Origin of the sequence: Streptomyces mayonensis (genome assembly GCF_018982965.1) — a bacterium.
In the GTDB taxonomy this organism is placed as follows: domain Bacteria; phylum Actinomycetota; class Actinomycetes; order Streptomycetales; family Streptomycetaceae; genus Streptomyces; species Streptomyces mayonensis.
In genome coordinates, this window is the sequence record NZ_JACBYP010000010.1 from 56,791 (window position 1) to 114,138 (window position 57,348).

50 protein-coding genes and 1 riboswitch (2 of these 51 cut by a window edge) are annotated in these 57,348 nt (G+C 73.8%); of the genes, 24 read left to right on the forward strand and 26 right to left on the reverse strand.

Annotated elements, in window-relative coordinates:
* From HZS56_RS05825 to HZS56_RS05850, 6 genes are all read left to right on the forward strand, one after another.
* Positions 1–223, forward strand: partial view of a Glu/Leu/Phe/Val dehydrogenase dimerization domain-containing protein gene (locus tag HZS56_RS05825; protein ID WP_216719612.1) — the final stretch only. The gene continues 917 nt to the left of window position 1, outside the view; 223 of the gene's 1,140 nt are visible here — the last part of the coding sequence; the start codon falls outside the window, past its left edge; it ends in the stop codon at positions 221–223.
* Positions 220–1,935, forward strand: coding sequence for an AMP-binding protein (locus tag HZS56_RS05830; RefSeq protein WP_216719613.1), 1,716 nt, complete (start codon positions 220–222; stop codon positions 1,933–1,935). The genes HZS56_RS05825 and HZS56_RS05830 overlap by 4 nt, the downstream gene beginning before the upstream one ends.
* A gap of 40 nt (positions 1,936–1,975) precedes the next feature.
* Positions 1,976–3,283 (forward strand): pyridoxal phosphate-dependent aminotransferase, encoded by a 1,308-nt coding sequence (locus HZS56_RS05835; protein WP_216719614.1) that lies wholly within the window; start codon positions 1,976–1,978, stop codon positions 3,281–3,283.
* Between the two features lie 49 nt (positions 3,284–3,332).
* Positions 3,333–4,307 (forward strand): fumarylacetoacetate (FAA) hydrolase, encoded by a 975-nt coding sequence (locus tag HZS56_RS05840; protein ID WP_216719615.1) that lies wholly within the window; start codon positions 3,333–3,335, stop codon positions 4,305–4,307.
* 119 nt (positions 4,308–4,426) lie between these two features.
* On the forward strand, positions 4,427–5,833 hold the full coding sequence (locus HZS56_RS05845) for an NtaA/DmoA family FMN-dependent monooxygenase (protein WP_216719616.1): 1,407 nt from the start codon (positions 4,427–4,429) through the stop codon (positions 5,831–5,833).
* A complete protein-coding gene (locus tag HZS56_RS05850) occupies positions 5,830–7,149 on the forward strand; it encodes an LLM class flavin-dependent oxidoreductase (protein ID WP_253913792.1) in 1,320 nt (439 codons plus the stop codon). The genes HZS56_RS05845 and HZS56_RS05850 overlap by 4 nt, the downstream gene beginning before the upstream one ends.
* A 168-nt stretch (positions 7,150–7,317) precedes the next feature.
* On the opposite strand, the gene HZS56_RS05855 is transcribed toward HZS56_RS05850, so the two are convergent.
* On the reverse strand, positions 7,318–8,244 hold the full coding sequence (locus HZS56_RS05855; protein WP_216719617.1) for an oxidoreductase: 927 nt from the start codon (positions 8,242–8,244) through the stop codon (positions 7,318–7,320).
* Positions 8,245–8,336: 92 nt separating this feature from the next.
* On the opposite strand from HZS56_RS05855, the gene HZS56_RS05860 reads away from it, so the two are divergent.
* Complete coding sequence (locus HZS56_RS05860) at positions 8,337–8,918, forward strand: TetR/AcrR family transcriptional regulator (RefSeq protein ID WP_216719618.1); 582 nt, start codon at positions 8,337–8,339, stop codon at positions 8,916–8,918.
* 16 nt (positions 8,919–8,934) lie between these two features.
* Here the strand turns inward: HZS56_RS05860 and HZS56_RS05865 are convergent, their stop codons facing one another.
* A complete protein-coding gene (locus HZS56_RS05865; protein WP_253913801.1) occupies positions 8,935–9,378 on the reverse strand; it encodes a suppressor of fused domain protein in 444 nt (147 codons plus the stop codon).
* A gap of 389 nt (positions 9,379–9,767) precedes the next feature.
* Here HZS56_RS05865 and HZS56_RS05870 point away from each other — a divergent pair, with 389 nt between their 5' ends.
* Positions 9,768–10,364: a YdeI/OmpD-associated family protein gene (locus tag HZS56_RS05870; protein WP_374201084.1), complete on the forward strand. Its 597-nt coding sequence runs from the start codon at positions 9,768–9,770 to the stop codon at positions 10,362–10,364.
* A 72-nt stretch (positions 10,365–10,436) separates the two neighbouring features.
* On the opposite strand, the gene HZS56_RS05875 is transcribed toward HZS56_RS05870, so the two are convergent.
* From HZS56_RS05875 to HZS56_RS05885, 3 genes are all read right to left on the reverse strand, one after another.
* Positions 10,437–11,936, reverse strand: a complete 1,500-nt coding sequence (locus HZS56_RS05875) for a tripartite tricarboxylate transporter permease (protein WP_216719621.1) — start codon at positions 11,934–11,936, stop codon at positions 10,437–10,439.
* A gap of 1 nt (position 11,937) precedes the next feature.
* Entirely contained in the window at positions 11,938–12,420 is a 483-nt protein-coding gene (locus HZS56_RS05880; RefSeq protein ID WP_216719659.1) for a tripartite tricarboxylate transporter TctB family protein, read from the reverse strand.
* Between the two features lie 158 nt (positions 12,421–12,578).
* The gene (locus HZS56_RS05885) at positions 12,579–13,565 is read right to left on the reverse strand and encodes a Bug family tripartite tricarboxylate transporter substrate binding protein (RefSeq protein WP_216719622.1); all 987 of its coding nucleotides are present in this window, start codon (positions 13,563–13,565) and stop codon (positions 12,579–12,581) included.
* A 292-nt stretch (positions 13,566–13,857) separates the two neighbouring features.
* Between HZS56_RS05885 and HZS56_RS05890 the strand changes: the two genes are divergently transcribed.
* Both HZS56_RS05890 and HZS56_RS05895 read left to right on the forward strand, forming a co-directional pair.
* Entirely contained in the window at positions 13,858–15,504 is a 1,647-nt protein-coding gene (locus HZS56_RS05890; protein WP_216719623.1) for a sensor histidine kinase, read from the forward strand.
* Between the two features lie 611 nt (positions 15,505–16,115).
* Positions 16,116–16,832 (forward strand): response regulator, encoded by a 717-nt coding sequence (locus HZS56_RS05895; protein ID WP_216719624.1) that lies wholly within the window; start codon positions 16,116–16,118, stop codon positions 16,830–16,832.
* Here HZS56_RS05895 and HZS56_RS05900 read toward each other — a convergent pair.
* Complete coding sequence (locus HZS56_RS05900) at positions 16,792–17,385, reverse strand: TetR/AcrR family transcriptional regulator (protein WP_216719625.1); 594 nt, start codon at positions 17,383–17,385, stop codon at positions 16,792–16,794. The genes HZS56_RS05895 and HZS56_RS05900 overlap by 41 nt on opposite strands.
* 260 nt (positions 17,386–17,645) lie before the next feature.
* On the opposite strand from HZS56_RS05900, the gene HZS56_RS05905 reads away from it, so the two are divergent.
* From HZS56_RS05905 to HZS56_RS05920, 4 genes are all read left to right on the forward strand, one after another.
* Positions 17,646–18,242 carry a (2Fe-2S)-binding protein gene (locus tag HZS56_RS05905; protein WP_216719626.1) on the forward strand — a complete coding sequence of 199 codons (597 nt, stop codon included), beginning with the start codon at positions 17,646–17,648 and terminating at the stop codon, positions 18,240–18,242.
* Positions 18,239–19,231 carry an FAD binding domain-containing protein gene (locus HZS56_RS05910; protein ID WP_216719627.1) on the forward strand — a complete coding sequence of 331 codons (993 nt, stop codon included), beginning with the start codon at positions 18,239–18,241 and terminating at the stop codon, positions 19,229–19,231. The genes HZS56_RS05905 and HZS56_RS05910 overlap by 4 nt, the downstream gene beginning before the upstream one ends.
* Positions 19,228–21,372, forward strand: coding sequence for a xanthine dehydrogenase family protein molybdopterin-binding subunit (locus tag HZS56_RS05915; RefSeq protein WP_216719628.1), 2,145 nt, complete (start codon positions 19,228–19,230; stop codon positions 21,370–21,372). The genes HZS56_RS05910 and HZS56_RS05915 overlap by 4 nt, the downstream gene beginning before the upstream one ends.
* 77 nt (positions 21,373–21,449) lie before the next feature.
* Positions 21,450–22,580 carry an XdhC family protein gene (locus HZS56_RS05920; protein WP_216719629.1) on the forward strand — a complete coding sequence of 377 codons (1,131 nt, stop codon included), beginning with the start codon at positions 21,450–21,452 and terminating at the stop codon, positions 22,578–22,580.
* A 455-nt stretch (positions 22,581–23,035) separates the two neighbouring features.
* On the opposite strand, the gene HZS56_RS05925 is transcribed toward HZS56_RS05920, so the two are convergent.
* The 4 genes from HZS56_RS05925 to HZS56_RS05940 all read right to left on the reverse strand — a co-directional run bounded on the left by HZS56_RS05925 (position 23,036) and on the right by HZS56_RS05940 (position 27,638).
* The gene (locus HZS56_RS05925; protein ID WP_216719630.1) at positions 23,036–24,811 is read right to left on the reverse strand and encodes a glycoside hydrolase family 15 protein; all 1,776 of its coding nucleotides are present in this window, start codon (positions 24,809–24,811) and stop codon (positions 23,036–23,038) included.
* Between the two features lie 4 nt (positions 24,812–24,815).
* Positions 24,816–25,730, reverse strand: a complete 915-nt coding sequence (locus tag HZS56_RS05930) for a polysaccharide deacetylase family protein (protein ID WP_216719631.1) — start codon at positions 25,728–25,730, stop codon at positions 24,816–24,818.
* A 92-nt stretch (positions 25,731–25,822) separates the two neighbouring features.
* Positions 25,823–26,767 (reverse strand): DMT family transporter, encoded by a 945-nt coding sequence (locus HZS56_RS05935; protein WP_216719632.1) that lies wholly within the window; start codon positions 26,765–26,767, stop codon positions 25,823–25,825.
* A gap of 16 nt (positions 26,768–26,783) precedes the next feature.
* Positions 26,784–27,638: an SDR family NAD(P)-dependent oxidoreductase gene (locus HZS56_RS05940; protein ID WP_216719633.1), complete on the reverse strand. Its 855-nt coding sequence runs from the start codon at positions 27,636–27,638 to the stop codon at positions 26,784–26,786.
* Between the two features lie 290 nt (positions 27,639–27,928).
* On the opposite strand from HZS56_RS05940, the gene HZS56_RS05945 reads away from it, so the two are divergent.
* The 3 genes from HZS56_RS05945 to HZS56_RS05955 all read left to right on the forward strand — a co-directional run bounded on the left by HZS56_RS05945 (position 27,929) and on the right by HZS56_RS05955 (position 30,139).
* Positions 27,929–28,999, forward strand: coding sequence for an MGDG synthase family glycosyltransferase (locus tag HZS56_RS05945; RefSeq protein ID WP_216719660.1), 1,071 nt, complete (start codon positions 27,929–27,931; stop codon positions 28,997–28,999).
* 171 nt (positions 29,000–29,170) lie between these two features.
* Complete coding sequence (locus HZS56_RS05950) at positions 29,171–29,563, forward strand: DUF2267 domain-containing protein (RefSeq protein ID WP_216719634.1); 393 nt, start codon at positions 29,171–29,173, stop codon at positions 29,561–29,563.
* A gap of 84 nt (positions 29,564–29,647) precedes the next feature.
* The gene (locus HZS56_RS05955) at positions 29,648–30,139 is read left to right on the forward strand and encodes a DUF1360 domain-containing protein (protein ID WP_216719635.1); all 492 of its coding nucleotides are present in this window, start codon (positions 29,648–29,650) and stop codon (positions 30,137–30,139) included.
* 18 nt (positions 30,140–30,157) lie between these two features.
* Here the strand turns inward: HZS56_RS05955 and HZS56_RS05960 are convergent, their stop codons facing one another.
* The gene (locus HZS56_RS05960) at positions 30,158–30,565 is read right to left on the reverse strand and encodes a DUF5997 family protein (protein ID WP_216719636.1); all 408 of its coding nucleotides are present in this window, start codon (positions 30,563–30,565) and stop codon (positions 30,158–30,160) included.
* A 57-nt stretch (positions 30,566–30,622) separates the two neighbouring features.
* Between HZS56_RS05960 and HZS56_RS05965 the strand changes: the two genes are divergently transcribed.
* Positions 30,623–31,450 (forward strand): LysR family substrate-binding domain-containing protein, encoded by an 828-nt coding sequence (locus HZS56_RS05965; RefSeq protein ID WP_216719637.1) that lies wholly within the window; start codon positions 30,623–30,625, stop codon positions 31,448–31,450.
* Positions 31,451–31,475: 25 nt separating this feature from the next.
* Here HZS56_RS05965 and HZS56_RS05970 read toward each other — a convergent pair whose 3' ends face one another.
* The 3 genes from HZS56_RS05970 to HZS56_RS05980 form a co-directional block, all read right to left on the reverse strand.
* A complete protein-coding gene (locus tag HZS56_RS05970) occupies positions 31,476–32,228 on the reverse strand; it encodes a DUF4142 domain-containing protein (protein ID WP_216719638.1) in 753 nt (250 codons plus the stop codon).
* Between the two features lie 255 nt (positions 32,229–32,483).
* Positions 32,484–33,221, reverse strand: coding sequence for an HAD family hydrolase (locus tag HZS56_RS05975; RefSeq protein WP_216719661.1), 738 nt, complete (start codon positions 33,219–33,221; stop codon positions 32,484–32,486).
* A gap of 28 nt (positions 33,222–33,249) precedes the next feature.
* Positions 33,250–33,726 carry an Lrp/AsnC family transcriptional regulator gene (locus HZS56_RS05980; RefSeq protein WP_216719639.1) on the reverse strand — a complete coding sequence of 159 codons (477 nt, stop codon included), beginning with the start codon at positions 33,724–33,726 and terminating at the stop codon, positions 33,250–33,252.
* A gap of 257 nt (positions 33,727–33,983) precedes the next feature.
* Here HZS56_RS05980 and HZS56_RS05985 point away from each other — a divergent pair, with 257 nt between their 5' ends.
* A complete protein-coding gene (locus HZS56_RS05985; protein ID WP_216719640.1) occupies positions 33,984–35,474 on the forward strand; it encodes an FUSC family protein in 1,491 nt (496 codons plus the stop codon).
* 227 nt (positions 35,475–35,701) lie between these two features.
* Positions 35,702–36,739: a lactonase family protein gene (locus tag HZS56_RS05990; protein WP_216719641.1), complete on the forward strand. Its 1,038-nt coding sequence runs from the start codon at positions 35,702–35,704 to the stop codon at positions 36,737–36,739.
* A 175-nt stretch (positions 36,740–36,914) separates the two neighbouring features.
* On the opposite strand, the gene HZS56_RS05995 is transcribed toward HZS56_RS05990, so the two are convergent.
* Positions 36,915–37,838, reverse strand: coding sequence for a sirohydrochlorin chelatase (locus HZS56_RS05995; protein WP_216719642.1), 924 nt, complete (start codon positions 37,836–37,838; stop codon positions 36,915–36,917).
* 156 nt (positions 37,839–37,994) lie between these two features.
* A complete protein-coding gene (locus HZS56_RS06000; RefSeq protein WP_216719643.1) occupies positions 37,995–38,978 on the reverse strand; it encodes an N-acetylglucosamine kinase in 984 nt (327 codons plus the stop codon).
* 263 nt (positions 38,979–39,241) lie between these two features.
* Here HZS56_RS06000 and HZS56_RS06005 point away from each other — a divergent pair, with 263 nt between their 5' ends.
* Entirely contained in the window at positions 39,242–39,919 is a 678-nt protein-coding gene (locus HZS56_RS06005; RefSeq protein WP_216719644.1) for a uracil-DNA glycosylase, read from the forward strand.
* Between the two features lie 55 nt (positions 39,920–39,974).
* On the opposite strand, the gene metE is transcribed toward HZS56_RS06005, so the two are convergent.
* The 9 genes from metE to HZS56_RS06050 form a co-directional block, all read right to left on the reverse strand.
* A complete protein-coding gene (metE, locus tag HZS56_RS06010) occupies positions 39,975–42,287 on the reverse strand; it encodes a 5-methyltetrahydropteroyltriglutamate--homocysteine S-methyltransferase (RefSeq protein ID WP_374201085.1) in 2,313 nt (770 codons plus the stop codon).
* Positions 42,288–42,452: 165 nt separating this feature from the next.
* Positions 42,453–42,689: riboswitch (cobalamin riboswitch) on the reverse strand.
* Between the two features lie 72 nt (positions 42,690–42,761).
* Positions 42,762–43,553 (reverse strand): class I SAM-dependent methyltransferase, encoded by a 792-nt coding sequence (locus HZS56_RS06015; protein ID WP_216719645.1) that lies wholly within the window; start codon positions 43,551–43,553, stop codon positions 42,762–42,764.
* Positions 43,550–45,172, reverse strand: a complete 1,623-nt coding sequence (locus HZS56_RS06020) for an ABC transporter ATP-binding protein (RefSeq protein ID WP_216719646.1) — start codon at positions 45,170–45,172, stop codon at positions 43,550–43,552. Before HZS56_RS06020 ends, HZS56_RS06015 begins: the two co-directional genes overlap by 4 nt.
* Positions 45,160–46,086: an ABC transporter permease subunit gene (locus HZS56_RS06025; protein WP_253913793.1), complete on the reverse strand. Its 927-nt coding sequence runs from the start codon at positions 46,084–46,086 to the stop codon at positions 45,160–45,162. The genes HZS56_RS06020 and HZS56_RS06025 overlap by 13 nt, the downstream gene beginning before the upstream one ends.
* Complete coding sequence (locus HZS56_RS06030; protein WP_216719647.1) at positions 46,083–47,027, reverse strand: ABC transporter permease; 945 nt, start codon at positions 47,025–47,027, stop codon at positions 46,083–46,085. The genes HZS56_RS06025 and HZS56_RS06030 overlap by 4 nt, the downstream gene beginning before the upstream one ends.
* Before the next feature lie 7 nt (positions 47,028–47,034).
* Entirely contained in the window at positions 47,035–48,567 is a 1,533-nt protein-coding gene (locus HZS56_RS06035; RefSeq protein WP_216719648.1) for an ABC transporter substrate-binding protein, read from the reverse strand.
* A gap of 175 nt (positions 48,568–48,742) precedes the next feature.
* A complete protein-coding gene (locus tag HZS56_RS38015) occupies positions 48,743–50,350 on the reverse strand; it encodes a serine/threonine-protein kinase (RefSeq protein WP_308408004.1) in 1,608 nt (535 codons plus the stop codon).
* Between the two features lie 177 nt (positions 50,351–50,527).
* Entirely contained in the window at positions 50,528–51,682 is a 1,155-nt protein-coding gene (locus HZS56_RS06045) for a WD40/YVTN/BNR-like repeat-containing protein (RefSeq protein WP_216719649.1), read from the reverse strand.
* A 129-nt stretch (positions 51,683–51,811) separates the two neighbouring features.
* Positions 51,812–53,494 (reverse strand): DNA alkylation response protein, encoded by a 1,683-nt coding sequence (locus HZS56_RS06050; RefSeq protein WP_216719650.1) that lies wholly within the window; start codon positions 53,492–53,494, stop codon positions 51,812–51,814.
* 101 nt (positions 53,495–53,595) lie between these two features.
* Here HZS56_RS06050 and HZS56_RS06055 point away from each other — a divergent pair, with 101 nt between their 5' ends.
* Positions 53,596–54,378 (forward strand): PaaX family transcriptional regulator C-terminal domain-containing protein, encoded by a 783-nt coding sequence (locus HZS56_RS06055; protein ID WP_216719663.1) that lies wholly within the window; start codon positions 53,596–53,598, stop codon positions 54,376–54,378.
* A gap of 175 nt (positions 54,379–54,553) precedes the next feature.
* Complete coding sequence (locus tag HZS56_RS06060; protein WP_216719651.1) at positions 54,554–55,006, forward strand: DUF6214 family protein; 453 nt, start codon at positions 54,554–54,556, stop codon at positions 55,004–55,006.
* Between the two features lie 135 nt (positions 55,007–55,141).
* Here HZS56_RS06060 and HZS56_RS06065 read toward each other — a convergent pair whose 3' ends face one another.
* On the reverse strand, positions 55,142–55,798 hold the full coding sequence (locus HZS56_RS06065; RefSeq protein ID WP_308408005.1) for a DUF305 domain-containing protein: 657 nt from the start codon (positions 55,796–55,798) through the stop codon (positions 55,142–55,144).
* 211 nt (positions 55,799–56,009) lie between these two features.
* On the opposite strand from HZS56_RS06065, the gene HZS56_RS06070 reads away from it, so the two are divergent.
* Positions 56,010–57,348: the 5' portion of an LVIVD repeat-containing protein gene (locus HZS56_RS06070; protein ID WP_216719652.1), read on the forward strand. 164 nt of this gene lie beyond the right edge of the window; only the first 1,339 of its 1,503 coding nucleotides appear in the window; it begins with the start codon at positions 56,010–56,012; its stop codon lies off the right edge, out of view.

The following is a 57,348-nucleotide window of genomic DNA, read 5'->3' on the forward strand; positions in this document are numbered from 1 at the left end:
GCCGGGTGTGATCGCCAACATCGGCGGCGCCGCGTCCGCCGCGCTGGCCGTGACCCGGGTCGTCCCGTTCGGCCTGGAGGCACAGGCGCGTAAGGCCTGGGTCTTCGACTGGGTCGGCGACCGGGTCCGGCAGAACACCCGTGACCTGCTGGAGATCGCGGCCTCGCGCGCGGGCGACCCGCTGCCGGAACTGCTCGCGGTCCGCCGCAAGGAGCGCGGATGAGCACGGCGGCGAAGGAGCGGCCCGCCCCGGTGCGGGCGGCTGTCACGAAGGAGCGCGCCGCCGAGTACCGCCGCCGTGGCTGGTGGCGGCCGGAGACCTTCCTCGACGATCTGCACCGCCAGGCGCGCGAGCGACCGCACCGGCTCGCCATCGCGGGCCGACGCGTGACGGAGTCCCGTACGGATACGCTCACCTACGCCGAACTGGACTGTCTGACCGACCGGTTCGCGCTGTCCCTCCTCGAACTGGGTGTTGAGCGAGGCGACTTCGTCGCCGTACAGCTGCCCAACCGGTGGGAGATGGTGCCGCTGATCTTCGCCTCCATCCGGGTCGGTGCGGTCATCATCCCGATCTCGCCCATCTGCACCGAGATCGAGCTGCGCCACCGCCTCTCCCTCACTCAGGCCCAAGTGTGCATCACGCTCCCGGAGTGGTCGGGCACCCCGCTGGCGGAGATCGCCACCGGTCTGCTGGATGACCTTCCGTCGCTGAAACATGTGCTGGTGGTGGACGGGCCACTGCTGCCCGAGGGTGCGCGTCCGTTCCACGAGCATTTCGTGGCGGAGGCGCGGGAGGAGCGGGAAGGCGCCGCAGCCCGGCTGGACGGACTGGCGCTCGGCGCGGACGACCCGTTCGTGGTGCTGTTCACCTCCGGCACGACCGGCCTGTCCAAAGGCGTGCTGCACAGCCAGAACACGGTCCACTCGGCGGTACGCGGATATGTCGACGCCTTCGGAGCGAGTGAGGGCGGTGATCGGGAGTGGGTGGCCGCGGTCTCCACGCCGCTGGTGCACTACTCGGGCTTCGCGCAGGGCGTGCTGGCCGGCGTCCTGCTGGGCGGGACCGTCGCCTTTCAGGACGTACGCCGCAACGAGGCGCTGCTCGACCTGGTCGAGCGGTACGGCGCGACCCTGCTCTACGGGCCTCCCGCCACGCTCGCCGATGTGGCCGCGTCGCAACGCGCCGAACGGCGGGACACCGGCACCCTGCGCCATGTCGTGATCGGCTCGGCGCCGGTGCTGAAGGAGCTGGCCGACGAGGTCCACGAGACCCTCGGCGCCCGCGCTCACTCGCTCTGGGGCATGTCGGAGAACGGGCCCGTGACCACCACCCGGCCCGAGGACCCGGACGGCTGGTCGGCGCGGAGCAACGGCCGCGTGATCGACGCCATGGAGACCCGGATCGAGGTGTCGGAGGCGTACGGGACGCCGTTGGCCGAGGGTTCTGTCGGCCGGCTCAAGGTGCGCGGCGCCTCGCTCGCGCTCGGGTACCACCAGCGGCCCGAGGCGTTCGCGGCCGAGCTGGACGAGGACGGCTGGTTCGATACCGGCGACCTGGCCCGGGACGACGGCCGGGGCGGCATCCGGATCATCGGCCGGGCGCGGGACGCGATCCTGCGGGACGGACGCGTGGCGCCGATGACAGAGCTGGAGGCGGTGATCGGCAGCCATCCGAGAGCGGAGGAGGCCGCACTGGTGGGCCTGGAGCCCGCGGACGGAGTGCCGGGCGGTCTGATCGTCGCCGTGGTGGTCCCGCGCGGCGGCCGGGGACCGACGCTGGAGGAGGTCCGGGCCCGGGTCACGGCGGCGGGCCATGAGGCCCGCTTCCTGCCGGACCGCCTGGAGCTCGTGCCCGCTCTTCCGAAGACCCTCACCGGCAAGGTCCGGAAGGCGGAGCTACGGGAGCGGTACGCACCGGAGCCCTCCGCCTGACCCCGTACCCGCACGCCCATCGCGCACTGGAGCTGCTGTCATGGCCCAACCCACACCGGTCTCGCCCGTCTCCATGTCGGCGACCCTCGCCGCCGACGAGGCCCTGGCCCGCCGGCGCGCGGCCGGGGAGCGGGTCCTGTCGATGGCGAGCGGCGAGATCGGCCTGCCGGTGCTGCCCGCTCTCCGGGAACGGCTCGCGGCGGCGGCCGGCGAGAACGCGTACGGCTCCGTCGCCGGCGGCCCGGCCCTGCGGACCGCCGTCGCCGGGTACTGGGAGCGGCGCGGCCTGTCGGTCGACCCGGGCCTGGTCGTGGCAGGTCCGGGCAGCAAGGCGCTGCTCTTCGCGCTGCTCCTGGCGATCGGCGGAGACGTGATCGTGCCGGTCCCCAGCTGGGTGAGTTACGCGGCTCAGGCCCGGCTGGTCGGCGCTACGCCCCTTCCCGTACCGATTCTGCCAGGCCAGGGAGGAGTGCCGGATCCGGAGCGGCTGCGCGAGGCGGTCGCAGACGCGCGGGCGGCCGGCCGACACCCGCGTGCGGTGGTCGTGACCGTGCCGGACAACCCGACCGGGACGGTCGCATCGGTCTCCACCGTAGGGGAGTTGGCGGAAGCGGCCCGCGAACTCGACCTGGTCGTCGTCTCCGACGAGATCTACTGCGACCTGGTCCACGACAGCTCCGGACCGGCCGTCTCCCCGGCTCTGCACGCCCCTGAGCGGACCGTCGTGACGACCGGGCTCACCAAGAATCTGGCGCTCGGCGGCTGGCGTACCGGCGTGGCGCGGCTGCCCGACGGCGAGCTGGGCCGCGCGCTGCACACCCGGCTGGTGGCGATCGCCAGCCAGATCTGGTCGAGCCCGCCGTCCCCCGTGCAGACGGCAGCCGCGTACGCGTTCGGCGAGCCGCCGGAGGTCGTCGAGCGGATCGCGGCGAGCCGGCGGTTGCACGCCAAGGTGGTGCGCGCGGTCGCTGCCCGTTTCACCGCCGTCGGCGCGGAGCTGTCGCCCGTCGTTGCGACCTGCTACCTCTACCCGGACTTCGAACCGCTCCGGGACCACCTGGCGGCGGCGCACGGCGTGCACGACGGCGACGCTCTGGCCGCGCTGTTCTCCGAGCGGTACGGGGTCGGCGTCCTGCCCGCCACCGCGTTCGGCGAGCCCGCCCGCCCGCTGCGCATCCGCGCGGCGACCAGCCACTTCTACGGCGAGAGCGACGAACAACGCACAGCGGCGCTGGAGTCGGCCGACCCACTCGCCCTGCCGTGGATACGGGAGGCCGTGGACCGGGTCGGCGAGGTCCTGGCCGACCTCGTGGCCGCAACGGTCGCCGCTCCCACCCCGCGCGCCTGATGTCACCCGACTCACCGATGTACCCACACACCTGCTGAAGGAGCCACCGATGCCCCACTCCCATCTTCCCGTCCTCTTCGAGGTCCTCCACCACGGCGAACGCCATGTCGGCTTCGGCCGTCCCGAGGACGGTGCCGAGCTGACCCTGTACCGGGTGGAGGACGGCCGGGTCGCCGCCGCCTTCATCGCCACCGACGGCTCGGAGGAGGCGTTGCGTGCCGCGCTCACCGAGGGCGCGGAGACGGTCACCGTGATGGCCGGTGGCCCTGGCCTGCGCCTGCTGCCGCCGCTGCTGCCGCAGGCCACCGGCAACGCGCTGCTGAGCGGTTTCATGGGCACGCACAGGAAGAAGTGGGGCGGCGAAACGGCACCGGACGACGGCGAGTTCACGCCGCCGAAGTGGTTCTTCAAGGGATTCGGCGACTGGGCGCGGATGCCCGGAGAGGACCTGAACGTGCCTGCGCGGCCCGTCGGCCTCATCGAGGAGCCCGAGGTCGCGCTCGTCTACGTGAACGACGCCGACGGCACCCCGCACTACGCCGGCTACACCTTCGGCAACGACTTGTGCGACATCGGTCTGCACCGCCAGGACCCGGGCTACAACCCGTACTGCAAGCTGTGCGACACGGCCCTCACTCCGTGGCTCTTCCTCGGCCCGCCGCCGCGCACGGTGTCCGGCCGGGTCACCATCGTCCGGGACGGCGCGACGGCCTGGGAGGGCCCGTTCGACTGCGGCGAAGACGCGCTCTACTACCGGATCCAGGACATGGCGGACCATCTGTTCACCTTCCCGGCGGTACGGCGGCCCGGGCTGGTCAACTACGTCCTGCTGGGCGCCGACGAGGCGAGCTTCCACGACGGGTTCCGGATCGCCGACGGCGACCGGATCGCCATCGACGTGAAGAGTCACGGGGTCGCATTCGAGAACCGGGTGCGGTACGTCTCGCCGGTCCCGTCCACCACCCCGGCGGCCGCACCGGCACCGGAGGCTGCCGAAGTCTCCGCGCCTGTCGCGACGGCATGAACAGCTCGTGAAGCAGGGCCGGTCGACCTGTGCAGACGGCACAGGTCGCAGGCACGCTCGGAGAGTCGGCAACCCAACCGGCCTCACCGCCACCGGACTTCGCAGGAGGAGACCGCGCCGTGCCCACCCCCGTCAAGAAACAGGTGCATCTCGCAGCGCAGCTGCCCGGCATCCACAATGTGACCGTCTGGTCGGACCCTCGCTCCGAGAGCCAGATATCCATCGACTCCTTCATCCGGCTCGCGCAGACCGTCGAACGCGGCAAGTTCGACTTCTTCTTCCTCGCCGAAGGGCTGCGGCTGCGCGAGCACAAGGGGCAGGTCTACGACCTGGACATCGCGGGCCGGCCGGAGAACCTGACGGTGCTCAGCGCCCTGGCCGCCGTCACCACGCACCTCGGCCTGGCCGCCACGGTGAACGCGACGTTCAACGAGCCGTACGAAGTGGCGCGCCGGTTCGCCACCTTGGACCGGCTCAGCGGCGGGCGGGCCGCCTGGAACGTGGTGACCAGCTACGACGCGTTCACCGGCGAGAACTTCCGCCGAGGCGGCTTCCTCCCGGAGGCCGACCGCTACACGCGGGCCGCTGAATTCCTCCTCACAGCACGGGAGTTGTGGGACAGCTGGTCGGCCGGCGATCTGAGGGCCGACGCGCGGTCGGGCGAGTTCGTCGCCGCCGACGCCGGCCGCTTCGCCCATCGGGGCCGGCACTTCGACATCTCCGGCCGGTTCACCACTCCGCCGGGACCGCAGGGCCATCCGGTGATCATCCAGTCCGGCGAGTCCGACGCGGGCCGGGAGTTCGCCGCGTCCGACGCCGAGGTCATCTTCAGCAAGCACAACCGGGTCGACGTGGCCCGGGAGTTCTACCGGGACGTGAAGCGGCGCCTGGCGACGTACGGCCGGAGCCCCGACGATCTGCTGATCCTTCCCACCGCCAACGCGGTCGTCGCGGACACCGACGAGGAGGCGGCGGCCTACGCGGAGGAGATCAGCCGCGAGCTGGTCAGCCCGCAGACCGCGATCGCCCACCTGGAGGCGGTCTGGGGACGCGACCTGTCCGCGTACGACCCGGACGGGCCACTGCCCGACATCGAACCCGAGGACGACGCCCACTTCCTGAAGGGCCACTCCGTCTTCCGCAAGGGCCGGGCGGAGACGGCCCGGCAGTGGCGCAAGCTCGCGGAGGAACGGAACCTCTCCATCCGGGAGCTGGTTATCGAGGTCGGCGGCCGCCAGACCTTCGTCGGCAGCCCGCAGACGGTCGCGGACGCCATCGACGACTACGTGCAGAGCGACGGCGCCGACGGCTTCGTGCTCGTCCCGCACCTCACACCGGGCGGCCTGGACGACTTCGTGGACCGGGTGGTGCCGATCCTCCAGGAGAGAGGCGTCCACCGTGACGACTACACCGGCACCACGCTCCGGGACCACCTGGGCCTGGCCACCGCCCCCCGCCCGACCACCTGGGGCGGCCCCGGCCGGCCCCTGCGCACCGGGTCCGACGACAAGGAGACTTCCGCATGACCGGCACGACGGGCGCCACGCACGGCACGACGGGTGGCACATCAGGTGCCGCGCACGGTCCGACCGGTGCCATCGACCCGACCGGCACCCCGGCCACCGCCTCCGACGCCACGGCCCCCCTCCACCTCGCCGTCGCGCTCGACGGTGCCGGCTGGCATCCGGCGGCCTGGCGCGAGGAAGGCGCCCGGCCCGGCGAGCTGCTCGACGCCGCTTACTGGGCCGACCTGGTCATCGAGGCCGAGCGCGGCCTGCTCGACTTCGTCACCTTCGAGGACGCGCTCGGCCTCCAGTCCGCCGCCTTCCACCTGCCCGACGACCGCACTGACCAGGTCAGAGGCAGCATGGACGCGGTGCTGCTCGCTGCTCACCTGGCCCCGCTGACCCAGCACATCGGCTTGGTCCCGACCACCAACGTCACCCACACCGAACCTTTCCACGTCGCCATCGGCATCGCCACGCTCGACCACGCGAGCCGAGGCCGGGCCGGCTGGCGTCCGCAGATCGCGTCCCGGGCCGCCGACGCCGCGCACTTCGGGCGCCGCACCACACCTCAGCTCACCGAGGGAGACGTGACCGACCCGGAGTCGATCTCCCAACCGCTGCGCGCGCTCTTCGCGGAGGGCGCGGAAGTGGTGCAGGCAGCACGGTTGCTCTGGGACAGCTGGGAGGACGGAGCGGAGATACGGGACGCGGCGACGGGCCGCTTCCTCGACCGCGACAAGGTTCACCACATCGACTTCCGAGGCGCGAACTTCAGCGTGAAGGGCCCGTCCATCACCCCGCGCACCCCCCAGGGTCAGCCGCTTGTGGTGAGCCTGGCGCATGCCACCACACCGTACGAGTTCGCCGCCCTCAGCTCCGATGTCGTCGCCATCACCCCGCACGACCGGGCGGGCACGGCGGCGACCCTCGCCCAGGTGGCCGAGGCGGTGGAACGCATCGGCCGGGACGTGAGCGAGCGGCCCCTGCGCATCCTCGCGGACCTCATCGTCCTCCTAGATGACGAACCGGGCGCCGCCGCCCGGCGCAAGTCCCGCCTGGACGAGGTGGCCGGAGCCGAACTCACCTCGGACGCCGAGATCTTCACCGGCACCCCCGCCGAACTGGCCGACCTCCTCCTCGACCGGCACTCCACCGGCCTGGACGGCTTCCGCCTCCGCCCGGCCACGCTGCCGCACGACCTCACGGCCATCACCCGGAGCCTGGTCCCGGAACTCCAACGGCGCGGAGCGTTCCGTACGGAGTACGCGTCCACCACCCTGCGTGGCCACCTCGGCCTGGCACGCCCCGCCAGCCGCTACGCGAAGGCGGGTTGACAGGCGGCTGCAGACAGTCCGGGTCGCCCTGAAGGATGCTGGTGGACACGAATCGCGACAATACGGGCCGTCAGGTCCGGCTGTCGTTCCTCGGGTAGGTCCGCGGCTGCCGTCACTGCAGGTGTGAGGTCCGGCGCACCGAGTGGGAGAGTCAGGCTCCGGGCGCGGTCAGTTCCGCAGGACCGGAAAGACGACGCCGGTCAGCCGCTCGCTCTCGCGCCACAGCCAGGCCCCCAGGTCGGGGCCGTCGGCCCCGGCGGGCAGCCGGACCGGTTGGGGCGTGCCGGAGGTCTGGTCGCGTCCCGCCGGGCCGAGATAGGCCCCGTTGACGACCTCGGGATGGGTCGCGGCATACAGGGACGGCCAGGCCGCGCCGTCGGGGGAGCCCATCAGCGTGCGGGAGGCGAGAGCCATGAGCAGGCGCCCCGTCCGGCTGGTGGAGGTGTGGCGCTGCAGGTTGGTGACGGCCGAGCCCGGATGGACGGCCACAGCGCGGTGCGCAGTGCCGGCCAGGCGGCGGGCGAGTTCCTGGGTGAAGACGATGTTGGCGCGCTTGGACTTCGCGTACGCGCTCATCGGGCGGTAGCCGCTCTCACTCATCAGGTCTGTGAGATCACCGGAGCGCCAGGCGGCGGCGATGGCGCTGACCGTGACGACCCGGGCGGCCGCGGAGCGCTGCAGGGCAGGCATCAGGTGTGCGGTCAGCGCGAAATGGCCGAGGTGGTTGGTGCCCATCGTGAGTTCCAGTCCGTCGCGGGTCAGCCGTCGCTCCGGGACATCCATCACGCCGGCGTTGTTGACGAGGAGGTCGAGGGTCTCGCCCGCGGCGAGCGGCGCGGCCGCCTCGCGGATCGCGCCAAGGCTGCCGAGGTCGAGTTCCACCGTCTCCAGACGGGCGCCGGGCACGTCCGCGCGCAGGCGGCGGGCGGCATCCACCAGGGAGTCGGGGCGCCGCCCCGCGAGCAGGATGCGGGCACCGTGCTCCGCCAGCACCTGGGCGGTGCGGTAGCCGATGCCGCTGTTGGCGCCGGTGATCAGCGCGGTCCCGCCCAGGAGATCGGGGACGTCGACCGGGCTCCAGTGCGAATTCGGCATGCCACTCCTTGAATGAATGTTCATTTACTTCATCCTATGGAGGAGCCGGGCCGACTTGTCAAATGAACGTTCACTAAGGGAGGCTGGGGTGCATGGCAACGCGTGACCCCGACCGTAAGCGCCGGCAGCTGATGGAAGCCGCCCTCGCCGAGTTCGCCGAGTTCGGTGTCTCCGGAGCCCGCGTGGACCGGCTCGCCAAGCGTGCGGGTATCAGCCCCGGCCTGGTGTACTCCTTCGCCGCCGGCAAGGAGGGCCTGTTCGAGGCCGTTTACGAGGCGGTCGCCGAGCAGACGGTGAACGCGGTCCCCCTCGATGCCGACGACCTGCCCGAGTACGCCGGCCGCCTGCACGACGCCGGGCAGCAGTACCCCCAGGTCATGCGCTTCCTCACCTGGTACGCGCTGGAAGGCACCGCACGGCCGGCGCCCGGCATCGTGGCCCGCTCGATGCACGACAAGATCACCGCTGTCGAGGCCGCCCAGCAACGCGGCAGCGTCCGGCGGGACAAGCCGGCCGCGGAGATCCTGGCGCTGGTCCTGACTCTCGCGAACATGTGGCAGCACCACACCGAGGACGTCAACTCCCTGGTCCCGCCCGCACAGCGGCGCGCAACGATCATTGACGCCGTACGCCGCCTCGTCACCCCGGACCGGCCCGGGGTTCATGGGTTGTGAGTGGGCCGCCGATGCCTCAGACGACGGATTCGCGGGTGACGTCCAGCAGGTTGGGTTTCCTGTCCCAGAAGAGCTCGGCCACGGCGTCCATGCCCTTCTCCCGGACCAGGCCGGCCTCGCCAGAGGTGATCGGCAGGAGGGTGATGGTCTGAACCGTGATACCGCCGGACTCGTCCCGCAACAGGTCGAAGCCGTCCCGGAAGTACGGGCTCGGGCAGCCGAGGAGGGCCTGGATCCGCGTCCCGTTCACGAGGGGCCTGTCGTTTTCGACCACGAATCCGTACTGGACGAGCGAGTCCGGGCGTGCGAGCGTCCGCCGGGCCACGGAGTCGGTGAAGTGGCGCGCGATGTGACGCTGTTCCACCCGAAGGGTGCACGCCAGTTCAAAATTGGCCAGACAGGTGACGGGCTGAAAACGGAGCCCGTCGGTGACCACCGTGACCAGCGCCGGCTCCTCCATACGGAACTCCAGCAGGGCGCATTCCCGGTCCGGGGCATCCTCACGGTCCGCCACCTGCCCCAGGTGGCGCCTCAGATGTTCCGTGTAGTCGTCCGCCTCCGCCACGTGTGCCACCCCTTCGCTCACCACACCGAGACGTTCCGCACACCGAGACGTTCCGCCTCCCGGGCCGCCTCCGATGCCGGCGGCCCGGAAGCCTTGCCGCGTGCGGCCAGGATACGCAGCAGCCGACGGCCACTCTCCCGGTGGAGGACCGGGTGCGGGCCGAGGCCGGCCGCGGTGCTGCCGGCGGAGCCTGGCGGGCACCGGCCGGAACAGCCGGGACCGCGGGGTCGGCCGGGCTTCCCGGACCGAGACGGTGGTTGACCCGCCGCCCGGAGTGGGATTGCATGCCCTGCATGTCTGAGGGAGCGCGGAAGCCGCCGGATCCTGTTCTGTTCTTCGCCACGCAGGACGAGTGGGAGAAGTGGCTGGACGAGCACCACGAGGACGCGACGGGGGTCTGGTTCCAGATCCCCCGGGTCGGCGCGGGCATCGACGGGGTCGACTACGCGCACGCGCTGGAGTCGGCCTTGTGCTACGGCTGGATCGACGGGCAGAAGAAGAAGCTGGACGAGCAGCACTGGCTGCAACGCTTCACCCCTCGCCGCTCCGGAAGCAAGTGGTCGAAGGTGAACCGGGAGAAGGCCGTCGCACTGATCGACAGCGGCCGGATGCGGCCGGCGGGGCAGCGCGAGGTCGACAAGGCGAAGGCCGACGGCCGCTGGGACGCCGCCTACGCGTCGCAGAGCAGGGCGACCGTGCCCGACGACCTCCGCGCCGCCCTGGACGCCGAGCCCGGGGCGGCCGCCTTCTTCGATACCCTCGACAGCCGCAACCGCTACGCGATCCTGTACCGCGTCGAGGACGCGAAGAAGGCCGAGACGCGGGCCGCCCGCATCGAGAAGTTCGTCGAAATGCTGGCGCAGGGGAAGAAGTTGCGCTGAGCCCGCCCCGCCCCGGGTCCCGATGGCCGCGATCGCCGGCGGACGGGGCCCGGGGGCCGGGGGCTCGGGGGATCAGGCGTCGGCGCGTGAACGCCCCCGGACCACCAGGCGCTTGAGCAGCGGCCAGACCAGCAACAGTGCGATCACCGCGTACACCGTCACCGAGAACGGCGTGTTGACCAGGCCCGACACGCTGCCGTCGCTGATCTGCAGGGCGCGGCGCAGCTGTTGCTCCGCGTTCGGGCCGAGGATCACACCGATCACGGCAGGCAGGATGGGCAGGCCGTAGCGGCGCATCCCGAAGCCGATGAGTCCGATGACGAGCAGGATCACCAGGTCGACGACCTCGCCGCCGACGGCGTACGCACCGACCGCCGCGAAGAACATGATCCCGGCGTACAGGTACGGCCGCGGGATCCGCAGCAGCTTGGCCCACACCGGCGCCAGCGGCAGGTTCAGCGCGAGCAGCAGCACCATGCCGACGAAGAGCGACGCGATCAGGCCCCAGACCAGCTCGGGTTCGCGTTCGAAGAGCAGCGGTCCCGGCTGGATGCCGTACTGCTGGAAGGCGGCCAGCATGACCGCGGCGACCGCCGTGGTCGGCAGCCCCAGGGTCAGCATCGACACCAGCGTGCCCGCGGCCGAGGCCGACGCCGCCGACTCGGGACCGGCCACGCCCTCGATGGCACCCTTGCCCCACTCGTCCTTGTGCTTGGACAGCCGCTTCTCCGTGACGTACGACAGGAAGGTCGGGATCTCCGCGCCGCCCGCCGGGATCGCGCCGAACGGGAAGCCGATGAACGGGCCGCGCAGCCACGACTTCCAGGTCCGCTTCACATCCGCGCGGCCGAGCCAGGGCCGGCCCACCGGAATCGGCTCGGCCCCGCCGCGCCGCAGGTGGGCCGCCACCCACAGCGCCTCGCCGATCGCGAACAGGCCGACCGCGACGATCACCACGTCCACGCCGTCGGCGAGTTGCAGCGAACCGAAGGTCAGCCGCTGCTGGCCCGTCATCTGGTCCAGGCCCACCAGGCCGATCGTCAGACCGATCAGCAGCGAGGCCAGCCCGCGGACCCGGGACGAACCCAGCACCGACGTCACGGCGATGAACGCCAGCACCATGATGGCGAAGTAGTCCGGCGCGCCGATGTCCACGGCCAGGTCGGCGACCGTCGGCGCCAGCGCCACCAGCAGGATCGTGCCGATCATGCCGCCCGCGAAGTGACCGATGGCCGCGGCCGCCAGGGCCTGCGCGCCGCGCCCCGCCTTGGCCATGGGGTTGCCCTCCATGGCCGCGACCACCGCGGCGCTCTCACCGGGCGTGTTCAGCAGGATGGAGGTGGTCGAACCGCCGAACATCGCGCCGTAGTAGATGCCCGCGAACATGATGAACGCGGCGACCGGGTCAAGGCCGTACGTCACCGGCAGCAGCAGCGCCACCGCCATCGCCGGGCCGATGCCGGGCAGTACGCCGATGGCCGTGCCGAGCAGTACGCCGAGGGCCGCCCACAGAAGGTTGACCGGGGTCAGGGCCGTCCCGAACCCGTCCATGAGGGAGTTGAGGGCGTTCATGTCAGAGCACTCCCATCAGCGGACCGCCGGGCAGCGGCACGCCGAGCAGCTTGTCGAAGAGGACGTAGGTGAGCAGGGACAGCACCGCGGCGATCAGCGGATCGCGGTCCACGCGGCGGCTGCCGAGGGCGAACGCGGCACCCCAGAAGAGCAGCGCCCCCGCGACCGGGAAACCGGCCGGCTCGATGAGGGCCGCGGTGCCGAGGAAGATCCCGGAGAGCAGCAGCACGGTGCGCCAGTCGGCCGGTTCGGACAGGTCGACGTCCTCACCGCCCTCGGCCTCGCCGCGGCCGCCGCGCAGCACGTCGACGGCGAGCAGCGCCGCGATCACGAGCAGGCCGGCGCCGACGACGACCGGCACGGTCCTGGGGCCCACCGGACCGCGCTGGGTGATGTCGACGTCCATGGTGAGCGCGTCGGTCAGTACCAGCACACCCAGCACCAGCAGCAGGACGCACACGCCGAGTTCGGAGTGCTCGCGCAGCCACGAGCGCTTCCCGGCCGAAGAGGCGGCCGCAGCGGCGCCCGCGGTGGCGGCGCCGGTGGTGGCGGCGCCCGTGGTGGTGGAGCCCGTGTCAGTGGACTCCGCGGTGGAGGGGTCCGGCGCGGGGTCGGGAGCGGCGGAGGAGCCGTTCGGCGTCGTCACAGGCCCAGCTCCTTCAGCACCGACACCACGCGCTCGTCCTGGGCGTCCAGGAAGTCGCCGAACTTCTCACCGGTCAGGAACGCGTCGTCCCAGCCGTTCTGGTCCATGGACTTCTTCCATTCGGGCGAGTCGTGCAGTTCCTGGAACAGACGCGTGAGCTTGTTGCGCTGCGCCTCGGACAGGCCGGGCGGGGCGACGATGCCGCGCCAGTTGGTGAAGTTCACGTCGTACCCGGACTCCTTGAGCGTCGGCGCCTCCTCGAGGTCGTCCACCCGCTCCGGGCCGGTCACCGCGAGCACCCTCAGCTCACCGGCCTTGATCTGGTCCAGGTACTCGCCGACGCCGGAGACGCCGAAGCCGACCTTGTTGCCGAGGATCGACGCGAGCAGTTCGCCGCCGCCGTCGAAGGGGATGTAGTTGACGGACTTCGGGGCGATCCCCGCGGCCTGCGCCATCAGCATCGGCGCGAGGTGGTCAGGGCCGCCCGGGGACGAGCCACCGCCCACCGGGATCTTGCCGGGGTTCTTCTTCCAGGCGCCGATCAGCTCGTCGATCGTCTTGTACGGCGAGTCCTTGGCGACCACGACGACGTCCTGCTCCTCGGTGAGCCGCGCGATCGGCGTGGTGTCGCCGAGGGTCTTGGGCGCGTGGTTGGAGCGGACGGCGCCGACGACGCCCAGGCCCATGGACATGGCGAGCTTGCCGTTCCCGTGCTCGCTCACCAGCCGGCTCAGGCCCACCGTGCCCCCCGCGCCCGGCAGGTTGAACACCTCGATGCTGTGGGTGAGTTCGGCGTCCTCGGCGTTCTTCGCGGCCGTGCGGGCGGTGATGTCGTAGCCGCCGCCGGGCGTGTTGGGGACCATGAAGCGCAGGCCCGGGATCCGGGTGCCGGAGTCGGAGTCGTCGCCGGAGGAGAGCAACGGCGGTCCCGCCAGCACGAGCACGGCGGCCCCGAGCAGGGCAAGGGGGGTGCGCAGGCGCACGTATGACACCACCTGTCGGTTGGGTAGAGCGGTCGGGGAGAGGGCTGCGGAGAGCCCCGTGGTGGGTGACGTGGGCCACATGGTGCCCGCGAGTCCGTCGTCTGTCTTCCTTGCGGAACCAAGGAAGGTTGTGTTCATTGCGGTCGGCGCGGCGTCGCCGACTGATCGCCGGTTCATTGCGAAGAAGGCACATCTCTTTCCTTCGCCGCAGGTGAGGGACATCATGGCGACCCGGCACCCCCACCGGTAGCCCCTGCCTTCGCCCCCTGAGTGAACCGAGATCGAGTCCGCCGTGGCCCCCACCTTCCGCCGTCAGACCCTCGCGGGCGAGATGCTGGTCCTCCAGCTCGCCATCGTCGTGGTCGTCCTGCTGGCGGTCGCCGCCGTCTCGCTCGCCCAGTCCCGGGCCACCTTCAACCGCGTCGAGGGCCGCCGGGTCACCGCCCTCGCCGAACAACTGGCCGCCACACCACTCGTCCGCAGCCAACTCCGGCGCCCTGTGCCGCAGGAAGCCCTCGCCCCGCTGGTCAACGCCACGCAGACGCAGTCCGGTGTCACCTCGGTCACGGTCGCCGACGCCGACGGCCGCGTCGTAAGCTCCACCGACCCCACGCTGATCGGGGCCCGGCTGCCGCGCGGCGAGGGCGCCGGCGTGACGCGCGGCTGGTCGGGGCCCCTGGCGGTGCAGGGCAGCCGGGAGCTCGTCGCCCAGGTCCCGGTGCTCGGCTCCACCGGGCGGACCCTCGGCCGCCATCTCGGGACCGTGATGGTCGGCGAGGCGGACCCGACGGTCTGGCAGCGTCTGAGCGGCGCGTCCTCCTACCTCCTCGCCTATCTCGGTACCGCCAGCGCACTCGGCGTGGCCGGCTCCTGGCTGCTGGCCCGGCGCGTCAAACGGCAGACCCTCGGCCTGGAGCCCCGCGAGATCGCCGGACTCGCCGAACACCGGGAGGCCATGCTCTACGGCATCGCCGAGGGCGTCGTCGCCCTCGACCCGCAGCACCGGCTCACCCTGGTCAACGAGATGGGCCGGCACCTGCTCGACCTGCCGTCCGACTGCGTCGGCCAGAACCTGGACGGCCTCGGCATCGACGGACGGCTGCGCGACGTCCTCGCCGGCGCCGCCTGCGACGCGGCCGGACCGCGCGACGAGGTCGTCGTCCGTCACGGGCGGGTCCTGGTGATGAACCGCATGACGGTCACCAAGGACGGCCGCCCGCTCGGCTCGGTCACCACCCTGCGCGACCGCACGGAGCTGGCCCGTCTCGAACGGGAGATCGGCTCCTTCCGCAGCACCTCCGAGCTGCTGCGCGCCCAGGCCCACGAGTTTGCCAACCAGCTGCACACCATCTCCGGACTCATCCAGATCGGCGAGCAGGACGAAGTGGTGCGCTACGTCCGGGCGCTCAGCCGGCGCCGCCAGTCCCTGGACGTCACCCTCAGCCGCCGGGTCCGCGACACCGCCGTGGCCGCGCTGATCACGGCGAAGTCGTCGCTGGCCGCCGAGCGCAGGGTCGCGTTGCGGGTCTCGGACCGTACCGCGCTCGACCGGCTGGCGCCCGAGGACGCCGCCGACGTGGCGACCGTGCTCGGCAACCTCGTCGACAACGCCGTGGACGCCGCCGCGGGGCGCGGCGACGAGCACGAGGCGTGGGTCGAGGTCGAGTTGCGGCAGGACGCCGCCAGTGTCGAGATCGTGGTCCGCGACTCCGGACCCGGTGTGGCGCCCGAACTGGCCCGCGAGGTCTTCGACCACGGATTCACCACCAAGGCCGCCCGGCAGGGTGAGCGCGGCATCGGCCTGGCACTGACCCGGCTGGTCTGCGAACGCCACGGCGGCGAGATCTCGGTGACCAACACGCCCGAGGGTGCGATGTTCACCGCACGCATGACCGTCAGCCACCTCACCGACGCGGTGGCGGAAGGAGCAGCACCATGACGGATACGAGCGGCACGGCCGACGCGCCCGCCGGGGCCGGTACGACCCGTGCGGCGGGTGCGGCGGGTGCGTCCCCTGGGACGGCTGGGGCGAGAGCGCCCCGAGCGGTGGCGGGGATGGCTGCGGCCGCTGCGGTGGATGTGCCTCGTGCGAAGAGTGCGACGAGTGCGACGAGTGCGGCAGGTGTGGCAGGTGTGGTCCGCGGGGCTGCCGGGGCCGGTTCGTCGTCCCGTTCGTCCGCCGCCGCGCGTACGCCCCCTGCTGCGGTCGCCGGGGAGGGGCCGGCGGCGACCGTCTCCGGGCCTGAGTCCGCCCCCCGGCCGTTCCCCGTCTCCCGGCCGGCTCCCGCCTCCGGGACGGTGCCCGGGTCCGGGTCCGGGTCCGGGTTGGAGTGTGTGGTCGGGGCAACCGCGGCCGCCGGACCGGCATCCGTGTCGGGGCCGGATCCCGTGACAGGGCCGGCGGCCCCCGTGTCCGGACCGGTCCCTGCCCCCGGACCGGTGTTTGCCTCCGGACCGGTCCCTGCCTCCGGGCGGGAGCCCGTCTCCGGACCGGTGCCCGCCTCCGGACCGGCTCCCGCCTCCGCGCCGGAGGCGGGAGCCGGTGACGGAGTGATCCGGGTGCTCGTGGTCGACGACGACTTCATGGTGGCCCGAGTCCACCGCGCCTTCGTCGGCCGGGTCGAGCCCTTCCGGGTCGTCGGGGTCGCCGGCAGCGGGGAGGAAGCGCTCGCCGCCGTGGCCGAGCTGCGCCCCGACCTGGTCCTCCTCGACCTCTACCTGCCGGACGTCTTCGGCCTGGACGTCATCCCCCGGCTGCGTGCCGCGGGGCACCACTGCGACGTCATGGTCATCAGCGCGGCCCGCGAGGCGGACGCGGTGCGCGGGGCCGTCCGGAACGGTGTGGTCGACTACCTGCTCAAGCCCTTCGAGTTCGAGGACCTGCGGGTACGGCTGGAGCGCTACGCCGTCCAGCGGGGCCGGCTGCTCGGCGCGGTGGTGCACAGCCAGGCGGACGTCGACCGGGCGCTGGCCAAGACCGCGCCCGCCGCCGCGGCCCCGGTGCTGCCCAAGGGCATGAGCGTGGAGACGGCCGAGCTGGTCGAGCAGACCCTGCGCGACGCGGACGGCACCCTGTCCGCGAGCGAGTGCGCGGCGCTGACCGGCGTCTCCCGCGTCAGCGCCCGCCGCTACCTGGAGTACTTCCACACCGTCGGAGCCGCGGACGTCTCCCTGCGCTACGGCGTGGCCGGGCGCCCCGAGCGCCGCTACCGCTTCCGGGGCGCGGTCACCGGCGGCCTGGCGCTCCCGCCCGCAGTCCGTCCATGACGAGGTCGAACAGCCGCGTCACCCTGGGTTGCCAGTCCTCGCTCGCGTCGACCTGCCAGAGGCCGCCGATGGCCAGGAAGAAGTCGTCCGCGGACACGCCGGGACGGATGGTGCCGGCCTTCTCGTTGGCGCGGAGCAGGAGTTCGGTCGCCTCCATGACCGGGGCGGGCTCCGGTTTGGCGGGGCCGCCGGGCGCACTCGTGACCAGCCGTATCGCGTCCGCCAGGCCGGCCTTGGTCAGGGCGAACCTGGCGATCCGGTCCATCCACTCCCGCAGCGCGCGGTCGGGTTCCCGGGTGGCCAGCAGCTCGGGGGCGGCGTCGGCGGCCTGCTGCATCTCGTAGCGGTAGACCTCCAGGACGAGCGCCTCGCGGTGCGGGAAATTGCGGTAGAACGTGCCCTGGCCGACCTCCGCCTTCTTGGCGATCGTGCTCAGGGGGACGTTCGCGCAGCGCGTCAGCTCCTCCGTGGCCACGCGCAGGATGCGCTCGCGGTTGCGCTGTGCGTCCGAACGCAGGGGCGTTTCCGACTTGTCCCTCTTCGGCTGTGGCACCAGTCCTCCTCCCGGATCCGTGGCCGAATCCCGTCCTTGCTAACCGGACAACTGTCCGTTACGTTTCCCAGTGAGCGGACAGCTGTCCGGTTAGTGCTCACTCTAACGGCGAACGCGGCCGGGGTACCGGCCGGTGGCCCTGGGCCGCGCACGACACGGACGGACCCACGGCCCCGGCCCCTTTCCGCGGCCACCGCACTCAGTTTCCCCCACCACCGGACAACGAAGAAGCTGTCACCAGACTCCAGAGAAGGCTGATCATGGCCCCAGCACCCTCCTCGACGTCCAGCGCCGTCACCCTGAACATCAACGGCGAGAAGCACCGGCTGACCGTCGACCACCGCACCACCCTGCTCGACGCCCTGCGCGAGCGGCTCGATCTCACCGGCACCAAGAAGGGCTGCGACCAGGGACAGTGCGGCGCCTGCACCGTCCTGGTGGACGGACGCCGCGCCGTGTCCTGCCTGAACCTCGCGGTCGCCGCCGAGGGGCGCGAGATCACCACCATCGAGGGCATGGCGGAGGGCGACCGGCTGCACCCCGTGCAGCAGGCCTTCCTCGACCTCGACGGCTACCAGTGCGGCTACTGCACCCCCGGCCAGATCTGCTCGGCGATCGCCGTCATCGAGGAGCACGCGGCAGGCTGGCCCAGCGCGGCCACCGACGACGTGCGGCCCGAGGCCGGGCCGCCACCCCTGACGCCGGACGAGATCCGGGAAAGGATGAGCGGCAACCTGTGCCGCTGCGGCGCCTACGTCTCCATCGTCCAGGCCGTCACCCGGGCCGCCGAGGCCCACGAGGCCTCCGCCGGTGACGAGGGCACCCCGGCCGAGACCGTGAAGGGGGCGGCGGCATGAGGGAGTTCGGATACCAGCGCGCCGACGACGTCTCCGGCGCGGTGGCACTGCTCGCCGCCGACCCGGACGCCCGCTTCCTCGGCGGCGGCACCAACCTCGTCGACCTCATGAAGACCGGAGTGGAGCGCCCCGCCCGCCTCGTCGACGTCCGCGAACTGCCCCTGGACACCGTCGAGGCGACCGTCGACGGCGGCCTGCGCATCGGCGCCACCGTCACCAACAGCGACCTCGCGGCCCACCCCGACGTGCGCCGCCGCTACCCCGCGCTGACCCAGGCCGTCCTGGCCGGAGCCTCCGGACAGCTGCGCAACATGGCCACCGTCGGCGGCAACCTGCTCCAGCGCACCCGCTGCGGCTACTTCACCGACCTGAGCAGGCCCTGCAACAAGCGCGCCCCCGGCAGCGGCTGCTCCGCCGTCACCGGCGAGCACCACAACCACGCGATCCTCGGCGCCACCGACCACTGCGTGGCCACCCACCCCTCGGACATGGGCGTGGCCCTCGCGGCCTTCGACGCCGTCGTGACCTACGAGACCCTGGACGGCCCGGGCGAACTGCCGCTGGCCGACTTCTACCTCCCCGTGGGCGACACCCCGCACCGGGAGACCGCCCTGCCGTCCGGTGCGCTGATCACCGGCGTCACGCTGCCGCCCGCACCGGTCGCCGCCCGCTCCCGCTACCGCAAGGTGCGCGAGCGTGCCTCGTACGCCTTCGCGATCGGCTCCGTCGCCGCCGCGCTCGACATCGAGGACGGCGTCGTGCGCGAGGCCCGGCTGGCCTTCGGCGCGGTCGCCTCCCGGCCCTGGCGGGCCCACGCGGCCGAGGCCGTCCTCACCGGCGCACCGGCCGACGGCGACACCTTCGCCGCCGCAGCCGACGCCGAACTCGCGGCCGCCAGGCCGCTGCCCGACAACGGATACAAGGTGACCCTCATGCGCAACCTCGCGGTGGCCGTGCTCACCGAACTCGCCGAGGAGGCCGCCCGATGACCACCGCCACGAGCGGCCGTACGAGGCTCAGGGGCGTCGTCGGCACCGCGCACACCCGCGTCGAGGGCCGTGACAAGGTCACCGGAGCCGCCCGCTACGCAGGCGAGGTCCCGTTCGCCGACCTCGCCCACGGCTGGCTGGTGCTGTCCACCGTCGCCCGCGGCCGGATCCGCGCGGTCGAGACCGGGCCGGTCCTCGCCATGCCGGGCGTGCTCGCCGTCCTGCACCACGGCAACGCCCCGCGCCTCGTCACCGACTACGCCGGGCTGATGGGCATGACGCCGGACCCCACCGCCGCCGTCTTCCAGCAGGACCGGGTGCCCCACGTGGGCTGGCCCGTCGCCCTCGTCGTCGCCGAGACGTCCGAGCAGGCCCGGGAGGCCGCCGAGGCCCTCGTCGTCGCCTACGACGAGGAACCCCACGACACCGAGCTCACCACGGACCACCCCGACGCCCACCCGGTCGGCGGCGTCATGCCCGCCGAGACCGGCAAGGGCGACCTGGCGGCCGGTCTCGCCGCCTCCGCCGCCGTGGTCGACGAGGAGTACACCACTCCCGAAGAGCACCACAGCATGATGGAGCCGCACGCCGCCACGGCCCGGTGGGACGGAGGCCGGCTGGAGGTCGTCGACTCCAACCAGGGCACCACCTGGATCCAGGGCGAACTGGCCAGCATGTTCTCCCTGGACGCGTCCGCGGTGCGGGTGCGCTCCGAGCACATCGGCGGCGGCTTCGGCAGCAAGGGCCTGCGCGCCCACCAGGTCGCCGCCGTGATGGCCGCGACCGAGCTGCAGCGGCCGGTGCGCGTGGTGATGACACGGCGCCAGATGTTCTCCCTGGCCGGCTACCGCAGCCCCACCGCGCAGCGGGTCAGGCTCGGCTCCGACGCCGACGGCCGGCTGCTCGCCCTGGAGCACCGCTCACTGAGCCGGACGTCCACCGTCTACGAGTTCGTCGAGCCCAGCGCGGGTGTCGCCCGGGTGATGTACGACGCGGACGCCCACCACACGGCGAACCACGTCGTACCGCTCGACGTGCCGTCCCCGACGTTCATGCGCGCGCCCGGCGAGGCACCCGGGTCCTTCGCGATCGAGTCGGCCCTCGACGAACTCGCCGAGCGCCTCGGCGTCGACCCGGTCGAACTGCGCCTGCGCAACGAGCCCGAGGTCGGCCCCGTCTCCGGCCTGCCCTTCAGCACCCGCAACCTGGACGCCTGCTTCCGCGAGGGGGCCCGGCGGTTCGGCTGGGCGGAGCGCGACCCCCGCCCCGGCGTACGCCGCGACGGACGCTGGCTGCTGGGCACGGGCACGGCCGCCGCCTCCTTCCACTCGGGCGCGGGGCCCTCCACGGCCACCGTGACCGCGGAGGCCGACGGCGGCTTCACCGTGCGGATCTCCGCCGCGGACATCGGTACCGGCGCCCGCACGGCGCTCACCCTTGTCGCCGCCGACGCCCTGGAGGTCGCGCCCGAGCGGGTGCGGGTCAGGATCGGGGACAGCGACTTCGGCCCCGCCATGATCGCGGGCGGCTCGATGGGCACCCGTTCCTGGGCCTGGGCGGTCACGGAGGCGGCCGGCGAACTGCGCGAGCGGCTCGCCCTGGGCGTCACGGTCCCGCCGGAGGGCATCACCGTACGGTCCGACACCACCGCCGCCCTCGGCGCCCTCGCCCAGAAGGAACGGCACTCCTTCGGGGCGCAGTTCGCCGAGGTCGCCGTGGACACCGCGACCGGCGAGGTAAGGGTGCGCCGCATGCTGGGCATCTTCGCGGCGGGCCGGATCGTCAACCCGCTCACCGCCCGCAACCAGCTCGTCGGCGGCATGGTCTGGGGCATCTCCATGGCCCTGCACGAGGAGGCCGTACGGGACCGGACGAGCGGCGGCCTCTACGCCCCCGACCTCGCCGGGTACCACGTGGCCACCAACGCCGACGTGGGGGACGTCCAGGCGGACTGGGTGGACGACGCCGACCCGGACGACCCGGTCGGCATCAAGGGCGTCGGCGAGATCGGCGTCGTGGGCGCCGCGGCGGCCGTCGCCAACGCCGTCCGCCACGCGACGGGGGTGCGCCACCGCCACCTCCCGATCCGGCCCGACCGGGTGCTGTCGGCGGCGGGCACGAACGGAGAGCGGCGGTCATGAATGCAGGAGCGGCGGTCATGAAGGGAGGACGACGGCCATGAACGGAGGAGCGACGGCCGTGAACGGAGGAGCGGCGGATGCTTGACATCGCCGGTGAACTGGGCCGCTGGCTCGCCGAGGGCCGGGAGTTCGCCGTCGCCACCGTCGTCTCCGTCAGCGGCAGCGCACCGCGCGGGCCCGGCGCCGCCCTCGCCGTCGACAGCGGCGGCACGGTGATCGGCTCGGTCTCCGGCGGCTGTGTGGAGGGCGCGGTGTACGAGCTGTGCGACGACGCCCTGCGCAGCGGCGAGACGGTGCGGCAACGGTTCGGCTACAGCGACGAGGACGCCTTCGCGGTGGGGCTGACCTGCGGCGGGGTCATCGACGTGATGGTCACGCCGGTCGGTGTCGACGCGCCGTCGAGGGAGGTGTTCCGGGCGGCGCTGGAGACCGCCGCCCGGGGCGGGACCGCGGCCCTGGCCAGGGTCGTCGAGGGCCCGCCCGAACTCCTGGGCCGGGCACTGCTCGTGCGCCCCGACGGTTCGCACGACGGCCGTCTCGGCGGCCACCCGGACCTGGACCGCACGGCGGTGGCCGAGGCCGGGGCGCTGCTGGACGCGGGCCGCACCGGCACGGTCGGCCTGTCCGAGGACGGGTCGCACTGCCCCGGCGGGCTCACCCTGCTCGTCGAGTCCAGCGTGCCGCCGCCCCGCATGATCGTCTTCGGTGCCGTCGACTTCGCCGCGGCCCTGGTGCGGGCCGGCAAGTTCCTCGGCCACCACGTCACGGTGTGCGACGCCCGGCCCGTCTTCGCGACCCGGGCGCGTTTCCCCGAGGCCGACGAGGTCGTCGTCGACTGGCCGCACCGCTACCTGCGGGAGACCCGGACCGACGAGCGCACGGTGGTGTGCGTGCTCACCCACGACGCCAAGTTCGACGTGCCGCTGCTCACGGAGGCGCTGCGGTTGCCGGTCGCGTTCGTCGGGGCGATGGGCTCGCGCCGCACCCACGCCGACCGCGACCGGAGGCTGCGCGAGGCGGGCCTGACCGGGCGCGAACTGTCCCGGCTGCGCTCACCGATCGGCCTCGACCTCGGCGCCCGTACCCCCGAGGAGACGGCACTGTCCATCGCGGCGGAGATCGTCGCCGCCCGCCGCGGCGGCACGGGCGTCCCCCTGACGGGCGGCGAGAGCCCGATCCACCGCGACCTGACGACGACGGCCGCCTGAGAGGCCGCTGCGGCACCCGGGGGCAGGCCGGCCGGGATGGTGTCCCGGCCGGTCCGCCCCCGTCGTGCTCGGACACGACAGGCCGACGGGCACGCCGAGCGACGCCTCCGTCGGACACGGGCGTCGGGATGCCCACGGCCGACGGGCCGTGTCGCGCGGCCGGGACCCGGCACGGGCGGTGAACCGGGACCCGGCACGGGCGGTGAAGGAGATGGTCCGGTCGGGGCCGGCATCGGCCGGCGGGCCGCCGTCGGCTTGCGGACGCCCACCCGGGCGGCACGCCCACGACGCGCACGACTGCCCGCCGTGAGGGCGGCCGCCCGCGACGCGCACGAGCGTCCGCGGGGCGCACGACTGCCCGCGGCGCGGATACTCCGGTACGGGGGAAGCCGGGCCCGTGAAGCAGACGGTTTCCGCGACCGGCTCCGCGCCCCGCGCCACGGCGGCCCCGCGGGTCAGGGCAGGGCCGACTCGTCCGCCAGGCGGACCGCGCACTCCAGCATCAGGGCGTGCACGAAGGCCTGGGGGAGGTTGCCGCGCAGCTGCCGCTGGCGCACGTCGTACTCCTCGGCGAACAGCCCGGGCGGGCCGCAGGCAGCCCGGGTGCGTTCGAACCAGCGGAACGCGCCGACCCGGTCACCGACCCGGTGCGTCGCCAGGGCCATGGTGAACCCGCAGAGCAGAAAGGCGCCCTCGGCCGTGCCGAGGGGCATACCCGGGTGTTCGAAGCGGTACAGGTACCCGTCCTCGGCGAGCCGGGACTCGACGAACGCGCGGGTGGCGGCGCCGTCGTCGTCGCCGAACGTGCAGCCACGGGCCATCGGTACCAGCAGCGCCGCCTCCGGACCGTCGTCGTCGGCGGCCCGCCGCCAGCGCCCGTCGGCATCCAGGCAGCGGCGCCGGGTCTCGCGCAGCACCGTGTCGCCGAGCTCGGCGCACCGGCGGCCGGACGCGCCCGGCAGCACCTCGGCCATCCGCCGCAGCCCGCACACCACGCTCAGCCGCGAGTGCGTCCACCACCGGTCCTCCAACTCCCACAGCCCGGCCTCCGGCTTCAGCCACTGCCGCTCCACGACGTCCACGGCGACCCCGGCGGCGCGTTCCGCCTCCTCGGTCAGCCGGTCGTGCGCCGCGGCCGCGGCGAACAGCTGCAGCGCCTCGCCGAAGGTGTCCAGCTGGAACTGGGCCCCCGCGTCGTTGCCGACGTGATCGGTGCCGCCGGGGTACCCCGGCAGCCGCAGGGACCGCTCCCGGCCGACCGGCCGGCCGTCGACGGTGTACGCGGGCCGCACCCCGTCGCCGTCCGCGAGGATGCGCTCGGCGACGAAGCGCACGGCGTCGTCGACCAGCGGATGGGGTCCGTGCGCGGCGACCGCGAGACCGGCGTAGCACTGGTCGCGCAGCCAGGCGTAGCGGTAGTCGTAGTTGCGCCCGGTGTTGGCCCGCTCCGGCAGCGACGTGGTGGCCGCGGCCACCATCCCGCCGGAGCCGCTGGTCAGCCCGCGCAGCACCGCGTAGGCGTGCCGGGCGTCGCGCGGGGCGACCAGCCGCGAGCAGTCCGGGACCGCCTGCCGCCACTCCCGCTCGGTGGCCGCCCACAGGGCGTCCGCGTCCAGCGGTTCTGTCTCCCGCTGCCGGGCCAGTTCCAGCACCAGGTCGTGCGACTCGTCCTCGCGCAGCCCGAACTCGCCGCACCACCCCCTCTCCGGGCGCCACACCGCCTCCGGAGCACCCGCCAGCCGCATCCGCAGCCCCTCCGTACCGGCCGTCCACACCCCGTCCTCCAGCCGGGGGCCGGACATCCGGCCGCTGCCGAAACCGGGCCGCGGATCCAGGTCCAGGCGGAGTCGCGCCCCGCCCCGCACCACGCGCATCCGGCGCAGCAGCACCAGCCGGTCGGTACGGGCCGGCAGCGCCAGGGCCTCGCGGCACTCGATCACGCAGCCGGCGGTCACCCACCGGCTCACCCGGATCAGCGTGCCCTCCTCGTAGGAGCCGCCCCAGACGTGCCAGGGATCCGCCGGCTCCACCGTGTAGTGCCCGGCACCGCCGATGAGCGCGGAGAACACCGCGTCGTCGTGCCATCGCGGGGCGCACAGCCACACGATCCGGCCCCGCGGGTCCAGGACCGCCCCCCGCTCGCCGTCGGCGAGCACGGCGTACTCGCGCAGCGCCCAGGGGGGACACGACAGATCCGGCGCCGCCGCGCGCTGGCCGTCGTTGTCGCTCATGACGCTACGACTGTCCCGGTGCCGATCGCCGAAACGGTCGCACCCCCGAGGTCACCGGACCGGCCCCGCCCGGCCCCTCCCACCGTCCGGACGCCCGCGCCGCCGCGGCCGCCGCCTCCGCCCCGCCGGAACTCCCCGCACCCGGCGGTCCCGGACACGCAGACGTACCGCCCGACGGGTCGGAGCCCCTGCCGGGCACCCCGTGCTCGCCCAGCGGGCCAACCTCCAGCCCCGCCTCGCGGCAGTCGCGCACGATGCCGGGCAGGGCACCGAGCGTGGCCCGCCAGCTGCCCGGTGCGGAGGCGTGGTCGGTGTCGTGCAGGAGGACCGTGCCGCCGCCGCGCAGCGCGGCCGCGACGGTCGCCCGGACCGATTCGGGCGTGGCGTCCGCGCGCCAGTCCTTCCCCCACGCCGTCCACAGCACCGGCCGCAGCCCGGCCCTGCGGGCGGCGGACCAGCGGCCGGTGGTGAGGATGCCGTAGGGCGGGCGGTACCACCGCGGGGCCTGCCCGGCGGCCTCGCCCACGACCTGGGCGGCGCGCAGCACCTCGCGGACGTCCCGTACCGGCGTCGGCAGCCAGGGACGGTCGTGCGACCAGCCGTGGACGGCGAGCTCGTGACCCCTGCGGACCGTCTCGCCCGCCACCGCCGGCCGCCGGGCCACGTTCTCGCCCAGGAAGAAGAACGTCGCCCGTACTCCGAGCGCGTCCAGCACGTCGAGGATCCGCGGTGTGGACAGGGGATCCGGGCCGTCGTCGAAGGTGAGGGCGACGTGCCCGGAGCGGCCCTGGCCCGCCAGGGCCGGGAACCGGCGACGGCGCAGTTCCGGCAGCCAGGTCGCCGCCGGACCGATGTGGGCCAGCGCGCCGACGACGACCGGCGCGGTGGCACGCACCGCCCACCCGGCCCCTTGACGCATCCGGGTGCCTCCCGTCGGCCCGCACGCCGTCTTGCAGCCGATGCCCGTCACCACTCCTCCGTCCCCTTCCTCACTCTTCGATCCCCTTCTCCTCACTCTTCGGTCCCCTTCCGCCGCTCGCTCCGCCCCCGTCTCCACGGCCGCCGCCCGGGCCCGTCCCGCGCCGCCGGAGCCGTGTCCCACGCGCCGTGGACCGACGGCGCCCGGGCCAGTCCGACACTGCCGAGGCCGATCAGCGTCACCCCGACCAGCTCGGGCAGCACCCGCACCCCGAGCGCGATCTGCTCGCCGAACAGGCCCCAGCCCAGGGCGACGCTGGTCAGCGCGTCGCCCAGGGTCAGCGCGGGCTGCGACGCCGCCAGCGTCCCCGCCCGCAACGCGCTCTGCAGCAGCAGGAAGCTGGCCACCCCGACCACCGCGGTGGCGTAGGGCGGCCACTGGGCCAGTACCGCTCCCACTCCCTGAGGCAGCCGGCCGGTGACCTCCTTCAGCAGCGCCGCCGTACCGCCGAACCCCACCGCGGACGCCGACCCGAACAGCGCGGCCCGCGGGGCGCCCCGCAGGAGACTCCCGACCGAGGCGAGGACCGTCACCAGCACGAACAGCCCCGCACCGGCCCAGGCCCAGCGGCCCTCGACGGCCGTGTCGCGCCCGGCCGAGGGGGCCGCGGCACCCAGGAACAGCGCGAGGCCCACCGCGAGGGCGGCGAAGGACAGCCAGGTCCGCGGGTCCGGCGGATGGTGGAAGACCAGGCTGCCGACCATCAGGGTGAACAGCAGTTCCGTGGCCATCAGCGGCTGAACGACGGCGAGACTCCCCACCGCCAGCGCCGCGGCCTGCAGCACCGTCGTCAGGGCGAGCAGCGCCGCGCCGCCCACCCAGTACCGGTCCCGCGACAGCCGCAGCAGGGAACTCAGCGCCGTGTGCCGGGCACCCGCGCGGTCCTCGTCCTGCGCGGCAGCCCTGCGCTGCAGCACCGAAGCCGCCGCGTTCGACAGTGCCGCGAACAGGGCGAGGACGACGGTGAGGACGCTCACCCCCGCGCGCCCCCGCTCATCCGAACCGCGCGGCCAGCCGCCGGTACAGTCCGGGAGCCGCGCCCCGCACCCGGCACGGAAGCCGCAGCCACGAGGGGACGTACACCTCGTCACGGCCCCGTGCCACCGCGGTCCGCACCGCCTCGGCCACGCGCTCCGGGGGGACCGGGCGCGGCCTGGACCGCTGGTAGGGAGCCCCGCGGCGCTCGAAGAACGGCGTGTCGACGACCCCCGGCACCACATGGGTGACCCCCACACCCGTGCCCCGCAGTTCGTAGCGCAGCGCGTCCGCGAAGGCGCCGACGGCCGCCTTGGCGGCCGAGTACACGGCCTCGTCGCGCACCGCCACACTGCCCGCAAGCGACCCGATGAGCACCACCCGCCCCGAACCCGCCCGCACCATCTGGGGCAGCACCAGCCGCACCAGCCGCAGCGTGGCCAGCACGTTGATGTCGAGCACCTCGTCGACCGTGTGCGGCGGCATGTCCAGGAACTCCCCGGCCCAGCCGACGCCGGCCCCGGCCACCAGGAGATCCACCCGGCCGGTCGCGGCCAGGGTGAAGTCCGTCAGCTGCCGGTCGGCGCCGGGCAGGGTGAGGTCCGCCGCGAAGGCCGTGGCGCTCGTGTCGTCCGCGACCTCGCGCAGCCGCACCGGGTCGCGCCCGGTGAGTACCAGCCGCCAGCCGCCCTCGTCGTCCAGGCGGCGGGCCACGGCCGCGCCGATGCCGGAGGACGCCCCCGTGACCAGTGCCGTACGGGTCCGCGTGTCCCGGACCGGGCCGGGCGGCCGCCGGGCCCTCGCACGGTCCGCGTCGGGGGCGACGACCTGCGGTCCGGCAGCGGGCCGGGGGCGGGAGAACGCATGGACCATGGGGACCACCTTGGCTCGGGGCGGACACCGGGAGCGGCCGACCGCATGGCCGGGCCCCGCCCGTCCGGCCGGACGGGCGGTCACGGAGTATCCAGACCAGCACGTCCGAAACGTTGGGTTATGCGGCAGTTTGGAATATCGGTTTGGAATGATTCGGTCGGGCAACCTGAACCGCCGTGCGTCCCAGCAGCCCATCACCCGGCCCGGCCCCGGCCCCGTCCGTCTCCCGGCGGCCGGCCCCGTCCCGGGCCCCCGGCGACGGCAGGCACCTGCTCCTGCTCAGCGCGAGCATGGGTGCCGGACACGACACGGTCGCCGCCGAACTGGCCCGCCGCGCCCGGGAGCGGGGCGATTCCGCACTCGTCGTCGACGTCCTGGAACTGCTGCCGTACGGCCTCGGCGGTGCGCTGCGGCGCTTCTACCACGGCTCCGTACGCCACTTCCCCTGGGCGTACGCGGTCCTGTACCGCCTCTTCCTGCGCCCCGGACCCGGACGCCGGCCCGGCGGCACCCCCCTCGCCCGGCTGGCCGGCGGGCGGCTGCTCGAACTCGTCGCCCGCACGGGCGCCGACGTCGTCGTACCCGTGTTCCACCTCGGCGCCCAGCTGACCGGGCATCTCCGGGCCCGCGGCCTGCTCCCGGTGCCCAGCGTCGTCCTCGTGATCGACTTCGAGATCCACCGGCAGTGGCTCCACCCCGGCAACGACCACTGCCTGTGCCTCACCGAGGACGCCGCCCGCGCGGTGCGCGAGGGCACCGGCACCGCCGCGGGGACCTGCGGCCCCGTCGTGGCCCCGCAGTTCCTCGCCGCCGCCCCCGGAGCAGCCCGGTGGCGGGAGCTCTTCGGCCGGCTCGCTCCCGGACGGCCCGCGGCCGTGCTGTCCGCCGGCGCCTGGGGGGTCGGCTCCCAGCTGGAGACCACCGTCCGGCTCCTGGCAGGACACGGCTACCTGCCCGTCGTGCTCTGCGGCGACAACCGGCGGCTGCGCCACCGGCTGGCCCGCACCCGGGGCGCTCTCGCGCTGGGCTGGGTGCGGGACATGCCGGGACTGCTGCACGCCGCGGACGCACTGATCGACAACGCCGCGGGCCAGACCGCCGTACAGGCGCTCGCGGCCGGACTCCCCGTCGTGGGGCACCGCCCGATACCCGGCCACGGCGCGGACGGTGTCCGGCGGATGGCCCGGCTGGGCCTGTCGGACTTCGCAGGGGACGAGTCCGCGCTGCTCGACGCGCTGGGACGGCTCACCGCCCCGGGCCCGCGGCGCCGGGAGCGCATCGCCGCCGGGCGTGCGCTGTTCGCCGACGACGCCCTGGCCCGGGTGACCGACATCGCCCGCACCGCTCGCGACCGCCGCTGACGACCGCACCGCGACCGGGACGGCACCCGTTTCCCCCACCGGGGCCGCGGGCACCCGGCGACGGCGGGGAACGGCGGCCGGCGCGGTGCCACGGCGAGGCTGCACGGTGCCACGGAGAGGCGGCATGCGGACAGAGGCGGCACGGACGAGGTGGCCCAGGGAGGTGACGGCGTGCGGCTCGACGAATTCCTGACCCGGGTGCGCGACCGCGGCGAGTACCGCGACGACGACGAGGCCGAACAGGTCAGCAGGGCCGTCCTGTGGGTGATCGCGTCCCGCGTCGCGCCGGAGGAAGCCGCCCGGCTCGCCGCCGACCTGCCGGCGCCCCTGGACGACGCACTGCGCCTCGAACGCGGTCGCCCCGAGTCCTTCGACCGCGAGGAGTTCCTCAGGCGCGTGGCCCGCCAGACCGGTGCGCGGCCGCGCACCGCCCAGTGGGACGCCGGCGCGGTGCTCTCCACCCTCGCCGAGGCGGTCCCCCACGAGCATGTGGACCGGCTCCTGACCCGCCTGCCCACGGGCAGCGCAGAGCTCTTCGGCGAACCGCCCGGGGAGCCGCGCTGAGAGCGGCTGCTCCCGCGCGTTGCGGACGGCGCGAACAGGGCACCCGGCCCCGGTCCGAAGCGAGGGCCACCCGAGGAGGCAGCCATGACGGACGTCGATCAGCGCTACGGCGTCGGAGAGGACAACCCGCTCGGCGGCTACGCGGCGCTCGCGGCGGCCTTCGCGACCGGCACCGGCGTGTTCGCGGCCACGGCGTGGCGGCGTGGGCTGCGGCTGCCCGACACCGTGCCTCCCTGGGACGTCGCCCTGCTGGGCGCGGCGACGTTCAAGGCGTCCCGGCTGCTGACCAAGGACAAGGTCACCAGCTTTCTGCGGGCGCCGTTCACCAGGCGCGAAGGGGAGGGGGAGGGCAGCGAGGTGATGGACGCTCCGCGCGGCAGCGGCCTGCGCCGTGCCGTCGGCGACCTCCTCTCCTGCCCCTTCTGCACCTCCGCCTGGGTGGCAGGCGGCCTCGTCGGCACCTACGCCGTCGCGCCCCGCGCCGGACGGCTGGTGTGTGCGGGGCTCAGCGCTGTCGTGGTGTCGGACTGGCTGCAGTACGCGTGGAGCGCGACGGAGCAGAAGGCGGAGGAATGACCGCCCGGACGGGCGGGGTCAGTCGCGTTCCGCGCGTTCGGCCCGCTCCGCGCGTTCGGCGTGCAGCTTCTTCACCCGGGCCGCCTCCTTGCGGACGTCGGCCTGGACGGCCTGCTCCCGCTCCAGCCACTCGGGACGCTCCTGCTTCAGCGCGTCGATCTGCTCGGTGGTGAGCGGCTCGGCGACCCCGCCCCGGTGCAGCCCGGCGATGGAGACGCCCAGCTTGGCCGCCACGACCGGCCGCGGGTGCGGGCCGTCGCGCCGCAGATCGCGCAGCCACGCGGGCGGGTCGGTCTGGAGCGCGTTCAGCTCGGCGCGCGTGACGACGCCCTCCCGGAACTCGGCGGGTGTGGCCTCGAGGTACACACCCAGCTTCTTCGCCGCGGTCGCGGGCTTCATGGACTGGGTGTTCTGGTGCGACGTCATGAGGTCCAGGGTATCGAGCGTGTGAGCGGCCCCGACCACGCCCGGTAACCTGGCCGGGTGACAGGCTCGCAGGACCACCCCCCGTTCCGGCTCGCGTACGTCCCCGGGGTGACGCCCGACAAATGGGTGCGCATCTGGCACGAGCGGTTGCCGGACGTCCCGCTCTCCCTGAACCAGGTGCCCGCGGCCGGGGCGGGGGAGACCTTGGTGGGCGGCACTGCCGACGCGGGGCTGGTACGGCTGCCCGTCGACCGGACCGTCCTGAGCGCCATCCCTCTCTACACCGAGACCACGGTCGTCGTTGTTCCCAAGGACCACCTCGTCACCGCGGCCGACGAGGTGAGCGTCGAGGACCTGGCCGACGAGATCGTGCTGCATCCCCTGGACGACGTCCTCGGCTGGGCGGAACGACCCCCGGGCCGGCCCGCGTTCGAGCGCCCGGCCACCACCGCCGACGCCGTCGAGCTGGTGGCGGCCGGCATCGGTGTGCTGCTCGTCCCGCTGTCGCTCGCCCGGCTGCACCACCGCAAGGACCTCACCCACCGGACGGTCACGGACGCCCCGCAGTCGGGGGTGGCGCTGTCCTGGAGGGAGGACGCGCACACGGACCGGGTCGAGGACTTGATCGGCATCGTCCGTGGTCGCACCGTCAACAGCACCCGGGGCCGGCGGCAGGAACCGGCGCGTTCGAAGGACGGGCGCGCGGAGGCGGCACCCGCGCGGCGCACACCGGCGTCCGGGAAACAGACCGGAGCAACGCGGTCCGGTGCCGGGGGCAACCGCAGGGGCGGCGGCGGGAGCGGAGGCGGCGGCAAGGGCAGGGGCGGCAGCGACAAGGGCAGGAGCCGGGGCGGCGGGCGCGGCGGCAGGCCACGCCGGCGCTGACCCCGCCCTCGCCTCGCCCCGCGCGTCAGCCGGCGGGCGGAGCCGGTGTGGAAGCCGGTGCCGGCGTCGCCGTGCTGACGTCCAGACCGGGTGGCGCGGTCAGCGAGAGCACCGGCTCGCCCGGCTGCGGAGCCGGCGGCGTGAGCTGGACCTGGGGCAGGTTCGGGGGCGCCGTCTGCTGGAAGTTGACCTGGTCGAAATTGACCAGCCCGGTCTTCTCCAGCACGGTGATGTGGTCGAGGACGGTGTCGTTGGCCTGGTCGGCGAGCTGGCGCACCAGGGAGTTCTTGGTGTTGGCGCGGATGTTGGCGATGGCCGGGAAGATCTGGCCGTGCGTGATCCGCATGATGTTGACCGCCGTGGTGTCGAACTGCTTGCCCGTCGTCCCGTCCACGGTCGACACGAACTGCTGCTGCTGCGGGGACGCGAGATTGGGCAGGGTGATGCCCAGCTCGGGCGCGATCTTGCGGCAGGTCGCGTCCAGCCGGGAATGGCCGACGACCAGGTGCTCACCGGCCTCCTTCATCTCCGGTGTCGTCCCCCGCTCGATGGCCATCAGCCCCAGCGGGTGCTCCCACAGTCCTGCGGCACGCACCTTCACCACGAAGTCCCGGTCCTGTTCGGTGAGCGGCCCGTACCGCGTGTTGGTGACGACCCGGGCCTGGTCACTGCCCGAGTTCTGCACCCCGAGCATGGTCGGGTAGGCGAGCGCGGTGAGGGTGAGGACCAGGGCACCGGCCACGAAGGCGGTCCCTGCCGTGGTGCGCGTGACGCGCATCGTGCCTCCTGGGGCGAGGACATGGTCGGACACCAGGGGGTACGGACACGGACGGCGCTCTGATCACCTCGTTCGGTAAAAACTTCGCCCCGCCGGCGCGGCCGGCCGACCCGGGCGGCCTTGTGGCCGGCCGGCCCGCCCCGACCGTGCGCCAAACGGGCGACCACCGAGTACCGGAGCCGTTCAGCCGGTCCGGTCCGTCCGGGGAGCCCGTTCTGTCCGGGCCGTGCGGGCCGTCCGGGCAGTCCGGTCAGTTCAGTCGAACCGGTCGTTCCGGCCAGTCCGGCCCCCCGGCCCCCGGTCCGTCCGGGCTGTCCGCTCCAGCCACTCGTACGCCGCCCGCGCCGTGAACTCCTCCTGGCCACCGCCCACCAGCAGGTCCGCGGTGGCGAACTCCGGGGCGTCGGCCTGCGCCGCGACGTACGGGATCGCGATGCACCGCATCCCCGCAGCGTGCGCGGCGGCGGCCCCCGGAGGGGCGTCCTCGAGCACCACGCAGTCGGCCGGGTCCGCCCCGAGCCGGCGGGCGGCCTCCAGGAAGACGTCGGGAGCCGGCTTGCCCCGCTCGACCTCGTCGGCCGAGACGACCGTGCGCAACTGTGCCGCGAGGCCGGTGCGTCCGAGGATCGTCGTGATGGCCTCGGGCGACGATCCCGACGCCACCGCCAGCGGGACACCCTCGCCCGCCAGCCGCTCGACGAACTCCCGCATCCGCGGGTAGGCACGGGCCGAGGTGCGGGCGAGATCCAGGTAGTGGCGGTTCTTGACCGCGAGCAGTTCGTCCACCGGCGCCCGCAGGCCGTACCGCCGCTTCCAGTCGGCGACCGTCTCCTGGGTGCTGATACCCACGTACGCCTCGTGGTCGGCCCAGCCGAAGTCCGGGACGCCGTACTCGGCGAGGGTCAGCCGGCCCGCCTCGTAGTAGTGGGGCTCGCTGTCCACGAGCGTTCCGTCGAGATCGAAGATGACCGAGATGCCGCCAAGGGCGCTCATGGTGCTCATGCGTCCAGGATGCCAAGGGTCAACTGCGGGCCGAGCGCCCGATGGACTCCACGAGGGGGAGCAGCCGGTGCGGCACCCGCTCCCGCAGGGCCACCTCGCTGCGGGTGCGGACCACGCCCGGCAGGCTGATCAGCTTCTGGACCACGTCCTCCAGGTGCGCGTTGTCCCGGGCCACGACCCGGGTCAGCAGGTCGCCGCCGCCGGTGATGGAGAACGCCTCGACGATCTCCGGCACGCCCGCCAGCGCCTCGCCCACCTCGTCCAGGTGGCCCTGTGTGACCTCGATGTGCACGAAGGCCAGCACCGGGTGGCCCAGTGCGGCGGGGGAGAGGGAAGGGGCCGTGCCGGTGATCACGCCCGCCCGCTCGAGACGGTCCAGCCGGGCCTGCAGCGTTCCGCGGGCGACCCCGAGGAGACGGGCGTACTCGCGGACGCTGGTGCGCGGCTGCTCCAGCAGCAGCCGCAGGATGCGGGTGTCGAGTGCGTCGACCGGCATGGCTCCGGGACTCCCTTCGTCGCCATTGGCTCTCCTCGTCGGCCATTGGCTCTCCGTCGGCCGTGCCAGGCTCTTGATGACTGTACCAATTGCTCAGTCTCGCAGCTTCCTGTTGAGCCACTGGTGGAATGGATGCTCCCATGGACGGGTCGATGGCGCTGCGGACCCCGCGGCGCCTTTCTCGTGCCGGTCGGTGCGACCGGGCGGGAGCCGGTGGGAACCAGTCCGGTTTTCAGTGAGTGAGGGGGCGGAAGTCAGTGCTGAAGAAGGTGTTCGTGAGCCCGGATCCGGGACGGTCGCGCCTGCGGTTCGCGGCGCGAGCCGTCCTCGGCATCGGGCTGGCCGTCGTCAGCTGCGGGCTGGCCGGCACCTCCCTGGTGGGCGCGATCACCGGCGGGCTCGCGGCCCTGCTCGCGCTGTTCACCGTCACCGACGCCACCGTGCGCGGACAGGCCGTCACCACCGCACTCCTGCCGGTCGTGGGGCTGCCCGTGCTCACCGCCGCCGCCGCGCTGCACGGTCACCCCGTGGCCCGCGACCTCACCTTCCTCGCCGTCGTCGGCGCGGGCGTGTACGCGCGCCGCTGGGGCCCGCGGGGACACAGCCTCGGCGTGTTCGCCTTCATGACCTTCTTCATCGCCCAGTTCCTGCACGCGACCCCGGACCGGCTGCCCGGGATGTACGCCGCGGTCCTGCTGTCGGTGACCGCCGCCGCGACGGTGCGCTTCGGCCTGTGGTGCTACGAGCGCCGCCGGCCCGCCCCGGCCGGCCTCGCACCGCCGGCCGGCACCGGCCTCGCGCGCGTCACCACCCGCCAGGCCGTGCAGGCCACCGCGGGAGCCGGCTTCGCGCTGGTCGTGGGCCAGCTGGTGTCCGGCGAACGCTGGTACTGGGCCGTGGGCGCCACGTGGTGGGTGTTCGTCAACACCACCTCGCGCGGCGAGACCCTGGTACGGGGCTTCCGCCGGGTCCTCGGAACGGCCGTCGGTATCGGCCTCGGTCTCCTCGTCGCCGTCCCGCTGGCCGGGTCCGCCGTCCCGACCGCGGTCCTCGCCGCCGCCTGCGTCTTCGGCATCTTCTACACGGCGGCCGTGTCGTACACCTGGATGATGCTCTGCGTCACCCTGCTCGCCGAGCTGCTCTACGGCCTCCTGGACGTGCTCGGCCCCGGCCTGCTCGCCCTGCGGCTCGCCGAGACCGGTGTCGGGGCCCTCGGTGCCGCACTCGCCGTCCTGCTCGTCCTGCCCGTCACCACCCACGCCGTCACCGACGCCTGGATCCGGAGCGCCCTGCGCTGCGTGCACGCCTGCACCGCCGAGGCCGCCGCACGGCTTGCCGGAAGCCCGGGGGCCGACCCCGGGCCCCGGGTGGCCGAGCTGGAGCAACTCCTGGTCCGGGTACGGCTGTCGGTCGCTCCGCTGGTGCACCCGCTGAGCCCGATGCACGGCCGCAGGCAGCGGGCCCGCCGGGTGCTCGCGCTGCTCGACGACTGCGCCCGGGAGATCCGCGGCCTGGTCGCCGTCGCCACCGACCCAGAGGCGTCGCACGACGCGCGGCTGACCGCCGCATGCCGGCGAGTGGAGCGCGCGGTGGAGGCGCTCACCGGCGGTGGCGCCGTTCCCGCCCTCTCGGGCGGCCCCCGCGTCGGCGAACCGGTCCTGACCCACCTGCACGGACTGGAACGCGCCCTCGCCGAGCTGGCCGCGCCCCTGCGCACGCCCTCCCGCTCGCGACCGGCAGGCGCCTGAGCCGGGTGCTTCCGCCCGCTCCCACGCCACTCGTCCGGTCCAGGCCGTCGGTGATCGACTGCTACCGTCGCTCCGGTCGGCCATCCGGGCCGGCACACGTCGGCGCCCCGGATCTGCGCCGAACGACGCAGAGCCGGGCGCGGGACGAGGCGCAGAAGAACGCGCAGAAGAACGCGCACGCAGAAGAACGCGCGGAACGACGCACAGGGCGAGAGGGGCAGGCAGCGGTGGCGGACGGTGGCAGGCGGCAGCGGCGGGCATTCATCGGGTCGTTCACGGCGGCCGGCGGCCCCGGGATCCTGACCGCGGACGTCGACCCGGACAGCGGCGCCCTCACGGTCGTGAGCGGCACCGACCGTCTGCCCGACCCCTCCTACCTGACCCTGTCGCCCGACGGCGACACCCTGTACGCCGTCAGCGAGACGTCCGAGGGCGCCGTGGCCGCCTACGGGGTGAGCGGCGACAAGCCGGAGCCCACGGGACGCCCGGTCCCCGTCGGCGGCGACGGACCGACCCACCTCGGCCTGTACGACGGGCACGTGCTGACCGCCAACTACGGCTCCGGCACCGTCACCGCCGTACCGGTCCGCGCCGACGGCACCCTCGCCCGGTCCGCGTCAGGCGTCCTCCGGCACACCGGATCCGGCCCGCACGCCCAGCGGCAGCAGGGCCCGCACGCCCACCAGGTGCAGAGCGACCCGAGCGGGCGGTGGGCCGTCAGCGTGGACCTCGGCACCGACTCGGTGCGGGTCTGCACCCTGGTGAACGGCGTGCCGACCGTGCACCGGGAGACCGCCCTGCGTCCCGGCTCGGGTCCGCGGCACCTGGCCTTCCACCCGGACGGCACCCGCGCCTACGTCGTCAACGAACTCGCGCCCACCGTCACGGTCTGCCGGTGGGACGCCGCCGACGGCGTCCTGCGCCCCCTCACCGAGGTCCCGGTGCTCCCGGCGGCACCGGCGGGCGACGCCCACCCGTCCGGCATCGTGGTCTCGCCCGACGGCCGCTTCGTGTGGACCGCCACCCGCGGCGAGGACGTCCTGTCGGTGTTCGCCGTCGAGCCGGACGGACTGCGGCTGTCCGCGACGGTGCCGTGCGGCGGGCACTGGCCGCGGGACATCACGGAGTCGCACGGCTTCCTGTACGCGGCCAACGAGCGCTCGGGGGACGTGACCTGGTTCGCCCTCGACCCGGCCACCGGCACCCCCCATCGCGCCGGCTCCCTCGCCGTCCCGGCAGCCTCCTGCGTCACCTTCACCGGATAGCCGACCGGCCCCGCTGCGGGCAGTCGGCCCGCCGGGGCGGCACGGGGCGCCGGGGACACCACGCCGCGGACACCGCTTCCGGAGGAGGCACCCTGCGAGCACCGGGCTGCCCGGTCCTCCGGCCCACCCCCCCCTCGACCGGCGGCGCCCCGCAACACGGCACCGCCCCGCGGGGTCACCGGGCCGGCGCCCCCTGCGGCTGCTGCGGCGAGATGCCGAGCGCCGTCGTGTACTTGGCCAGCGCGAGCTTTCCGATCGCCGGGTACGGACCGAGCGGCTCGGCGGTGGAGCAGCCCGCCTCCTTGGCCGCCTCCTCCAGCACGGACGCCTCGATCTCCGGGCCGATCAGGTACGGAGCGAGCGCCAGCTGCTGGGAGCCGGAGCCCCGCAGCTGCTCGGCCACGGAAGCGATCGAGCCCTCTTCGTCCAGTGCCGCCGCGATCACCGGCACGGCGAGGCGCGCGGCGAGCAGCATGCCGGTGATCCCGGCCGCCTGCACCGCCTCGTCACCGCCCACGGAGGCCAGGATGATGCCGTCAGCGGCGGTCGCCACGGTGAAGAGGCGGGCGCGGTCGGCGCGGGCCAGCCCGGCCTCGGAGAGCCGCACGTGCAGCGCCTCGGCCAGCAGCGGATGCGGTCCGAGCACGTCGGTCAGCTCGGCCGCGATCTTGCTGTCCATGACGGCCTGCCGGATCCGGCGCAGCAGCGCGTTGTCCGGACCGGCGAGCAGCGGCACGACGACGGCGACGGGGCCGTCGGGCTCCTTCACGTCCATGCCGGCGGCGCGCGCCTGCTCGAAGCGGGCGGTGCGCTCCTCGGCGGCCCGCACGAGCACGGCCGACAGCGACGGGAACTCGTCGTCGTCCCCGTCGAGGTGGCCGATCCGGGCGTCGAGACCGGGCAGCTCGGAGCGGGCGATGCTGATGACCTCGTCGGCGAGGCTCCGGGTGGCGCTGCTGGGCGCCCCCGGCACCGCGAGGACGAGCGCCGGCGCGCCCTCGGGAGCCACCAGGGGTTCGGGACGGCGGTGCCGTCCGGGCTGGCGGGGGCGCGGCATTCGTACTGGCAGGCCGGACGCGGGCCCAGTGGGGGAGCTCATGGCGCCGCATGTTACTGGTTTCCGGGGTTTCCCTCTTCGGGGAGGGGGCAGCTGAGCGTTATCCGTCCGGTTTTGTCTGATGAGTGATGTACGGATCGGCCGACATCGGCACCATTCGCCTCCCCGGCGGACCGGTCCGGACCGCTCCCCGGCCGATTACCGGCCACCGGACGTGGACGTCACCCACAGCATCCTGTCGTCACCCGGAAGGGCGAGCGAACCGGTCGCCAGGGCGGACGCGATCCGGACCGCGCCGTCCAGCGGATCACCCTCCGCGGCCACCCGCCGCGCCCGCGGCAGCCGCTTCGCCAGCTCCTCCTCCAGCGGTACGACGAGGGGGTCGCCCATCTTCAGCAGGCCCCCGGTGACCGAAACCCGGGGCTCGCCCTCGCGCGGGCAGACGGCGGCGGCCGCGTCGGCCATGTGCCGGGCAGCGGCCCGCAGCACCCCGGCGGCGACGGGATCGGCAGCGGCACAGGCGGCCACGTCGGGGGCGAAGGAGGCGAGGACGGCGGGGCGGTCCGGGCGCGGGTAGACCTGCCCGGGCAGCCCGGACGCCGGGCCGAACCGCTCCTCGGCCCGGGCGAGCAGCGGGACAGAGCCGCCCTCCCGCCCGTCGTGGGCCCGCAGCGCCGCCTCGAGACCGGCCCGCCCGATCCATGCGCCGCCGCCGCAGTCGCCCAGCAGATGGCCCCAGCCGTCCGCCCGGCGCCAGCGGGCCAGGTCGGTGCCGACGGCGATCAGACCGGTGCCGGCGGCCACCACCGCTCCGGTCCGCGTACCGAGGGCACCGGCGTAGGCGGTCACGGCGTCGGCGGCCAGCGCGACCCGCAGCGTGCCCAGCTCCCGGGCGAGCGCCCCCGGCAGTTCGGCGCGCAGGGCGTCGCCGAGGGTGACCATCCCGGCGGCCCCGACGACGACGGTACCGAGCCGGGTCACCCCCGTCTCGGCACTCAACTCCGACGCCATGGGGAGCAGTTGCGCCAGCAGATGACCCGGGTCGATGCCCCGCGCCCCGGTACGGACCGGCTCGCTCGACACCCGCCGGCCGAGCGGGCCGCGCCCGCCGTCACCGGCGGTGCCGACGACGACGCGCAGCCCGGAGCCGCCGGAGTCCACGGCCAGGAACCCGGTGCTCACGGCACCTTCGCCGCGTGCGCGGGGGAGCCGGGCCGGCAAGGTGGGCGGCTCACTGGACTCGACCTGCCTCTCTCGTCGCCGTCTCGTTGCGCGACACTCTCTCAGACGGTCCTCACGGACGCCTCCGACGGGACGGACCTCTCGGACGCCTCTCCCGGACGCCTCCCTCAGAGGCACTCTCGGACGGCTCCCCGTACGGGACCGCGGTGGTGCCCCGTCCGTGTGTCGTCCGCCCCTCCGATACGCCAGTAGAGTGGCTGCCCGTGGCACCACGACCTCTCCATGAACTCGTCGAGCCCGGCTGGGCGAAGGCCCTGGAACCGGTGGCCGAACGCGTCGCCTCCATGGGCGGTTTCCTGCGGGCCGAACTCGCGGCCGGCCGTACCTACCTCCCCGAGGGACCGAACGTCCTGCGCGCCTTCCAGCAGCCGTTCGACGACGTGCGCGTCCTCGTCGTCGGCCAGGATCCCTACCCCACGCCCGGGATGGCGATCGGCCTGAGCTTCGCCGTCGCTCCGGAAGTGCGCCGGCTGCCCGGCAGCCTGATCAACATCTTCCAGGAGCTGCAGAGCGACCTCGGCCTGCCCCGCCCGTCCAACGGCGACCTCACCCCGTGGACACGGCAGGGCGTGCTGCTGCTGAACAGAGCCCTGACGACGCGCCCCAACAGCCCCGGCTCGCACCGCGACAAGGGCTGGGAAGAAGTCACCGAGCGCGCGATCCGCGCGCTCGCAGAGCGCGGTACGCCCCTGGTCTCGATCCTGTGGGGCCGGGACGCGCGCAACCTGCGCCCCCACCTCGACCGCTTCCCGGTGATCGAGTCGGCCCACCCCTCCCCGCGTTCGGCGGACCGCGGCTTCTTCGGCTCACGCCCCTTCAGCCGCACCAACGACTTCCTCGCCCGGCAGGGCGCCGCCCCGGTCGACTGGCGCCTGCCGTAGCGGCGGGCCGGCCCGCCCCGCGAGGGACGCGCCGGCCACGCCGTCGTCCGGCGGGTCAGGAACCGGACAACTCCTCACGGACCGTACGGGCCGCGGCCACCAGGTGCTCCAGGGACGACCGGGTCTCGGGCCAGGCGCGGGTCTTGAGGCCGCAGTCGGGGTTGACCCACAGCCGTTCGGCGGGGATGGCCCTCAGGCCTTCACGCAGGAGGTCGGCCACCTCCGCGGCACTCGGCACGCGCGGCGAGTGGATGTCGTAGACGCCGGGCCCGGCCTCGCGCGGGTAGCCGTGGGCGGCCAGTTCTCCGGCGACCTGCATGTGGGAGCGGGCCGCCTCCAGGCTGATGACGTCGGCGTCGAGGTCGTCGATGGCCCGCACGATGTCGCCGAACTCCGCGTAGCACATGTGGGTGTGGATCTGGGTGTCCGGGCGGACGCCCGCCGTGGTGAGCCGGAACGCCTCCGTGGCCCACGCCAGGTATCCGGCCCGTCCGGCGGCCCGCAGGGGCAGGGTCTCGCGGAGCGCCGGCTCGTCGACCTGGATGACGCGGGTGCCGGCCGTCTCCAGGTCGGCCACCTCCTCGCGCAGGGCGAGGGCCACCTGGCGGACGGTGTCGGCGAGGGGCTGGTCGTCACGGACGAAGGACCAGGCGAGCATCGTGACCGGTCCGGTCAGCATCCCCTTGACCGGCCGGTCCGTGAGCGACTGGGCGTACGTGGTCCAGCGGACCGTCATCGGCTCGGGGCGGGAGATGTCGCCGGCCAGGACCGGCGGGCGGACGTAACGCGTGCCGTACGACTGGACCCAGCCGTGCCGGGTGGCGAGGCAGCCGGTGAGCCGTTCGGCGAAGTACTGGACCATGTCGTTGCGTTCGGGCTCGCCGTGCACCAGGACGTCGATCCCGGCCTTCTCCTGGAAGGAGATCACTTCCTGGATCTCCGACCGGATGCGCTCCTCGTAGCCCGCGGTGTCGGTCCGGCCCGCCCGCAGGTCGGCGCGGGCCGTGCGCAGGCCGTCGGTCTGCGGGAAGGAACCGATGGTGGTGGTCGGCAGGACGGGGAGGCCGAGACGGGAGCGCTGGGCGGCGGTCCGTTCGTCGTAGGGCTGGGAGCGGCGCGTGTCGGTGTCCGTGACGGCGGCGGCACGGGCGCGGACGGCCGGGTCGCGGGTGATGGGGGAGTTCTCGCGGGAGGCGAGGGCGGCGCGGTTGGCGGCGAGTTCACCGGCGATGGCGCCGGTGCCCTGGGCGAGGCCCCTGGCGAGCGTGACGACCTCGGAGGTCTTCTGCCGCGCGAAGGCGAGCCAGCGCAGGATCTGCGGGTCGACGTCCCGTTCCGCGGACGCGTCCAGGGGCACGTGCAGCAGCGAGCAGGAGGCTGACACGTCGACGCGGTCGGCCAGACCGAGCAGGGTGCCGAGGGTGGAGAGCGACCTGCCGAGGTCGTTCACCCAGACGTTGCGGCCGTTGACGACACCCGCCACCAGCCGCTTGCCGGGCAGGCCGCCGACGGCGGCCAGCGCGCCCAGGCCGGCGGCGGCGGCCTCGGTGAAGTCCAGTGCCAGCCCCTCCACCGGGGCCTTGGCCAGGACCGGCAGCGCCTCGCCCAGCTCGTCGAAGTAGGAGGCGACGAGCAGCTTCGGCCGGTCGGTGAGGGCACCGAGGTCGCGGTAGGCGCGCGCCGCCGCGTTCAGTTCGGCCGGGCTGCGGTCCTGGACGAGGGCGGGCTCGTCGAGCTGCACCCAGTGGGCGCCGGCCGCGCGCAGGTCCGCGAGGACGTCCGCGTACACCGGGAGCAGCCGGTCCAGCAGGGTGAGCGGGTCGAAGTCCGCGCCCACTCCGGGGGCGGGCTTGGCGAGGAGGAGGTAGGTGACGGGCCCGACCAGGACCGGGCGCGGCGTGAGGCCGAGGGAGAGGGCCTCCGTCAGCTCGGCGACCTGCTGGGCGGAGTCGGCGGAGAACACCGTGTCCGGGCCCAGCTCGGGCACCAGGTAGTGGTAGTTGGTGTCGAACCACTTCGTCATCTCCAGCGGCGCCGCCTCCTGCGTCCCGCGCGCCATCGCGAAGTAGCCGTCCAGCGCGTCGGCGTCGAAGGAGTTCCGGTGCCGGGCGGGAATCGCGCCGACCATGACGGTGGTGTCCAGGACGTGGTCGTAGAGCGAGAAGTCGCCCGTGGGGACCTCGTCGACGCCTGCCTCGGCGAGCTGCTCCCAGTTCGCCCGGCGCAGGCCGCGGGCGGTGGCGCGGAGGGCGCCGGCGTCGACGCGGCCCTTCCAGTAGCCCTCGATCGCCCTCTTCAGTTCCCGGTTCGGCCCCTGGCGGGGGTAGCCGTACACGGTGGCCCCGGCCGCCGCGGAGTTGCTTGTCACGGAGATCTCCTTCGCGAGACGAATCCCTGAGATCCCGGGGACGGGACGAGGGGCGCGAAGGGAACAGACCGGACGGCGGCGGCGCACGGCCGGCCGTCCGATGTGTACGCCGACCCGCCCTCGAGGTCACCGGGATGTCCGCGCACGGACCGTTCCGCGCGCGGGCAGTTGGCAGGTCTTCGGACTCGCGGGCGCGTGCTCGTCGGGAAGCTCGGCCCCGTACTGGTTCGTACGGGGCGTGCACCGAGGAGGACACCTACTGGCCGTCGCTTCCCGGGTCCGGAATGTCGGACCCAGTGCGTATGACGGCGGTCGTTCCCGCTCACCGCTGCGGGGCAGTCCCGGATTCCCACCGGGTTCCCTCTTGCGACGTCCCGCCCGGCTGACGGGACGAACCAGCTGCACCTCCCACCCTACGGGGTGCCGTGGCGTCGCGGCGAGGGAGCCCGGCACCGGGCCGTCGTGCGGAACCGCTCAGCGCAGCGCGGCCACCAGCGCGTCGCTCGCCGAGCACCAGAGCTGCCGGGCCTCGGCGAAACCCTGTTCGCGCAGGGTGTCGAGGTGCCACCGGGTGGAAGTGGGACGGCCGGGCCGTGCGCCGGCGGGCCGGGGCTCGCGCGGGTCGCCGAGGAGGGCGAAGCGGCGGGCCGCCGCTTCGGCGAGGGCGGGGTCGTCGGCGACCAGGGTCCACCAGTCGGCCCAGTCGAGGGCGCCCGCACGGCGCTGCCCCTCCTGGCGTGCTTCGAGCAGGGCCTGCACGGCGGCGTTGAGGCGGGGCGCCGACTCGTCCGTCATGTGGTCGGCGTTGAGGAACACGCCGCCCTCGCGCAGCACTGAGGCGAGGGTGCCGTAGAGACGGCGCAGCGGTTCGGTGTCCAGCCAGTGCAGGGCGGTGGCGGTCACCACGGCGTCGAACGACGTGCGGGGCAGCCGCGCGGTCCAGCCGGGGTCGGTGAGGTCGGCCTCGACGAAGGTGACGCGTTCGTCACCGGCGAAGTGGCCGCGGGCGATGGTCAGCAGGGCCGGATCGATGTCCACGCAGACGGTGCGGGCACCGGGGAGCGCCCGCAGTACCCGGTCGGAGATGCTGGCGGTGCCGCAGGCCAGGTCGAGAACGACCGGGGAGCGGCCCGCCACGGCCTCCACCGCGTCGGTCATGACCCGGAAGCGCTCCTCCCGGTCCGGCATGTACCACTCCTGCTGGCGGTCCCAGCTCGTCTGCCACTGCTGCCAGTCGGATGTCGTCGAGTCGGAGGTGGTGGTCATGGGTGGAGGGGTTCCTTTCGCTGGTCGCTGGGCGGGACGGGTACGGAGGTGGCCGGGCCGGCGGTGCCCAGGTGCCGGGACCGCAGCAGCAGCCGGGTGGTCTCGGAGCGGGGGGCGGCGAGGACGGTGCGGCTGTCGCCGCTCTCCACGACGGCGCCGGTGTCGAGGACGACCAGGTCGTCGGCGAGCCGCTCGACGAGGGCGAGGTCGTGCCCGATCCACAGGACGGCCGTGTCGCTCTCCTCGCGCAGGCGCCTGATCTCGGCGGTCACCAGGCCGGTGCTGACGGCGTCGAGGGCCGTGGTGATCTCGTCGCAGATCAGCACCTCGGGATCGGCGAGCAACGCCCTTGCCAGCGCGGCGCGTTGCAGCTCGCCGCCCGACAGCGACGCCGCGTGCCGCGTCGTCTGCTCCGCGGTGAGCCCGAGTCGCTCCCACAGCAGCCGGGCCCGCCGCTCGGCCTCCGGCGGCGGCAGGCCGCGCAGCCGTACGGCGGTGCGGGCGACCTGTTCCAGGACGGTGCGCCGCTCGTCGAAGGAGCCCCGCACCTCCTGCCACACGTACTGGACGCCCCGGATCTGCCGGGCGGTGCGGCGGCGCAGCACGGGCAGCGGCTCGCCCCGGAACGAGAGGTGCCCCCGGTGGCGTTCGTGCAGTCCGGCGAGGCAGCGGGCCAGGACGGTCTTGCCGCTGCCCGAGGGCCCCACCACGGCGGTGCAGCCACTCTCCCGCACCCGCACCGCCACGTCGTGCAGGACCTCGCCCCGGCGTCCGGCGTGCAGCCACGCCGTCAGGTCCCGCGCCTCCAGCACGGCCCCGGACGACCTCGGGACCGTGGACGCGGCGGGCGGTGGGGGCGGTACCGCGGGAGTCGGGAGCACCTCGGGCGTGGGCCCCGCGGCGGTCACCCGGCCGCGCTCCAGCGTCACCGTCCGGGCGGCCACGGCGCGCACCAGATCGTGGTCGTGGCTGAGCAGCAGCAGGGCGTACCCGTCCGCGGCCAGCCGGGTCAGCAGGTCCGCCAGCCGCAGCCGGGCCACCGTGTCCAGGCCGGTGCTGGGTTCGTCGAGCACGAGGACGCTCGGGCCGCACGCCAGCACCTGGGCGAGCGCCACGCGCTGCCGCTGGCCGCCGGAGAACTGGTGCGGGAAACGGCGCAGGACGCCGGGGTCGTCCGGCAGCCCGGCGGCGCGCAACGCCTCGGCCGCGTGCTCCCGGCCGCGGGCGGCGGACCTTCCCCGGCCCGCGCCGCCCGCGGCGTCCGGCCGGTGCAGACGGGCGAGTTCGGTGAGGACCGGGCCGATCCGCCGGGCGGGGTTGAGGGCATGGGCCGGGTGCTGCGGCATGTACGAGACGACCCGGCCGCGTACGCCCCGAGCAGCCCCCGTCGGCCCCTCCTCGCCCACCACCTCGACACCGGCGACCCGTACCGTGCCGCGCAGCCGTACGCCGGGCGCGGTCTCCCCCAGCAGGGCCAGCGCGGCGGTGGTCTTGCCGCTGCCGGACGGACCCACCAGGGCGGTCACCTCGCCGGCCGGGACGGTGAGGTCGACGCCGTCCAGGAGCCGGGCCGTTCCCGCGTGGGCGGTCAGGCCGCCGACCTCGATCACCGGTTCCACGTCGCCGCCTCCGTCTCCGTCGCTGTCTCGGTCTCCGCCTTGGCCTCCGCCTTCGCCTTCGCCTTCGCCTCCGTGACCTTTCGCGTCCTGAGTTTCTTCCCGGTCCTCCCGCCCTGCCGCCCCGTGTCCGGCAGCAGGCCGTCCGCCAGCAGATTGGCGCCGACGGTGAACATCACCAGCATCAGTGTCGGTGCCAGCACCGCCCACGGCTGCACGAACAGCGCCTCCCGGCTCGCCGCGATCACCACGCCCCAGTCCGGGGAGGTCGGGTCCAGACCGAGGCCGAGGAAGTTGGCGGCGGCCACCGTGAAGACCGCGCCGCCGACCCGGGTGCCCGCGTCGGCGGCGGCGACCGGCAGGACGGCCCGCCCGACATGTCCGAACAGGACACGCGCCCAGGACTCGCCCTGCAACCGCATCGCCTCGGCGACCGGCCCGCCGGCCGCGTCAAGCGCCGCCGCCCGCAACAGGCGGGCCACGGCGGGGACGTTGAGGGCGGCCACCGCCAGCGCCACCGCGACCGGATGCCCGCGCCAGCCCACCCCGACCACGCTGATCACCAGCAGGGAGGGCAGCGGCAGCAGCAGTTCCACCGGCCGCATCAGCAGGTCGTCCAGCCACCGGCTGCGGGAGGCCGCCGCGGCCAGACCGAGCAGGCCGCCCACGGCGACGGCGAGCGCCACCGCGGCGCACGCCACGCCCAGCGCGCTCGCCCCGCCCCGCAGGACCAGCGTCAGCACGTCCCGGCCCAGGGCGTCCGTGCCGAGCGGATGCCCGTCGCCGAGGGCGTAGGGCATGCCGTCGGAAGGGATGCGGGCGTCCGTCACGAGCGGGCCGACGACGGCTGCGGCGACCGGCGGCACCAGGAGCAGCGCCCCCGTCACCCTGCGCCGGGTAGGTCGGACGGTGCTCATCGCAGTACCTCCGTGCGGGGAGCCAGACGGTGGCTGACGAGGTCCGCCGCCAGGTTGAGCAGGCACGCCACCGCGGCCAGGGCCAGGGTCAGTCCCTGCACGGTGGGCACGTCCCGGTTCTGCACGGCCTCCACCAGCGCCGTCGCGGTGCCGGGCACGGCGAAGACCGCCTCGACGACGAGCACACCGCCCAGCAACTGGTCACCGGTGCGGGCCAGTTCCTGAACGCCGGGGACCGCCGCGTTCGGCAGGACGTGCCGCAGCACCAGGCGGGCCGGCGGCACTCCGAGCCGGCGGGCCTGCACCGTGTAGCCGGCGTGCAGGGCCGTGACCGTACCGGCCCGGATCTGCCGGGACAGCACGCACACCGTCCGCGCCAGCAGCACCGCCACCGGCAGCACGAACAACTCCGGCCGCTGCCACCACACGTCGTCCGCGCCCACCCAGGTCGACGGCAGCCAGCCGAGGCGCAGCGCGAAGACCCCCACAAGGAGCAGCGCCAGGACGAAGTCCGGTACCGAGGTCAGCGTCAGTGTCACCGAGGAGACCACCCGGTCGGTGCGGCTGCCCGCCCGCAGCCCGGTCAGCAGCCCGACGGCGACGGCCAGCGGTACGAGCAGTACCAGGGTGACGGCGGCCAGCGCAGCCGTCACCGGGACCGAGGACGACAGCACGCCGCTCACCGGACCGCCGCCGACCAGCGACGTGCCGAGGTCGCCGGTGAGCAGACCGTGCGCCCAGTCGGCGAACCGCTCCACGACCGGCCGGTCCAGGCCCATCTGCTCCCGCAACTGGGCGACCTGGTCGAGTCCTGCCTGCTCGTTGAAGTCGACGGTCGCGGCGTCTCCCGGCAGCAGGTCCGTCAGCAGGAAGACGACGACGCTGAGGACGGCCAGCTGGACGAGCGTCCACCCGCACCGCCGCAGGGCGTAGTGCAGCACCCCGTGCTCAGTCCAGCCACACCGTGTCGAACCTGGCCCAGTCCACGGTGTTGGGCGGGGCCTCCTGCACGCCGTGGGCGGTGCGCGACACGGCGTTCAGCCACTCGGGGTGCCCCCACAGCACCAGGCCGCCCCGGTCGCGCAGGTCCGTCTGCACCGCCCGGTACCGTGCGGTGCGCTTCTCGTCGTCCACCTCGGCACGTGCGGCCGTGAAGGCGTCGTCGAAGTCCTCGTGCTTCCAGGCGGTCTGGTTCTGCGGGGCGTCCGAGAGCAGCCGTTCGCCGATGTAGGTCGGTATCGTCATGGCGCCGCACCGGTGGTTGGTGACGGTGCCCTTGCTCAGCGCGTCCGTGAAGTACGACTCCGGCGGCCCGTTGACGATCTCCACCTTCAGGCCCGCCTCACCGGCCTGCTCGGTGAACAGATGGGCGGCCTGTGCGAAGCCGTCGGCGGCGGTGGAGGTGTAGAAGGTGACCTTCTTGTTGTACAGCCCGGTGCGCTTGAGCAGCCGCCGTGCCTCGGCCACGTCCTGCTCGCGCTGTTCGAGGCCGTCCGGGTAGTAGGTGTAGCCCTTGCCGAAGAGGTCGTTGCCGATCTCCGCGCGGCCCGCGCAGACCACGTCCACCAGCCGCTCGCGGTCCACGAACAGCTTCACGGCCATCGCCGCGTCCGGGTCGTCGAAGGGGGCCCGGTCGGTCTTCAGGGCGAAACCCTGCACCCCGCTGCGCTTCGCCGCCACCACCCGCACCCGGCTGTCGTGCGCGACCGTACGGGCGAAGGTGGGCGTCATCTCGTGCGCGAAGTGCACCTCGCCACTGCGCACGGCGGCGGCGCGTGCCTCGGACTCGGCGGACAGGATGCGTACTTCGTCCAGGAGCGGAGCCCCGTTCCAGTGGTCGTCGAAGCGGCGGCCGGTGAAACCGCGCCCCGCGGTGAACGAGGCGAACCGGAACGGGCCGGTGCCGACGGGCCTCGACGGGTCGTCCCAGCCGTCACGGACGACGGGCGTGCCGGTCATCGCCAGCTGGCTGGGCAGCTCGGCGTTGGGCCGGGAGAGCGCGATCTCCACCCCGCGCCTGCCCACCTTCCGGCAGTTGGCGAGGTCGACGTGGGAGAGGGAGTTCTTCGCCAGGTGGTCGGCGGCGTCGGGGTCGAGGATGCGGGACAGGCTGTACAGCACGTCGTCGGCGTCGAGGACGTGACCGTCGTGGAACCGCGCCTCGCGCAGTTCGAAGCGCCACACCCGGGCCTCGTCGTCGCTGGACCAGGAGCGGGCCAGCCGCGGCACCGGCCGCAGGGTCGAGTCCAGCTCGACGAGCTTGTCGAAGACGGCCTTGTGCCGGGCGATGTCGACGAACTGCCGCTGCGCGTGCGGGTCCATGGTCTCCTTGACGCCCGCGCCGGGGAACGCCGCAATCAGCGTCCCGCCCTTCCTGGGCGAGGACGAACCGGAGTCCGCGGACGAGCAGCCGGTGAGGAGACCGGCGCCTGTCGCGACCGCCGCGGCGAGCACACTGCGGCGGGTGGGGGTGACCGGCATGTGGGCGTACCTTCCTGCCTGTTGCTCCAGAACCACGGCATACGCATCCAATAAGTTATTGCAATGACTATGCAATAGCAGCAGGTGCGGGGCCTGTGTGGGACTGGTCACTCGGCACGCCGGCGTCGTCGCGCGCCCCGGCCGGCGACGACGCCCCTGTTCGTGCCTGTGCCGGTCATCCGCCGCCGAGTTGCCGGGCCAGTTCGGTGGCCTCGGCCTTGGTGTAACCGCCGGTGATCTGCATCTCCCCGCCGGGGATGGGAGCGAGCACCGCAGGCGCGCTGAGCAGGCGGTCACCGAACAGGATGGCGATCTGGTTCTGCGGGGTCTGCCTGCGGGATGCCGTGTCGGTGAGTTCCGTGAAGCGGCGGGCGTCCTGGTCCCGGAAGCTCATCGCGATCGTCCATGCGCCCGCCTGTTCGTCATACCTGGCGGAGACCGCGCGCAGCTTCTCGACGTTCATCCGGTCCGCGGCCTCGGTCGACACCGAGTAGCAGTTCTTGTGGTCGTCGGAGACGAACGTCGGCGGCGGCAGCGCGTCTGTGCACTCACCTGCCTCCGCCTGCCGCACCAGGGCCAGCCGCATCGCCTGAGCGGGCTCGTGCAGCGCGGTGCCGCTGCCGCCGGCGGCCGTGCCGCCGCCGTTCCCGTCCCCGTTGTCCGGCCGCAGGAACAGGTAGGCGCCCACCCCGGCCGCGGCGAGCAGGGCCAGGGTCAGGGCCAGCACCAGGGGGGTCCTCGCCGCCGGCGGCCCCGTCCGTCGTCGTGCCGCGATGGTCGGCCTCCTGGTGGCGGACGACTCGTCGGGCCTGGGCACGCGCTCCGTCACGGCTTCGGGGCCGACTCGCAGGCGGGCGGTGTCCGCCGCCTCGGTACGGCGCCGGCGGGCGCGCTCGATGGCCTGTGCCCAGTCCGGCGGAAGCCAGTCCGTGGCGCCGTGGGCCTCCGGCCGGAGTGCGAGCCACTGGCCGCACACCTGCAACAAGTCCTGCGGCGACGGGCGTTCGGCGGGATCGACGGTGAGGCACGGGCGGATCAGCGGGTCGAGATCCGTGGGCAGACCGTCCAGGCACAGGTCGCCCGAGGCGGCGCGGACCAGTTGTTCGAGGACGGTGCCCTCGTCCATGCCGCGGTAGGGGCTGCGGCCCGTGGCCAGATGGAAGAGGGTGGCACCGAACGAGAAGACGTCCGAGGCGGCGGTGGTGGGCTCGCCCCGTGCCTGCTCGGGCGCGGCGAAGGGGATGGTGCCCAGGGTGGCCTTGGTGCGCGTGAGGTCCGCCGCCTGCGAGATGCCGAAGTCGATCAGACGCGGACCGTCCTCGGGCAGCAGCACGTTGGACGGCTTGACGTCCCGGTGGACCAGGTTCTCCGCGTGGATGCTCTGCAGGGCCTCCGCCATTCCCGCCGCCACCCAGGGGAGTGACGCGGCGGGCAACGGCCCGCAGCCCTGCACCAGTTCCCCGAGAGAGGGGGCCGGGACGTACTCGGTGGCCATCCACGGGGAGGCGGCGTCGGGGTCGGCGTCGACGACGCTCGCGGTGAACGCCCCGCGCACCCTGCGGGCCAGCGCGACCTCGCGGGCGAAGCGCTTGCGGTCCGCCTCCGCCGTCGCGCCCTCTCCGGCGACGAGCATGGTCTTCACCGCCACGGTGCGGCCCCCGGGGGAACGGGCCAGGTACACCCGGCCCATACCGCCGCTGCCCAGCTCGGACAGCACGGTGTAGGGCCCGATCCTGCTCCCGGGCGGCACTGCGGCCGCCACCCCTGACTGCACTTGCGACACCTGTGCCTCCCCGATTTCCGTATGACGGTTCACCATACGGCGGCCGACAGGGGCCCCGCCGCAGTCGGCCGCGGCGGTCGGGAGCCGCGGCCGACCGGCCGGCAGCTCAGCCGGACGAGGCAGGCGGCGCACACGGTGTCCGGCCGTCCGGCCCGTGTGGGCGGTGTGGTGCACCGGTCACGCGACCACCGCCGCCCGCACGCACAGCACGTCCGGGAGGTGTGCGGCCAGTTGCTGCCAGCTGTCGCCGTCGTCGGGCGATGCGAACACCTCGCCGTTGCGGTTGCCGAAGTACACGCCCGTGCGTTCCGCGTCGTCCGTCGACAGCGCGTCGCGCAGCACCGTGCCGTAGTGGTCCTCCTGGGGCAGCCCGGCCGAGAGCGGCTCCCAGCTCTTTCCCGCGTCCCCGGTGCGGTAGACCCGGCACCGGCGGTCGGCCGGCACCCGGTCGGCGTCGGCGTTGATCGGGAAGACGTACGCCGTGTCGCCGCGGTGCGGGTGGGCGGCCACGGCGAAGCCGAACGTCGAGGGCAGGCCCTCGCCGATGTCTGTCCAGTGCCCGCCCGCGTCGTCGCTGCGGTACACCCCCCAGTGGTTCTGCAGGTAGAGGCGGTCCGGGGTGGCCGCGTCCCGCGCGACCTTGTGCACGCACTGGCCGAACTCCGGGTTCGGGTCCGGCAGGAAGACGGCCGAGACACCGGAGTTGGACGGGGCCCAGCTCGCGCCGCCGTCGGCGGTGCGGAACACGCCGGCGGTCGACACGGCGACCGTCACCGACTCGGGGTCCCGCGCGTCGGTGAGGACGGTGTGCAGCCCCTCGCCTCCGCCGCCCGGGACCCAGCGGGACCGCGTGGGGTGCTCCCACAGGGGACGGACCAGCTCGAAACTCTCGCCGCGGTCCTCCGAGCGGTACAACGCGGCCGGTTCCGTGCCCGCGTAGACCACGTCCGGCTCGGCGGCGGACGGATGCAGCTGCCACACCCGCTCCAGCGAGGCACCGGTGTCCTTGGGGAACCTGACGGCGGGCGCCCCCGGTTCGGTCCAGGTGCGGCCCAGGTCGTCCGAGTGGAACACCGACGGGCCCCAGTGCGCGCTGTCCCCTCCGGCCAGCAGCCGCGGGGTGCCGGCGCGGGTGTCGAGGGCGACCGAACAGACGGCCTGGGCGTTGAAGTAAGGACTCTCGTCGAACTCCCAGGAGCCACCCCGCCTGCGCCCGATGAACAGGCCCTTGCGGGTGCCCACGGCGAGCAGTACCTCGGTCATGCCGACCACCTCCGCGGCGTCCTCGTCGACGCCTTTGTCTCGGACACGGGCCAGTCTGCACCCGGGCACTGACAGTCACCTCTGGAGACACCGTCACCGCAGGTCACGGCGCTGGAGTGCGGTTCACCGAGGGGCGCGCGAGGCAGTTCGGCCGACGCTGGAGGAGCGGGCCCTCGCCCGCTGCCGCGCCCGCCCCGCTCAGCTCGTGGCCGGCAGCGCCCGCGCCAGGACGGCGCCGAGGCCGGCCGAGTCCGGCAGCGTGCCGAAGGAGTGCCCCCAGTCGCCGCCGAGCCGCGTCGCGCAGAAGGCGTCCGCGACGGCGGGCGGGGCGTGCCGGACCAGGAGGGAGGCCTGGAGGGTGAGGGCCATCAGCTCCACCAGCCGGCGGGCGCCGGTCTCGGAGGCCTCGGCGAGCCCTGTGCGCAGCCGGGACACGGCGGCGTCCAGCCGGGCGTCCGCGCCGCGGGCGAGCGCCAGCTCCTCGAACAGGGCGTGCCCGGCGGCGGGCGAGCGTCCCAGCGCCCGCAGCACGTCGAGGGCGTTCACGTTCCCCGAGCCCTCCCAGATCGACAGCAGCGGAGCCTCGCGGTAGTGGCGGGGCATGCCCGACTCCTCCACGTAGCCGTTGCCGCCCAGGCACTCCAGGGCCTCCGCGGTGAACGCCGGCCCCCGCTTGGTCACCCAGTACTTGCCGACGGCGGTGGCGATCCGCCGGAAGGCCGCCTCACCGGCGTCCCCGCGCACCGCGCGGTCCGCCGCTCCGGCGAGCCGCAGGGTGAGCGTCGTCGCGGCCTCGGACTCCAGCGCCAGGTCGGCCAGCACGTTGCGCATGAGCGGCTGGTCGACGAGCCGGGCGCCGAACGCGCTGCGGTGCCGCACGTGGTGACCGGCCTCGACCAGTGTCTTGCGCATCAGCGTCGCGGAGGACATCACGCAGTCCAGCCGGGTGCAGTTGACCATCTCGATGATCGTCTTGACGCCCCGGCCCTCGGGCCCCACGAGCCAGGCGACGGTGCCGTCGAACTCGGGCTCGGACGAGGCGTTGGACCGGTTGCCGAGCTTGTCCTTCAGCCGCTGGACGCGGAACGTGTTGCGGGTGCCGTCCGGCAGCACCCGCGGCACCAGGAAGCAGGAGAGCCCGTCGGGGGCCTGGGCCAGGACCAGGAAGACGTCGCACATCGGCGCCGACGTGAACCACTTGTGCCCGCGCAGCGTGTACACACCGGGCTCCGCGGTCGGCGTGGCCCTCGTGGAGTTCGTCCGGACGTCCGAGCCGCCCTGCTTCTCGGTCATCCCCATGCCGGCCAGCAGCCCGCGCTTCTCCGCGGGCGGCCGCAGACCCGGGTCGTACTCCCGCGCGGTCAGCAGCGGCTCGTAGACCTCGGCCAGCTCCGGCGCGGCGCGCAGCGCCGGGACCGCCGCGTACGTCATCGACGTCGGACACCCGTGGCCCGCCTCCGTGTGACCCCACACCAGCCCGCCCGCCGTACGCGCGACGTGGGCGCCGGGCCGGTCGTCCGCCCAGGGAGCGCCCGCCAGCCCCTCGCCGACCGCCACCCGCATCAGGCGGTGCCAGCTCGGGTGGTACTCGACCTCGTCGACCCGGTTCCCGTACCGGTCGTGCGTGCGCAGCACGGGCTCGTGGCGGTTGGCCAGGTCGCCCCACTCCTGTGCCTCCACGCTGCCGGCCCGCCTGCCGAGGCGCCGCAGGCCGTCCTCTGCCCATCCGGCGCCCTCGCGCCGCACGCCCTCCAGCAGGGCGTTGTCGTCGCAGGCGTCGTAGGGCGCAAGGGGAGGGGGCTGGTTGGTGACGTCGTGGGTGGCATGCCCCTCGGGACGGTCCGCGGCCTGCTCGTACGGCTCCTGCGCGAGTGTCGTCATGCCCCGAGTGTTGCACTGTTCCTGCGGCCGCAGCAATAGTGCAACACTCGGGCGCGCGTACAGTACGTGCTCATGTGGACGGACGACACGCGCCCGCGCGGATGAACGGTTTCGAGAATCCCGCGCCCGCGCGGACGAACGGTTTCGAGGGTTCCGCCCCCGCGTTGCGCCCGTTGTCCGCGCGGTCGGTCGTGCTGAGCCTGCTGCTGGGCACGCACCCCGCCGAGCTGCCGGCCCGGGACCTGGCGCGGCTCGTCGCGGGCTTCGGCGTCGGCGGCTCGACCCTGCGCGCGGCGCTCAGCCGCATGACGGCCGCCGGTGACCTCCTGCGCACCGGCACGGGCTACCGCCTCAGCGAGCGACTGCTGGAGCGCCAGCGGCGCCAGGACGAGTCCGTGCGTCCGCGCACGCGCGTGTGGGAGGGCGACTGGGAGCTGCTCGTGGTCACCGCGACCGGGCGCGGCCCCGCCGAGCGGGCGGAGCTGCGCGCCCGGCTGGCCGCCCTGCGCCTCGCCGAACTCCGCGAGGGCGTGTGGCTGCGCCCGGACAATCTCAGCCGTCCGCTGCCCGGCGAACTGGACCGGGTGGCCGAGCGTCTGGTCTCCCGCCCCGAGCGGGCCGCCCGTGACCTGGCCGCGCGGCTGTGGCCGCTGGACGCCTGGTCGGGCACCGCCCGCTCCCTGCTCGCCCGGGTGGAACGGGCCCACGGGCCCGCCGACCGGCTCATGGTCTTCGCGGCCGTCGTGCGCCACCTGCTGGCCGACCCGGTGCTGCCGGCGGAACTGCTCCCGCGCGACTGGCCCGGTGCGGCTCTGCGGGGCGCGTACACGGCCTACCAGCGGGAGCAGTCCGGTCAGGTCCGGGAGCGGGGCACCGGAACCTGACGCTCTCTCGTGGGCGCCGCCGGACGGCATGCCGGCATGCCGGACGAGACATGCACGGGGGTGCGTGTTCCTTTCGGATGGAGTGTGATCATTCGGTTACGTTGCGTATATGGTCGAAGCATCCTTCTTTGATCGTTCTCTTCAACTTTCCGATCGCTCTCCGGATGACGGGGAGATGTCCGTGCGGCACACCTGGCTGGTGCGGGAGGACGGTGCCACCGCCGCGTGGTTCGACGTCCGGCTCGCCTTCGCCGACGGGGCCCGGGTGGAAGCGCTCGCCGTCCTCTCCGGCCGGGAGGTGCGCATCGAGGACGTGCGGGCCGAGCCGCCCCTGTCCCTCGACGACTTCGCGGTGCTGGGCGAGTGGCTGGAGAGCCCGCTCTTCGAGGCCTGTGCGCCGGCTCCCGGCGGCGGCCCGGCCGTGTCACGGCGGGCCCGTCCCGCGTGGCCGGGCGGGACGGAGGGGCGCCGGCTCGTCGCACAGGAGTACCGGGCGGCCCGCGAGGAGGGCTGCGACCCGGTCCTCGCGGTGATGCGGGTGACCGGGCACAGCCGGCGCACGTCCCTCAGGCTGATCGGGCAGGCGCGCGACGAGGGTTTCCTGGCGCCACGCCGTGCCCGCCGCTGACTCCTCCCGGTACGCCGCCCCGTAGTCCGATACGCCGCCGGGCCCCTCCCGGTGCGCCGCCGGGCCCTTCCCGGGTGCGCCGGCGGACTCGTTCCTGCCGCGGCCCGCCGCCGGGCGCCCGGCGGCGGGCCGCTGTCAGAGCATGTCGCGCATCCGGGAGATCTCGCTCGTCTGCTGGGCGACCACGTCGTCCGCCATCTCCTCCACCTGCACGTTGTTGCCCTGTGACTTCACGTCCGTGGCCATGGAGATCGCGCCCTCGTGGTGAGTGATCATCAGCGTCAGGAACAACTGGTCGAACGCCTTCCCCCGTGCCGCGCGCAACTTCTCCAACTGGGCCTCGGTCGCCATCCCCGGCATGGCGGCGTGGTCGTGGCCGCCGCCCGTCTCCTTCTCGCCGTGGTTGGTCAGCCAGCCCCTCATCGCCTCGATCTCGGGCCCCTGTGCCGCGGAAATGCGTTCGGCCAGCTTCTTGACCCGGCCGGACTCCGCCTGCTCCGGGGCGAGTCCGGTCATCTCCAGCGCCTGGGCGTGGTGCTGGATCATCATGCGCGCGTACGAGACGTCCGCCGAGTTGGGGGAGTCGTCGTCGGCGCGGTGCTTCTCGGCGTCCTCCGCGGACAGTGTCCGGTTGCCCTCGCCCGGCTTGCCGGGGGCGATCACCGACGGCCCGGCCGCAGCGGCCGGCCCGTTGTCCGAGTCCGAGTCGCAGGCCGTCAGGCCCAGCGCGGCCACGGCGGTCAGTGCTGCCGTGACGAGCGGCGCGGCGGACATCGCGGGGCGGAAGGACACGACAACCTCCTGTGGAGTCGGGGCGCTCCCTCCGGAGGAGGGGTGCGGAGCGTCTTGTGGGTGCGATGACCGTCCTAGCACGCTTCCGCGCGTCAGTGATCAGAAAACTTCGTTGCGTGTTTGTTGCCCCCTGTTGATATGAGCATGTCGAAGACGATACTGCGGGGGTGCGTGAACCGTTCCGGACGGGAACGGACGTAGGGAGGAAGCAGTGACCCTGTTGAACGACCCGCGAACGCGGCGCAGACGCCTGGGAGTCGGGGCTGCCGCCGCCGGACTGCTCGCCGCGCTGCTCACCGCCGGCCCGGCCGTCGCCACCCCCGACCCCGGGGACGGCCCGGCCACGTCGAAGGAGGTGTCGAAGAGCGCGCGCGCCGAGGTCCGCGACGCCATCGAGAACGGCGAGATACCCGGTCAGGACGAGGTGGTCCACTCCGACAACATCGAGCACCTGACCAACATCCCCAAGGACGTGCTGCCCGGCACCAATTCGGACCTGGCCTTCCAGGGCCGGTACGCCTTCGCCGGCAACTACGACGGCTTCCGCATCTTCGACATCAAGAACCCGAAGAAGCCGAAGACCGTCGCCCAGGTGCTGTGCCCCGGGTCGCAGAACGACATCTCGGTCTCCGGGAACCTGCTGTTCCTGTCGACCGACTCCTCGCGCAGCGACAGCAGTTGCAACAGCACCACCCAGCCCGCTACGGAGAAGTCCTCCTGGGAGGGCATGAAGGTCTTCGACATCAGCGACAAGCGGAACCCGAAGTACGTCGCCGCCGTCGAGACCGCCTGCGGCTCGCACACCCACACGCTGGTGCCCGAGCGCAAGAACGTCTACATCTACGTCTCGTCGTACTCGCCGAACGCCGCCTACCCCGACTGCCAGCCCCCGCACGACGGGATCTCCGTCATCAAGGTGCCGCGCAAGGCACCCGAGCGGGCGGCCCTGGTGGGCTTCCCCGTGCTGTTCCCCGGTGAGGGCCCCGACGGCGGCGGCAACCCGGGCGCGCCCACCAACCCGGGCGTCTCCAAGACCACCGGCTGCCACGACATCACCGTCCTGCCCTCCGAGGACCTCGCGGCGGGCGCCTGCATGGGCGACGGCATCCTGTTCTCCATCAAGGACCCCGAGCGCCCGAAGGTCATCGACCGTGTCCAGGACAACGTGAACTTCGCGTTCTGGCACTCGGCGACCTTCAACCAGAAGGCGAACAAGGTCGTGTTCACCGACGAGCTGGGCGGTGGCGGCGCCGCCACCTGCAACGCGGAGATCGGCCCGAACCGCGGCGCCGACGGCATCTACGACATCGCCGGCCGGGGCGACCACCGCAAGCTGGTCTTCCGCAGCTACTTCAAGATCCCGCGCCACCAGGCCGACACCGAGAACTGCGTCGCCCACAACGGCTCGCTGATCCCGGTCAAGGGCAAGGACATCATGGTCCAGGCCTGGTACCAGGGCGGCGTCTCCGTCTGGGAGTTCACCGACTCCTCGCGGCCCAGGGAGATCGCCTACTTCGAGCGGGGTCCGCTGACCACCGACGAGATGACCA

Bases quoted from the DNA above. Each gene is read 5' to 3' on its own strand.
- HZS56_RS05925 (WP_216719630.1), bottom strand. From the start codon at position 24,811: ATGAGCGACAACGACGGCCAGCGCGCGGCGGCGCCGGATCTGTCGTGT.
- HZS56_RS05830 (WP_216719613.1), top strand. From the start codon at position 220: ATGAGCACGGCGGCGAAGGAGCGGCCCGCCCCGGTGCGGGCGGCTGTC.
- HZS56_RS05930 (WP_216719631.1), bottom strand. From the start codon at position 25,730: ATGCGTCAAGGGGCCGGGTGGGCGGTGCGTGCCACCGCGCCGGTCGTC.
- HZS56_RS05835 (WP_216719614.1), top strand. From the start codon at position 1,976: ATGGCCCAACCCACACCGGTCTCGCCCGTCTCCATGTCGGCGACCCTC.
- HZS56_RS05860 (WP_216719618.1), top strand. From the start codon at position 8,337: ATGGCAACGCGTGACCCCGACCGTAAGCGCCGGCAGCTGATGGAAGCC.
- HZS56_RS05910 (WP_216719627.1), top strand. From the start codon at position 18,239: ATGAGGGAGTTCGGATACCAGCGCGCCGACGACGTCTCCGGCGCGGTG.
- HZS56_RS06050 (WP_216719650.1), bottom strand. From the start codon at position 53,494: ATGACGACACTCGCGCAGGAGCCGTACGAGCAGGCCGCGGACCGTCCC.
- HZS56_RS06035 (WP_216719648.1), bottom strand. From the start codon at position 48,567: ATGCCGGTCACCCCCACCCGCCGCAGTGTGCTCGCCGCGGCGGTCGCG.
- HZS56_RS05855 (WP_216719617.1), bottom strand. From the start codon at position 8,244: ATGCCGAATTCGCACTGGAGCCCGGTCGACGTCCCCGATCTCCTGGGC.
- HZS56_RS05875 (WP_216719621.1), bottom strand. From the start codon at position 11,936: ATGAACGCCCTCAACTCCCTCATGGACGGGTTCGGGACGGCCCTGACC.
- HZS56_RS05840 (WP_216719615.1), top strand. From the start codon at position 3,333: ATGCCCCACTCCCATCTTCCCGTCCTCTTCGAGGTCCTCCACCACGGC.
- HZS56_RS06055 (WP_216719663.1), top strand. From the start codon at position 53,596: ATGAACGGTTTCGAGAATCCCGCGCCCGCGCGGACGAACGGTTTCGAG.
- HZS56_RS05955 (WP_216719635.1), top strand. From the start codon at position 29,648: ATGACGGACGTCGATCAGCGCTACGGCGTCGGAGAGGACAACCCGCTC.
- HZS56_RS05905 (WP_216719626.1), top strand. From the start codon at position 17,646: ATGGCCCCAGCACCCTCCTCGACGTCCAGCGCCGTCACCCTGAACATC.
- HZS56_RS05975 (WP_216719661.1), bottom strand. From the start codon at position 33,221: ATGAGCGCCCTTGGCGGCATCTCGGTCATCTTCGATCTCGACGGAACG.
- HZS56_RS05865 (WP_253913801.1), bottom strand. From the start codon at position 9,378: ATGGAGGAGCCGGCGCTGGTCACGGTGGTCACCGACGGGCTCCGTTTT.
- HZS56_RS05945 (WP_216719660.1), top strand. From the start codon at position 27,929: ATGGGTGCCGGACACGACACGGTCGCCGCCGAACTGGCCCGCCGCGCC.
- HZS56_RS05995 (WP_216719642.1), bottom strand. From the start codon at position 37,838: ATGAGCTCCCCCACTGGGCCCGCGTCCGGCCTGCCAGTACGAATGCCG.
- HZS56_RS05960 (WP_216719636.1), bottom strand. From the start codon at position 30,565: ATGACGTCGCACCAGAACACCCAGTCCATGAAGCCCGCGACCGCGGCG.
- HZS56_RS05870 (WP_374201084.1), top strand. From the start codon at position 9,768: ATGCCCTGCATGTCTGAGGGAGCGCGGAAGCCGCCGGATCCTGTTCTG.
- HZS56_RS05940 (WP_216719633.1), bottom strand. From the start codon at position 27,638: ATGGTCCATGCGTTCTCCCGCCCCCGGCCCGCTGCCGGACCGCAGGTC.
- HZS56_RS06060 (WP_216719651.1), top strand. From the start codon at position 54,554: ATGTCCGTGCGGCACACCTGGCTGGTGCGGGAGGACGGTGCCACCGCC.
- HZS56_RS05850 (WP_253913792.1), top strand. From the start codon at position 5,830: ATGACCGGCACGACGGGCGCCACGCACGGCACGACGGGTGGCACATCA.
- HZS56_RS05980 (WP_216719639.1), bottom strand. From the start codon at position 33,726: ATGCCGGTCGACGCACTCGACACCCGCATCCTGCGGCTGCTGCTGGAG.
- HZS56_RS05915 (WP_216719628.1), top strand. From the start codon at position 19,228: ATGACCACCGCCACGAGCGGCCGTACGAGGCTCAGGGGCGTCGTCGGC.
- HZS56_RS06025 (WP_253913793.1), bottom strand. From the start codon at position 46,086: ATGAGCACCGTCCGACCTACCCGGCGCAGGGTGACGGGGGCGCTGCTC.
- HZS56_RS05970 (WP_216719638.1), bottom strand. From the start codon at position 32,228: ATGCGCGTCACGCGCACCACGGCAGGGACCGCCTTCGTGGCCGGTGCC.
- HZS56_RS06015 (WP_216719645.1), bottom strand. From the start codon at position 43,553: ATGACCACCACCTCCGACTCGACGACATCCGACTGGCAGCAGTGGCAG.
- HZS56_RS05920 (WP_216719629.1), top strand. From the start codon at position 21,450: ATGCTTGACATCGCCGGTGAACTGGGCCGCTGGCTCGCCGAGGGCCGG.